Here is a 56,457-nt window from a genome sequence, read left to right as displayed (position 1 = left end):
GCTCACCGCGAAGGTCAGCGAAACGGTGCAGCGGGTGCACTTCGACAGCGGCGACGATGTCGACGCCGGCATGGTGCTGGTCACGCTGACCGGCAGCCAGCAGCAGGCGGCGCTCGAAGCGGCCGAGGCCGCGGCGATCGAGGCCGAGCAGCAGTACCGGCGCGGCGCGGGGCTGGTGGATCAGCAATTGATCGCACGCGCCTCGCTCGACACCCTGCGCGCGACCCGCGACGCCGCGCGTGCGAACGTGGCCGAGATGCGCGCCAACGTCGGCGACCGCACCATCCGCGCACCGTTCGCCGGTGTGCTGGGCATCCGTCAGGTCAGCCCGGGCGCCCTGGTCACCCCAGGCACCCCGATCGCGACGCTCGACGACATCTCGACCGTCTATGTCGATTTCCCCGTGCCCGAGACCCGGCTGGCGGCCATCGCGCCTGGCCAGCGCGTGTTCGGGCGCAGCGCGGCGTACCCGGCCGACGAGTTCGAGGGCGTGGTGCAGACGATCGATGCCCGCGTCGATGCCAACACCCGTGCGGTGACCGTGCGCGGCGCGTTCGGCAATCCCGACCGCCGGCTGCGCCCGGGCATGCTGATCCAGGTCCGCCTGCAGCAGCGTACCCGCCAGGCGCTGATGGTGCCCGAGATCGCGGTGATCCAGGTCGGCCGCGACACCTTCGTGTACCGCGTGCGCGAGGACGAGACGGTCGAGCAGGCGCCGGTCGAGATCGGCGTGCGCCAGGACGGCCTGGCCGAACTGGTTGAAGGCCTGACGCCGGGCGAGCGCATCGTGCTCGACGGCACCGGCAAGCTGCGGCCGGGCATGAAGATCGTCGAAGGCACTGTGCAGGAGGCCAAGGCGCAACCGGCCGAGGATGCCGACACGCCCAAGGACGACGTGCGATGAAACTGTCGGACGTCTCGATCCGGCGGCCCGTGTTCGCCGCGGTGATCAGCCTGCTCCTGGTGGCGCTGGGGATCATGGCGTTCACCCGGCTGACGCTGCGCGAGCTGCCGAACATCGATCCGCCGATCGTCTCGGTGGACGTCAGCTATCCTGGTGCCTCGGCGGCCGTGGTCGAGACCCGCATCACGCAGATCCTCGAAGACGCGTTGTCGGGCATCGAAGGCATCCGCACGATCGAGTCGCGCAGCCGCAACGGCCGCTCCGACGTCACCATCGAGTTCAACCTGACCCGCGACATCGAGGCCGCCGCCAACGACGTCCGCGACGCGATCAGCCGGGTCACCGACCGCATCCCGATCGAGGCCGACCCGCCGCAGATCTCCAAGGTCGAGGCCGACGCCGACGCGATCGTGTGGCTGAACTTGCGTTCGAGCACGATGAATACGCTCGAGCTGACCGACTACACCGACCGCTACATCCTCGACCGGCTGTCTTCGCTCGACGGCGTGGCGCGCGTGCAACTCAGCGGCGGCCATCGCTACGCGATGAGAATCTGGCTCGACCGCGACGAGATGGCCGCGCGCAACATCACCGCGGCCGACATCGAGAATGCGCTGCGCACCGAGAACGTCGAGCTGCCGGCCGGCCGGATCGAATCGCAGACGCGCGACTTCACGCTGCGCGTGGAACGCGGCTTCCGCGAACCTTCGCAGTTCGCGCAGATCCCCGTGCGCCGGGGCAGCGACGGTTACGTCGTACGCCTGGGCGATGTTGCGCAGATCGAGCTGGGCTCGGCCGAGCGGCGCTCCTACATGCGCAGCAACTCGGTCCCCAACGTGGGGCTGGGCATCGTGCGCACCTCGACCGCCAACGCGCTCGATGTCGCGCATGCCGCGCGCGCCGAGGCCGAGCGCATCCAGCAGACGCTGCCCGAGGGCACCGAGATCTTCGTCGCCTCCGACAACACCGTGTTCATCGATGCGGCGATCACCCGGGTCTACTGGACGCTGGGCGAGGCGATGGCGCTGGTGTTCCTGGTGATCTGGCTGTTCCTGGGCAGCCTGCGCGCGGCGCTGATCCCGGCGCTGACCGTGCCGGTATGCCTGATCGCCGCGTTCATCGCGCTCTACGTGTTCGGGTTCTCGATCAACCTTCTTACGCTGCTGGCGCTGGTGCTGTGCATCGGCTTGGTTGTGGACGATGCGATCATCGTGCTGGAGAACGTGCAGCGCCGCGCCGATCTCGGCGAGCCACCGCTGGTGGCCGCACGCCGCGGTACCGCGCAGGTCGCCTTCGCGGTGATCTCCACGACCGCGGTACTGGTCGCGGTGTTCCTGCCGGTCGGCTTCATGGAGGGCAACTCGGGGCGGCTGTTCCGCGAACTGTCGGTCGCGCTGGCCGGCGCGGTCGCGCTGTCGGCGTTCATCGCGCTGACGCTGACACCGATGATGTGCTCCAAGCTGGTGCGGCCGCATACCAAGCAGCGCGGCTTCAATGCATGGATGAACCGGCAACTGGCGCGCCTGGGCAGCGGCTACGGCCGGCGAGTCGATTCACTGGTCGCGTTGCCGGCCGGTCGCCTGCTGTTGCTGCTGGCCGCGGCGATCGCAGTGTGCGTGGCGGCCGCGGTGCTGCTGTTCGCACGCGTGCCCAGCGAACTGTCGCCGGCCGAGGATCGCGGGCGGTTCTTCGTCGGCGTCGACGGCCCAGAAGGCGCGGGCTTCGACTACACCGTCGGCCAGATGCAGCACGTCGAGGCGATCTTCGCGCCGCTGGTCGGCGACGACCAGCCGATCGCGCGCGCCAACTCGCGCGTGCCACGCGGTTGGGGTGGCAGCGAAGACATGCACACCGGCCAGGTGATCGTGTTCCTGCAGGACTGGAAGCACCGCAAGCAGAGCACCGTCGAGGTGGTCGAGACGCTGCGCGCCGAGTTCGCCAAGCTGCCCGGTGTGCAGGTGCGCGCCAACGTGCCGGGCGGTCTGGTCGGCAGCCGCGGCCAGCGCTACCAGTTGGTGCTCGGCGGACCGGACTACGCCGAGATCGCGCAATGGCGCGACCGCATGCTCGCGCGCATGCGCGCGAACCCCGGCATCCAGGATCCGGACTCCGACTACAAGGAAACGCGGCCGCAGATGCGCGTGGACATCGATCGCCAGCGCGCGGCCGACCTGGGCGTGTCGGTGCAGGAGATCGGACGCACGCTCGAGACGATGATGGGCTCGCGCCAGGTCACCACCTTCGTCGACAACGGCGAGGAGTACGACGTGCTGCTGCAGGCCGGTCGCGAGCGGCGCATGAACCCCGCCGACCTCGCCGACACCTATGTGCGTGGGCGCGACGACGCGCTGGTGCCGCTGGCCAACCTGGTCACGCTCAGCGAGATCGCCGAGCCCGGCAGCTTCAACCGCTTCAATCGGCTGCGCGCGATCACCATCAGCGCCGGGCTCGCGCCGGGCTACTCGATGGGCGAAGCGCTCGAATGGACCCGCCAGGTCGCCGCCGAGGAACTGCCCGACTACGCGCAGATCGATTGGAAGGGCGAGAGCCGCGAGTTCCAGGAAGCCGGCGGCGCGGTGCTGCTGACCTTCGCGATGGCGCTGATGATCGTCTACCTGGTGCTGGCCGCGCAGTTCGAGAGCTTCATCCATCCGCTGGTGATCATGCTGACCGTGCCGCTGGCGGTGCTGGGCGCGTTGCTGGGTCTGTGGGCGACGGGCGGTACGCTCAACCTGTTTAGCCAGATCGGCATCGTCATGCTGATCGGCCTGGCGGCCAAGAACGGCATCTTGATCGTCGAGTTCGCCAACCAGTTGCGCGACGAGGGCCGGAACGTCCGCGAGGCGATCGCCGAGGCCTCGGCGGTGCGCCTGCGTCCGATCCTGATGACCTCGACGGCGACCATTGTCGGTGCGATCCCGCTGGTCGTGGCCGGCGGCCCCGGTTCGGCGAGCCGGGCGACGATCGGCATCGTGATCATCTTCGGTGTCGCGTTCTCGACCCTGCTGTCGCTGTTCGTGGTCCCGGCCTTCTACGCCCTGCTCGCGCCATTCACGCGCTCGCCTGAAGCCCTGGCCCAGGAACTCGAGCGCCTGGAAGCCGAAACCCCCGCCGTCGGCGGTCGCGCCTGATCCGCGGCCGGTAAGCAGAAAGTTCTTTCCCCAAATGCGGGGGTGGGGCGCTCACTTCGGAGGGGCAGCGGCCTGCCAGCCGGAAGCCGCTCTCCCCTCGGTCAAGGCATCCTGCCTTGACTCGGGCGCGCGCCCGCTCCTCTTCGCGGCTCGGTCCGGCCCGGCGTAGCACGCCGGGCGTTCGCCCGCTCGCGCGGCATGCCGCGCAAACAGAGCGGGCTCACCCATGGCGCGCTTGACGCGGCCACCGACTGTCAGTCCGCCGCTATAGCCGTTTGAACCCCGACTTCGGGTGGACACAGACTCGCCCGCCGAAATAAGTCGCGCGCTGTGGGCCTCAGTGCGTTGTGCTGGTCGGGGAATGCGATAGCGGGCCATGGATGGTCCGCAGCGGCGAGTCAGAAATGGTGAGTGTGGGCTGCTTGCGCGGCATGCCGCGCAGGCCGTAAGAACGTTGTGCAATTCCGCGCGCGGTGCTGCACTCTGACCTCTGGTTCTCAGGTGGAGCATGGGGATGCGTTGGGATGGCGTGCGGATCGAGGGGGGCGGCTTCGTGCTGCGGCGCTGGCGTGACGGCGATCTCGAGGCGTTGCTGCGGCATGCCGACGATCCGCTGGTCGTGCGCGGGCTCAGCGATCGCTTTCCCAACCCCTACACGCGTGCCGATGGCGAGGCGTTCCTGGCCGGCAAGGTGGTCGATCTGTCCGGGCCGGTGCTGGCGATCGAGATCGACGGCGAGGCCTGCGGCAGCATCGATGCCCGGCAGGGGACAGGCGAGCGTGCGCATTCGGCAGAGCTCGGCTACTGGCTGGCGCGCGTGTACTGGAACCGCGGGATCATGCGCCGGGTGGTCGCGGCCTATGTGCCCTGGGTGATGGACGCACTCGGGCTGACGCGCCTGCAGGCCAACGTGCTTGATCTCAACCCGGCCTCGGCGCGGGTGCTCGTCTGCAGCGGTTTCGTGGAGGAGGGCCGGCTGCGTGGCGCGATACGCAAGGCCGATGGCGTGCACGATCTTCGCCTGTTCGGACTGCTGCGCGACGAGCCGCCCGAGTCGGGCTGACTCCTGGCGCCGGAAGGTGCAATGGCCGCCGCTGCGACAGTGCGTCGCATTCGGGCCCCTGATCGTGGAAAATCGATCCTTCGTGTGTCGTCCGCGTCATCCGCCCCCGTCCAGCCCGGAGCCAGATCGATGGATCAGTTGCTTACCGCCCTCAATGGTCTGATCTGGAGCAAGGCGCTGATCGCGCTGTGCCTGGGCGCCGGCCTGTGGTTCACGCTTCGCACCCGCTTCATGCAGGTGCGCGGCTTTGTCGAGATGACCCGGCTCACGTTCACCGGCCAGAAGTCCGATGCCGGTGTGTCCTCGTTCCAGGCGCTGGCGATGTCGATGGCCGGGCGCATCGGGATCGGCAATATCGCCGGCGTCGCCACCGCGATCGCGTTCGGTGGTCCGGGCGCGGTGTTCTGGATGTGGGTGATGGGCTTCCTCGGCGCCTCGACGTCGTACGTCGAGTGCACCCTGGCGCAGATCTACAAGGAGAAGGACGCCGAAGGTCGCTATCGCGGCGGTCCTGCGTACTACATCGAGAAGGCGATGGGCCTGAAGTGGTATGCGCTGGCGTTCGCATTCGCGACCCTGTTGGCGGCAGGCCTGCTGATGCCGGGCGTGCAGGCCAATGCGATCGCCGACAGCATCGCCAATGTCTGCGCCGGCAGCACGGTGTGCGGCGACCTGTCCGGTCAGTGGATGGGCATGGAAGCACGCACCGCGCTCAAGGCGGGCATCGGCATCGTCGTGGCGTTGATGCTGGCGGTGATCATCTTCGGCGGCGTCAAGCGCATCGCCGCGTTCGCCGAGCTGGTGGTCCCGTTCATGGCGATCGCCTACATCCTCACCGCGGTCACGGTGATGGTCATCAACTACGACTTCGTGCCGACGATGTTCCGCATCATCTTCGAGAGTGCGTTCGGCGTGCACGCCGGCTTCGGTGCCATGCTCGGGTTGGCCGTGGAGTGGGGCGTCAAGCGCGGCATCTACGCCAATGAGGCCGGTCAGGGCACCGGGCCGCATGCCGCCGCGGCGGCCGAGGTCTCGCATCCGGCCAAGCAGGGCTATGTGCAGGCCTGGGCGATCTACTTCGACACGATGCTGGTCTGCACCTCGACCGCGTTCCTGATTCTGGCGACCGGCATGTACAACGTCGTCGGCCCCGAGGGCGCGATGCTGCACGAAGCGCTGCCGGGTGTGGAGGCAGGGTCGGGCTTCGCGCAGGCGGGCATCGAGTCGATCCTGCCCGGCTGGGGCGCGATCTTTGTCGCGGTGGCGCTGTTCTTCTTCGCGTTCACCACGATCATGGCCTATTACTACATGGCCGAGACCAATCTGACCTACCTCAACAATCACGTCGCGCGTCCGGGCCGAACGCTGCTGCTGCGTCTGGCGATCCTGGGCATGGTGATCTTCGGTGCGGTCCGCAGCGCCGAGATGGCCTGGATGCTCGGCGACATCGGGGTGGGCCTGATGGCCTGGCTCAATATCGTCGCGATCCTGATCCTGCAGAAGCCGGCATTGCAGGCGCTGCGCGACTACGAGCAGCAGAAGAAGCAGGGGCTTGATCCCGTGTTCGATCCCGACAAGCTTGGGATCCGCAATGCCGATTTCTGGCGCAAGGTGCCCTGACATGACGAAGTCCCCGTGGTCCGGCAGCGGCCGCGACACGCCCCGCACGCCGGCGTCCACGCCGGGTCGTGACAGCCCATGGGGCACGCGCGCGCGCACGACGCCGCCGGCTGCAGCATCGTCACGGCCGACTCCTGCCGCGGCGTCTGCGGACGAATCAGGTGAGGACCGTCGCGAACTGCGCCTGTATGGGCGCAATGCGATCGAGGCGGTGTTCGCGCGGCGACCCGAGGCGATCCGCAAGCTGTATCTGCTCGAGGCGCGCATCCCGCAGCTGCAGCCGATGCTCAAGTGGTGCGCGGCCCACCGCGTGGGCTACCGCGTCGTCGGCGAGGACGACCTGCGCAAGCTCGCCGCGAGCACGCATCACGAGGGCATCGTCGCCGAGGTGTTGCGCGAAGCGCCGCTGTCGCTGGGCGACTGGCTGCAGGCCCTGCCCGAAGGGCCGGCCTGCGCACTGTGGCTCGACGGGGTCGGCAACCCGCACAACCTTGGCGCGATCCTCCGCTCGGCCGCGCACTTCGGCGTCGGTGCCGTGTTGCTGCCCCGGGAGGCATCGCTCGCGCTGTCGGGCGCGGCCGCGCGTGTTGCCGAAGGCGGCGCGGAGGCCGTGCGCTTCGTCCGCCTGGGCCGAGACGAGAACGCGCTGGCGCAATTGCGCAGCGCGGGCTTCGAGCTGGCCGCCACGGTCGTGCGCGGCGGCGAGGATCTGTTCGAGGCCGCGCTGCCGCCGCGGCTGATCTACGTGCTCGGCGCCGAGGGCGAGGGCATGGATGCCGCACTCGCCGAGGCCTGTGATATCAAGCTGGGTATCCCCGGCAGCGGCGCGGTCGAGAGCCTCAATGTCGCCTCGGCCACCGCCGTGCTGCTGGCGCAGTGGCGGCAGCAGCATCGGGCATGACGGTCTGGCGGGATCACGCTGCATGGCGTGACGCTGCCGCGGCGGCGCGGGCCGCCGATACCATCCTGTCGCTCGACGGTCGACCTCTTGCGGGTATCTGCGGCCTCTGCAGTGCATCCGCAGGATTCAACGCTGCGCTCGATCACGCGGATGCGCGCGAAGGTCTCGCGTGCTTGGCATGCGGCTGCAATGCGCGCCAACGTGCCGTAGGCAGCGTGCTGAAACAGCGGATGCGCGGACGTGTGCGACCGCGCATCCGCCTGACCGAGCAGGCGAGTCGCCTTTACCTGGCACTTCGCAGGTTGTTCCCGCGCACAAGTGGATCCGAGTTCGTCGTCAGTGCCACCAAGCGTTTGCGACTGTCGTTCTGGCTGCTGCGCAAGGGCATGCCGGAACTTGTACGGCACGAAGATGTCACCGCGCTCGGTTTCAAGGACGGCACGTTGGACGCGGTGGTCAGCCTCGATGTGCTCGAACACGTGCCCAACGCGTCACTCGCGTTGGCCGAACTGGCGCGGGTGATTGCGCCGGGGGGTGTTTTCGTGGGCACGGTGCCGTTTTACGAGGATGCGCCCGAAAGTTGCCGGATCGCGGAGCTGTCTTCCGATGGGCAGGTCATGTTTTCGGGTAAACCTGAGTACCACGGTGATCCACTCGGTGGCGGCGTGCCCTGCTTCCATCATTTCGGTTGGAGTCTGTTGCGCGATCTGCGTGATGCCGGTTTCCGAGACGCTGCGGCGCATCGTGTCCAAGATGCCGACGGCGGTCTGCCGCACGGCATCTGGGTGATCGTCGCCGAACGCTGAAGCTGTGTTTCAGTGCGCCCACGCGGCGTCCGCTTTGGGCGCGCTGCCGAAGCTTTCGTCGGACTCCGCGGCCAGCCATGCGAACACTGCATAGGCCGCGGTGTTCTGCGCGACCGCATCGGGGTCGACCTTGTCGAAGGTGTCGTTGGCGTTGTGGTGCAGGTCGAAGTAGTCGGTGCCGTCCTGGCCCAGCCAGCCCCAGGCGCCGCCCTTGGCCGCCAGCGGCGAGATGTCGGGGCCCGGGCTGCCCTTGTCCTGCAGATAGTCGATGCCAAGCGGACGCAGTACCTCGGCGATCGCGTCGCTGGTCGCGCGTTGTCCCGCCGGGGCGCTGGTGTTGAAGCCGTAGATGCGACCGGCGCCGAAGTCGCTCTCCGCACCGATCACGTGCCGGGCGATCACATCGGCGCCGCCGTGCGCGTCGGCATAGGCGCGCGCGCCGAGCAGGCCCTGTTCCTCGTTCGCGAACGCAACCACGCGCACGCTGCGCCGCGGACGCTGCGGCTGCTGCGCGATCAGGTGCCCGGCGGCCATCGTGATGCCCACGCCCGAGGCGTCGTCGACCGCGCCGGTGCCCAAGTCCCAGGAATCGAGATGGCCGGCGATCAGCACGATCTCGTCCGGGCGCTCGCGGCCGGTGAGTTCGGCGATGACGTTCTGCGAGGTGTAGGTACCGTTCCAGCCGCAGTCGAGCGCGAGGGCGACTTCGACCGGCCCCAGCCGCAGCAGGCGGGTCAGTTGGTCGGCATCGGGCAGCGACAATGCGGCTGCCGGGATCGGCGTGACGTCGGCATCGAAGCGGGTGATGCCGGTATTGGCGACACGGTGCGGGCTGGTGCCGATCGAGCGCATCAGGTAGGCGGCCGCGCCCTTGCGCGCGGCAATCGACGGTCCGCGGCTGCGGATTGCACCGGCGGCACCGTAGCCGCTGCCGTCGCGCGAGCGTGCCATCGGGATGTCGACAAACACGATGCGTCCGCGCAGCGTCGCCGGGTCGGCGGCCTCGAGTGCGGCGAGGCTGTCGAAGCGCACGATCTGCGCCGACACCTCGCCGCCCGGACTGCCGCCCAGTGCGGTGAGCACCAGCGGCTGGGCGTGGGCACCGACGACCGCCGCGCGCTCGCTGCGCCGCTCCCACTTCGGGAAGGTGACTGGTTCGGTCCATACCCGGTCGTAGCCGAGCTCGGCGAAACGCGCCTTGGCCCATTCGACCGCACGCGCATCGGCCTCGCTGCCCGGCAGGCGCGGGCCGATCTGCGTGGTCAGCGATTCGATCAGCCGGTAGGCGGTGCCGTCCTGCAATGCGCGCTCGCGCAGTTGCGCTGCGGCGTCCAGCGACGCCTGCGCGACCGCGGCCTCGCGTGCGTGGCTGGTGGCGGGCACCAGCAAGGCGCCGGACAACAGGGCGAAGGCGAGGACATTCAGAAGCGGGGCAGGACGCATGCGCGGTCTCCGGCTGGAATAGGAACGGGCCGTGCGCATTGTCGCGCGCGGCCCGTTCTGAGGCGATGTGCCGAAGGTCCGGCGTGGGATGCAGGTCAGGTGACCGGAGCGTCGGGCTTGCGAAGCGAATCGCGGATCTCGCGCAGCAGCTTCACTTCTTCGCTCGGCTCGGCCGGCTTCTGCTCGACCGGCGCTTCGGCCTGCTTGCGCTTGAGACGGTTGATGAAGCGCACCGCGATGAAGATCGCGAACGCGACGATGACGAACTGCACGATGGTGTTGACGACGTTGCCGATGCCCAGCACCAGCGCTGGAATCTCCTCGCCGGCTGCGTCCACCTGGGCTGCACGCAGTGTGATGGCCCATCGGGAGAAATCGATGCCACCGGTCAGCAGGCCGATGAACGGCATGATGAGGTTCTCGACGAGTGCGGTGACGATCTTGCCGAACGCCGCGCCGATGACCACGCCGACCGCGAGATCGATGACGTTGCCGCGGACGGCGAATTCCCTGAATTCGGCGAGTATGCCCATGATGTCTCCTGCGCTTTAAGTGGAATGCGCGCAGGACTATAGCGGCGGCGCAGTGACCTTGCAGTGGAGCTCGAGCACATCGTCGAGCCGGGCGACGCAGACATCGCCCGGATGCAGGGCGGCGACGCCGGCCGGCGTGCCCATGAACACCACGTCGCCAGCGCGCAGCGCGAACAGCTTGGACAATTCGTGCAGGATCTCGGGCACATCCCAGATCAGCTGCGCGAGCGTCGACGATTGCCGCAGCACACCGTTGACCTCCAGCGACAACGTCCGCGGTGCCAGCGCGCCGATGACAGCCGCGGGCACCAGTTCGCCGACCGGCGCCGAGGCGTCGAAGCCCTTGGCCACGTCCCAGGGCAGGCCCTTGGCCTTGGCGGCGGCCTGCAGGTCGCGACGGGTGAGGTCCAGGCCGACGGCGTAGCCGTAGACGAGCTCGGCAGCGCGGTCGACCGGCAGGTCGCCGGGCGGCGCGTCGCGGCCGATCGCCACGACCAGTTCGACCTCGTGATGCAGTTCGCGCGTGGCACTCGGGTAGGGCACTTCGCCGGAGGTCACCACCGCATCGGCGGGCTTGGCGAAGAACACCGGCGTACCGCGCTCGGCCTTCGAGGCGGGCGCCTGGGCGCCCATCTCGCGGGCGTGGTCGGCGAAATTGCGGCCGACGCAGTACACGCGCCGGATCGGAAACTGGCCGCCACCGCGCACAGGCAGGCGGGTCGGCGCCGCAGCGGGCACCACGTCGTACGACGGATCGGTCATCGGCTCAGATCGGGATGCGGGCGCTGCAGCGCTCAGCGCAGCAGCGGCTGGTCGCGATTGCGCACGACGCGGTACTCGGCCTCGACGATGCGGTCGTCCCGGGCCGGCGACGCGTCGCCACGCACCAGCAAGCGGCGCGCAAGCCCGAACAGCAGCATCGCCGCGCCGACGAACAGGCCGGCCACCAGCAACACCGCGAGCAGGGCGACGCCGACCAGGCCCAGCAACACCCGCAACACCGGGTGCCGCGGCTTGCGCGGCGCGAACACCGCGCGGACACCGGAGGCATCGAAACGGGCGTGAAGATCGCGGAAGAAGGCGTTGGACATGGCGGCTGCAATGCTCGTGACACAATGGCCGGGTGGGCCGAGGGGTCCAGTATCGGTCGGTCGTCGCCCGGAGTTGTAATGCCTTCGTTAAATTCATGTGACGGTGCCCGTCTGCTCGCACTCGATGCCATCGCCGATGGCGGCTTCGCCGAGGCGGAAGGCGTCGTCGATGGCGAAGCCGAGTCGCTGGTGCTGCACCGTGACGGCGGCGAGGTCCGCGCCTGGCTCAATATCTGTCCGCACGCCGGCCGTCGGCTCGACTGGGCGCCCGGTCAGTTCCTGGCCTCCAAGGACGGGCATCTGGTCTGCGCCGCGCACGGCGCGAGTTTCCGCACCGACGACGGCGTCTGCGTCGCCGGGCCGTGCAAGGGTGAGGCATTGCGCGCCGTGTCCGTGCAGGTGCGCGAGGGGCAGGTGGTGCTGGGCTGAGCGCCGCGGGCTGGACGGCAGTACGCGCCGGCAGCCGGGCGTCGCCGGTCGAGCCCTCAGTCGAACAGCAGGTTGACCATCAGCACCACGATCGCGGTGTACATCAGCGAGATCGGCAGCCCGATCCGCCACAGCTGCTTGGCCGTATAACCGGCCGGGCCGATGATCATCGACATCACCGGATTGGACTGGGTGACGAAGTTGTTGGACGCCGACAGCGCGACGATCAGCGCGAATGCGGTCGGGTTGCCGCCGGCGGCCAGGGCCAGATTGATCGCCAGCGGGACCACGACGATCGTCGCGCCGACGTGGCTGATGACCAGCGAGAACGCGGTGGTCAGCAGCGCGACCGCGATCTCCAGCAGCCAGACCGGCAGCCCGGTCGGCAGCCGTTCGATGCTGTGGCCGGCGACCCAGGCCGCTGCGCCGCTCGAATCCATCGCCCAGCCCAGCGGAATCAGACAGGCCATCAGGAACACGGTCTTCCAGTTGATCGCGCTGTAGGCCTCGTCCATCTTCAGCACGCCGAACACCAGCATGCCCGCCACGCCGGTCATCAGCGCCACCGAGGTGGGGATGCGGGAGGACAGGGCGATCAGCATCGTCACCGCAAAGATCGCCATCGCGATCTTGAACTTGTGCGGCCGCTGCTCGCCCTTGGGATAGTCGGTCACGATCAGGAAATCGAGCGACTTGGCGGTACGCGCCAGGTCCTGCCAGATGCTGTGCAGCACCAGCATGTCGCCGGCGCGCAGGGTCATCTTGCGCACGTTCTCGCGCAGCACGGTCTTGTCGCGATTGATCGCCAGCAAGCGGACGCCGTACTTCTTGCCCAGGCTCAGCTCGGCGGCCGACTTGCCGATGAATTTCGAGGTCGGCGGAATCACCGCCTCGGCGATGCCGGCACGACTGGGATTGAACAGGTCGCCGAAGTGCCGCAGCCGCGAACTCATGCGCAGGAACTGGTTCTGCGCGAAGTCGGCCACCTGCTGCCGTGGGCCCATCGCACCGAGCACGCTGCCCACCCAGATGCGCGAATCGGCCGGCGGGGCCAGGCGCGACTCGTTCTCGGACTTGAGCGCCAGCAGCAGCGGCGCGTGGTGGATCGCCTCGGCCTCGGCGAACGTCATGCCCACCAGCGGGCTTTCGGCGGTGACCACCAGTTCGAAGACGTCGCCTTCGATGCCGTAGGCGCTGGCGAAGTAGCTCTGGGTGCGCGCCGGGGTCACCGGGCCGTCGCCGCCGTCGCTCAGTTCGCCCAGTTGCCGGTTGCCGAAGAAGTGGAAGTAGGCGAGCCCGGCGATCAGCAGCGCCAGGCCGATCGGCAGCGGCGCGAACATGTTCAGCGATTCCAGCGTCGCCGCGCCGGAGGGCATGTTGGCGTTGGCCGCGGTCAATAGATCGTTGAGCAGGATCAGCGGCGAGTTGCCGACCATCGTCAGCGCGCCGCCCATGACGATGGCCACGCAGACCGGCAGCAGAATCTGCGCCAGGCGCAGCCCCGAGCGCGACGCCAGTCGCGCGGCGACCGGCATGTACAGCGCCATCACCGACGGGTTCTGCATGACCGAGGAATTGAGGCCGGCGGTGGCCGCGGTCAGCAGCAACAGGCGGTTCTCCATGCCCTTGGCGCGTCGCAGCAGCCAGCCCGCGAGGCGGTTGAGCGCGCCGGTGCGGTCCAGGCCCATGCCCAGGATCATCGTCGCGATGACGCTGATCACCGCGTTGGAGGAAAAGCCGTTGAAGACATCCTCGGGCGCCACCAGGCCGGTCAGGCCCAGCATCACCAGCACCACCAGCGCCACCAGGTCCGCGCGCACGCGCTGGAACAGGAACAGCACCATCGTCAGCCCCACCAGGGCCAGGACGATCTTCATATCGGTGGTGAGTGCCAGGCCGGTGTCCATCAGGGCGATGACGCTTTCCGACGCGACGGGGACCGGCGCAAGCCAGTGTGCTTCCGCGCCGGAGAGGCGCCCTGCTGGTCCCGATCACGCATCACGGATCATGGGTCCCGGTCGTAGAGCAGATCCCAGACCCCGTGGCCCAGTTTCAGGCCGCGGCTCTCGAAATGCGTCTGCGGGCGCCACGGCGGTCGCGGCACATGGCCGCGTGGGCCGACGCGGTTGCGCAGGCCGGGCGTGGCGTCGAGCACGTCCCACATCTGCTCGGCGTAGTCCTGCCAGTCGGTCGCCAGATGCAGGCGCCCGCCCAGCCGCAGCTTGGTCACCAGCAGCGCGGCGAACGCGGGCTGTACCAGGCGGCGTTTGTTGTGGCGCTTCTTGTGCCAGGGATCGGGGAAGTAGATCCGGATCTCGTCGAGCGCGCCGTCGGCGATCTCGTTGCGCAGCACCTCGACCGCATCGTGGTGGTACACGCGGACGTGATCGCTGCCGTCCTCGGCCAGGCCATTGAGCACGCGGCCCACGCCCGGCGCATGCACTTCGATGCCGATATGGTCGCGGGCCAGGTCCATGCGCGCCGAATGGCGCAGCGCCTCGCCGTTACCGAAGCCGATCTCCAGGATCCGCAAGGCCTGCCGCCCGAACACGGCGTCGAGGTCGCGCGGCGTGCCGGTGTAGTCCAGGCCGAAGCGCGGCCAGGCATCGTCGAATGCGCGCTGCTGCGCCGGCGTGAACCGGCCCTGGCGCAACACGAAGCTGCGCACTTCGCGCCGGCCCTCGGTCACCGTGAACGGCTTGGGCGGCGCCTTGGCGCCTTCGCTGGAGAACGGGTCGGTCATCGCGCGGGCGTCAGCCGACCAGGCCGTCGACCGGCGAGGATGCGCTGGCGAAGCGCTTGCGCGGGATGCGCCCGGCCAGGAAGGCCTCGCGGCCGGCCTCGACCGCCTTGCGCATCGCCGAGGCCATCAGCACCGGGTCGCGGGCGCCGGCGATCGCGGTGTTCATCAGCACGCCGTCGCAGCCCAGTTCCATCGCGATCGCGGCATCGGAGGCGGTGCCGACGCCGGCGTCGACGATGATCGGCACCTTCGCGTTCTCGACGATCTCCAGCAGGTTGTAGCGGTTCTGAATCCCCAGACCCGAGCCGATCGGCGCAGCCAGCGGCATCACCGCCACGCAGCCGATCTCTTCCAGGCGCTTGGCCAGGATCGGATCGTCGGAGGTGTAGACCATGACCTCGAAGCCGTCGGCGACCAGTTGCTCGGCGGCCTTGAGCGTCTGCACCACGTCGGGGAACAGCGTGCGCTGGTCGCCCAGCACCTCCAGCTTGGTCAGGTTGTGGCCGTCGAGCAGTTCGCGGGCCAGCCGGCAGGTGCGCACGGCTTCTTCGGCGGTGTAGCAGCCGGCCGTATTGGGCAGGATCGTGTAGCGGTCGGGCGGCAGCACGTCGAGCAGGTTGGGCTCGCCAGGGGTTTGGCCAATATTGGTGCGACGGATCGCGACGGTGACGATCTGCGCGCCAGCGGCTTCGGTGGCCGCACGGGTCTGGTCGAGATCCTCGAACTTGCCGGTGCCGGTCAGCAGGCGGGAGCGGTAGGTCTTGCCGGCGATGACGAGGCCGGCGTCGCGCGAGGGGGAAGGAATGCTCATCCCGGGATTATCGCCCAAGCGGCGCGGGTGTGCCGGACGCGTCAGCGACGCGTTCGCGAGCGGTTCTTGGAAGGGCGGTCCGCGAATGCGTCCGAGCCGGAGGGCTCGGACAAGTGCTCATGGTGCTGGTGACAGCCCCGCTGCCATCCATGGCGTGGCGGTACAGGTGTCGGGCTGTCCTGCCCGCACGTCCCTGTGCGGGCGTTCGCCCCGCATCCGATGCCGGATGGCATCGGATCAGCGCCCGGACGCGCGGTGGGGTGTGGTGGCCGCCCCTGGCGGGGCGGTGCTGGCTCCGGGTTGCCCTGCCCGCACATCCGTGTGCGGGCGTTCGCGAATGCGTCCGAGCCGGAAGGCTCGGACAAGCGCTCATGGTGCTGGTGACAGCCCCGCTGCCATCCATGGCGTGGCGGTACAGGTGTCGGGATGTCCTGCCCGCACGTCCCTGTGCGGGCGTTCGCCCCCGCATCCGATGCCGGATGGCATCGGATCAGCGCGGGGGCTCACCCCCCTCCCAGTGCGTGGACAATTTCGACGTGGTCGTCGTCGGCCAGGACGTGGGTGGCGTGGCGACCGCGCGGGACGATCTCGCCGTTGACCTCCACCGCCACGCGGCGCCCGCCCAGTCCCTGGGCCTGCAGCAGGGCGGCGATCGTGCTGCCCGGATCGATATCGGCGTCTTCGCCGTTGAGTCGGATGTTCATGCCGCGATTGTCCCTGTTCGCGGGGCAGGGCGCACGCCGGGCCGGGCGGCGGGCATGACGCAGTGCGGCGTGCCGTGCCCGGCGCGCGGCGGGATCATCGCGGCAATGCGGTCCCGTACGGGGCCCGGTCGCCAACCGGCAGATAATCGCCGCCCTTTTCAGGAGAGCCCCCCATGTCGTCATCCAGGCCGATCCGTGCCGCCCTTGCCGTCGCGCTTGCCGCAGCGGCCGTTCCGACGCTCGCCGCCGACACGTTTTCCCGCACCGTGTTCTTCGGCGACAGCCTGACCGATTCCGGCTACTTCCGGCCGGTGCTGGTGCGCAATGTTGGGCCAGAGACCGCGATCCTCGGCCGGTTCACGACCAACCCTGGGCTGACCTGGGCCGAGCACGTGGCCGATCGCTACGGCACCGATGCCAGTGCCAACGGCAACGGCCAGACCGGTGACAACTACGCGGTCGGCGGCGCCCGCGTCGCGATCGATACCGGCGGCGCCCTCGGCGCGACGCCTTCGCTCGCCACCCAGGTGCGCACCTATCTGGCAGCCAACGGTGGCCGCGCCGACGCCGATGCGCTGTATTCGGTCTGGGGCGGCGCCAACGACCTGTTCGCGGTGGCGACCAATCCGGGCCAGGCGCAGCAGATCATCGGCGCGGCGGTGACCGCGCAGGTCGGCCTGGTCGGCGCGCTGCAGGACGCAGGCGCGCGTTACGTGCTGGTGCCGTCGATCCCGGACGTCGGCCTGACCCCGCAGTTCCGTGCCGGCGGTGCCGCGGCGATGGCGCAGGGCACCGCGCTGTCGACGGCCTACAACGATGCGCTGTACGGCGGTCTCGCCTCGCAGGGCCTGCGGGTGATTCCGGTCGACACCTTCCACTTCCTGCAGGAAGTGACCGCCGATCCTTCGCGTTACGGCTTCACCAATGTCACCTCGGTCGCCTGTGCGACCCAGCCGGCGCCTGCCGGTGCGTCGTCGTTGTTCTGCAACCCAGGCTCGCTGGTCGCGCCCGACGCGGCCAATACCTATCTGTTCGCCGACGGTGTGCACCCGGCCAGCCGTGCGCAGGCGATGATTGCGGACCTGGCTGTGTCGATGATCGATGGTCCGCAGCAGATCGCCGTGCTGCCGCAGTCGGCGTCGATGACCGGCCGCGCGCGCGCCGATCGCGTCGCCAACCGGATGAGCCTGGCCGCCGCGCCGGTCGAGGGGCGGCGCTGGTGGGCCGACGTGCGCGCCGACATGCAGCGTTACGATCACGGCGATGCCTACGACGGCGTCGGCCCGGCGCTGACCGCCGGCCTGGACTGGACGTCGGGCGCCACGACCTTCGGCGGCTTCGTCGGCTACGGCCGGCAGGGCAACGACTGGGGCCTGCGCCGCGGCAGTTGGGACCAGAGCGAAGCGACCATCGGCGGCTTCGCGCACTGGCGCAGTGCGGCCGGTGGCTGGGTGAACCTGCAATTGAGCTACAGCTGGCTGGATTTCGACACCGACCGCGCCGTGCAGATCGGGCCGGCGACGCGCGTGCACAGCGGCCAGGCCGATGGCAGCAACACGACCGCCGCGCTGTATGCCGGCTGGACCTTCGGCAACGGCCCGCTGGAGCATGGTCCGGTGCTGTCGGTGGTGGGGCAGCGCATCGAGGTCGACGGCTTCGCCGAGAGCGATCCGACGATGTCGACCTCGCTGGCCTATCCCTCGCAGGACATCGACTCGCTGATCGGCAGCGCCGGTTGGCAGTTCGCCTATGCCGGCGATGGCGGCGTGCGGCCGTATGCGCGACTGACGGTCGATCGCGAGTTCGAGGACGCACCGACCCAGGCCTGGGCCCGCGCGCAGTCGCTGCCTTCGACGCTGGACTATGCGGTGCCGGCCCGCGGCTACGACCGCAGCTACGGCACCGCGACACTCGGCACCCAGGCGCGTCTGTTCGGCCTGGATGCCAATGTCGGCGCCACCCTGACGGTCGGCCAGAAGGCCGGCAGCCACACCACGGTGTTCGCGACCCTGGGCGCTGGCTTCTGACCGTCGCGCGGCCGGCGCGACGCCGCCCGCGCGGCGGCGTTGCCAAGCCGCGCCGCGGCGGCATAGACTGAGGCCCTGCGCGGGTGTAGTTCAATGGTAGAACTGCAGCTTCCCAAGCTGCTAGCGTGGGTTCGATTCCCATCACCCGCTCCATTCAAACAATCCAGGGACTTCCAAGGAAAGCCATGGAGCGTTGTAAGTCACTGATCTGGTTTGAGGTTTTCCCCTCTTACCAGGCCGCTGACATCCAGCGAAAACCACCGACAGCCACCCCCAAGTGGTCCTAAAAGTGGTCACAAATCAATGCGGAGCGCCCTGTGCCGCATTGTTGCTGGAGGAGCCGGCCCCCGGGAATGACGATGCATCCAACTCGCTTCATGAGGAGTTGGACTCATGCTTACAGACGTCATGGTGCGGCAGGCCAAGGTCACCGGCACCCCGTACGCCATCGCGGACTACGATGGTCTCTATCTGCACATTTCAGCGATCGGGACCAGGGCCTGGTACTTCCGCTACACCTGGCTCGACCAACGTGCCCGGCTGTCGCTGGGCAGCTACCCCGAGCTCTCGCTGCGCGAGGCGCGCGAACTGCGCGACCAGGCGCGCTCGCTCATCGCCAAAGGCATCAACCCCCGGCTCGATCGCAAGCAAAAGCGCCAGGCGACCAAGCTCGCCGGCCAGAACACCTTCATGGCCGTCTACGAGAAGTGGATGGAGCACCGGCAGCTCACCCTGGAGGAAGGCCGCCAGAGCTCGCTCTCCCAGATCCGGCGTGTCTTCAAGAAGGATGTCTTCCCGCATCTGAAGCGCCTGACCATTTACGAGATCACCCGTCCGATCCTATTGGAGATCATCGGCCGCATCGAAAAGCGGGAGTCTCTGTCGGTGGCCGAGAAGGTGCGTGCCTGGTTCAAGCAGTTGTTCGACTATGCCATGGTGGTCATCCCTTCCATGGAGACAAATCCTGCCAACGACCTGCATGTCGTGGCCGTGCCGCTGCCCCCGGTCGAGCACAACCCGTTCCTTCGGATGCAGGAACTGCCCGAGTTCCTGCAGACGATGCGCAAGTATCCCGGTATGCTGAAGACGCAACTGGCCATCCGCCTGCTGCTGCTCACTGGGGTGCGCACGCTGTCCTCTGGGATGGTGCGGATGGTGCCGTCGTGGAACACGAACGTGATGCTGCGCACCTGGCCGCGCACGCACGAGAGCGTCCAGTCGCCCGCGGCGGTGCCGCTGAAGACGGCGCCGGCCACGTCGGGGATGTCGATGCCGTTGGCGGTCAGGTTGTCGGGGCCGACCAGGACCTTGAACGGATACGGATCGTTCACCGTGCCGTCGATCGGCACCCGGCCAATCAACGCGGTCATCGCGACCGAGCCCATCAACGTGGAGTTCGTCGGCACCGTGTAGACCGCCTTGGCGGACGTCACGCCCGCTGCACGGGCACCCGCATCGGTCACGGTCTCGACGGTGTTTTCCAGCGTGCGCTGGGCGGGGCCGAAGCTGGTCGGGAAGCTCGGGCCGGTGTTGCTGCGTCCCTCGGGCTGGCGCGCATCGTCGGGCTCGACCCAGCGCGTTCCGGCTTCGCTGCCGAAGCCCTCACCATCGCCGTCGCGCAGGCCCAGGCCGACCGGCAGTTCGCCATGGCCGCCGCGGTTGCCGATGCTCTCCAGCCGCCGCTGCAGGTCCTCCAGCAGGCCCTCGGTCTGTTGCCGCTCGCCGGCCAGGCGCTCCTGGTCGCGCTGCAGGTTGGCGCGCTCGGTTTCCAGCGCGGAACTGATGCGCTGGTCGATCGCACCCTCGCGCTGCCGCAGGCGCTCGTTCTCGGCGCGCTGACTCTGGTTCTCCGACATCGCCGTCTGCAACTCGGTACGCAGTTGCTTGACCTGGGCGACGAGCGTGGCGACGGTGTCGCGCGGCGTGTCCCCCTCGATGCCGAGCGCCTTCATCTCCTCCGGGCTGAGCTGGCCGCCGGCATCGACTGCGGCGGGCGTCTCGCCACCGCCGCCCGAGAACAGCCGCACGCCGGCGAACACCAGCAACAGCAGCACGGGGATCATCAGCCACTTGAGCAAGCCGTTACTGCGCATCGTCATCCCCTTCAGAATCGCCTTGCGGGCGCGCGGCGGCCGGCAGATGAACCGTGGGATCGATGCGCGGGATGGACGGCAACAACGACGTTGCCAGGCCCCGGCCGCGGGTCACGAGGTAGACCACGGTGGTGTCTTCCGGCGTGCCACGCGGCCCCAGGCTGGCGTGCTGGAAGGTGGCGGTCAGGAAGTCGCCCTGCAGCGCGCGCGGATCGAGCTGCACCCAGCCGGCACCGGTATTGGTCAGCCGCACGGCGGTCACCCACTGATCTTCGAGCCGCCACGCGGCCAGCGCCGAGGCACCGACCGGCTCGGTCGGCAACAGCGTGCGCAGATCGAGGTCGCGGCGCAGGTTGACGCGCATGACGCCGACCACCGGCTCGATCGTGCGCAGCGGCGCGTAGAGCTGCTGCGCGGCGTGGCGGGTGAGCACCACCGGCACCGGCGTCTCCCGGCGCGGGGCCGGCGTGGCACGCGACGGTGCGCCTGTCACGGCTGCATCAGCTGGAGCGCCATACCGCGTCGCGGCGGCGCTACCCTCGACGATGCGGACCGGCTCCAGGGCCGGCTCGCCGTCATTGGCCGGATGCGCAGCGATGTCGAGCAGGATCAGCGCGCCGCTGTCCGCATCCTGCAGCTGCAGGCGGGTCGGTTCGATCGGCTCGCTCGCACGCAGGTACACGGCACCGCCGGCGCTCTGCACGCGCAGCCGGTCGCCGACGCTCGCCGGTACGCCGACGCGCACGTTGCGATCCACGAACACGATGCGCTCTTGCCCGACGGTAAGCGGGACGGCCAGCGGCAGCCGCTCCCAGCGCAGGATCTCGACCGCGCTCGCGGCGGGGACGACCAGTGCGAACAGCAACGGGCCGAGCCAGACAGTCGCTCGAATCATGGGGTGTCTCCTTGCGTGCCGAGGCCGCCGCGGGCGGGTGGCTCGGGGTTCGGTGCGGCGATGCGCTGCGGCGCGCCCTCGTAACAGTTGATCGCCAGGCCGAAGGGATTGCGGGCCGGATCGACGTCGGCGCGCACGACTTTCAGCGGGTAGCGCACCAGCGCGCGCTTGACTTGCTCCGACCCGTGGTACTCATCGGCGCTGATGTCGAGAGTCACGATCCAGTCGCGGTCGGACACCGTGCGGACGCGCGCGGTGGGGTTGTCGCCGTAGCCGCGCCCGGGGATCTCGTAGATACCGCGCACGCGCTGGCGCAGTTCGCCGGTGCTGCGCCGGTAGTCGTAGTCGGCCTTGAGGAAGGTCTGGCACGACGGCGTCAGGTGCGGCGAGAGCACGTGCAGGTTGCGCGCATAGTCGTCCTCGCCGTTGGTCGGCCAGCGATGCAGCTGCTGCCAAACGTAGAAGGTGAACGCGTAGACGCTCTCGGGCGGGACCTCCCACCACTTGCGCGTGCTGCCGGAGCGCAGGTCGGGCGGCACGTGGATCGTCAGGTCGCGCGGCGCGCTCCACCAGCCGCCGCCCATGACCAGCGCGATCAGCAGCAGCGCGCTGGCGCCGATGCGCAGTGTCTTGATGTGGGCCTGGAGCTGGACGATCTCGTTCTTGAAACGGCTCATCGCGCCAGCCTCCGCACGCTCCACAGGCCCGAGCGACGGACCAGTGCATGCCCGCCGACCCAGCCGGCGAGCAGCGGATGCCTGGAGGCGATGCGCCACTGCAGCTGCCGGTACAGCCAGGTGTCGGGTCGACCGCGTTTCTGGCGGCGCAGGAAGCCGCCGCCGGCGAACACACCGGCGGCGATGCCCAGCACGATGCAGGTCGGGGCGATCGCGATGGTCGAGAACATCCAGGACAGCGGTGCGCCGATCAGCAAGCCGGCCGCGCCCGACAGACCGCAGCAGACCCACAGCTCATCGGCCGTCAAGCCGCGCACCACCACGGGATGGCGGTTCAGGCGGTGTGGCAGGAAGGACACGGTGCCGTCGGCGCGGACATGCTGGTGCTCGGACATGGCCGCTGCCTCAGAGGATGCCGGTCGCTTCGGTGAGCAGCCAGATGCCAATCACGAGCAGTACGGCACCGATCGCGACGGTAAGGCCGAACTGTCCCCAGGTCTTCTTGCCGGTATGGATCTCGGCGTACGTGCCGTAGGCGTGGTAGCACACGCCGATGAACATGCTTGCGACCACCAGCAGCGCGACCAGCAGCACGATGTCGTAGCCGTAGTTGCGGATGGTCTGCATGATGCCGCTGCCCGCGCCGCGCGACGGGTCTTCCAGGGTGGGCAGGCCCTGGGCGAACGAGACCGCCGGCAGCGCTGCGGCCCCCAGGGTGGCGGCCGCGAGCGCCGAACGCTGCAGCAGGTGCGTGGGAGAGAAACGGGACTTCATGGCGAGGACCTCCGGTTACGAGAGCAGGAAAAAAGTCAGGACCAGGTAGATCGCGAGGAACCTCACGACCACGCCGAGGAACTGACGCTGGTTGATTCGGTTTTCCGCCCAGCCGACGTAGGCGGTGCGTATGGCCCAGGCGCCCCACAGCAGCAGCACCGCGAAGACGAAGCCGACCAGCACGGTCGCCATGACGCCGGGCGCGACGCCGCCGTTGGCCTGGAACGCGGACACCTGGGCGGCGTTCATGGACGCGGCTCCAGATCGGTGTCGGGCTTCGATTCGCTGCTGTACTGGCCGCCGAGCGCATCGGGGTCGCGCGGCTGTGCCCGCGACGGCGTCAGGTGGTCCTCGATGCCGGCGCGAACGCGCGCCAGATCGGCCAGAAGACGCGGGTAATCGAAGTAGTAGCGGCCACCGGGCAGCGACGGCACATTCGCCGCGCTCTGCGCGACGAAGCGCTCCAGCGCATCGACCTGGCGCAGCGCGGCGGCCAGCTCCTGGCGCTGGGCCGGACTTTCGTCGGCCATCGCGGGTGTCGCCAGCACGGCGACAAGGAGAGCGATCGCGAGCCCGCCCCAGGCGGTGCGCGATCGAGATGGGAGCAGCATCGCGCCATTCCTTCCGTCAGATCAGCAATGCGGTGATCGTGGTGGCGGGGCGCTTTCTTGGCTGCAAACAATAGGAACCGCGAGGCGACCGGATTGATGCCTGACCTGTGCCCGTGCCGGCCTGATTGCACGCGCCCGTGTGGACTTGCGGGATGGCGCGCATCGTGGGACTGAGCGCCGAGCCGCGAGGCCGGGCTATCCTTTGGATATGTCAGGTCTCGGCCATCTGCGGCTTCTGCACTACCGGCTAGAGGGCCGGCGTGCGGTGGCGTGCGGCGTTGAGGAGTGGGTGGGGTGGTTCGAGATCGCTGATCGCCGCGTGGCGGAGACCTGGATCGACGACGTCCGCGTCTCGACCGTATTCCTCGGCCTGGACCACAACGCCTTTCCAGGCCGCGATCCTGCGCTGTTCGAGACGATGGTCTTCGTCGAAGGTGAACCGACCAGCGTTCGCCGCTACTTCATCTGGGAAGAGGCAGAAGAGGGCCACACGGTGACGGTGGCGGAGATCGACCGGGAGATGCAGGAAGCCCAGACCGGGGCAGAGGTGGCACTGGGCGCGTTGATGAAGCGGTGGGCGGCGGTCTAGGGCGACCGCCCGGCGTCCTTACAGCATGTCCCACGGCATCGGCCGGCACGCCCCCGGCTGCAGTCCCATGTCGATCAGGCGCTGTTCCTTCTCGGGCCACTCTTCCGCGTTGCGGCAGGCGACCGTCCACCGCGCTGCGGCGATGCCAGGCTGTTGAAGGAGCGTCCGAAAATAGGTCGCGTCGACCGGAGACAGGGAGTGGCCCAGCACAATCACGTGCTCGATGGTATCGAGCGCCTCGAAGAATGGCCTGTGCCGGGCGATCAGTTCCTCGGAACGCTTGAAGGTGTCCGAGAAGTAGTCGTCGATGGTGTCGTTGGCCTCCACTAGGCGGGTATCGACCTCCTCGATGTCCGCGCGCTCGTTCAACGAGCGGCGGGACTGGGGATTCCAGGCATGGCCCAGCACCAACTCTTCGTCTGCTTCATCGGCGCGGCCGTGGATGTGCAGGACCTGCGCCGGATCGATGCCATAGAGCCTGCTCAGCGTGCTCGTGTAGTTGAAACTGAGGAACAGCGCCCGGGGGGCCAGCCCGGCCAGCCGCCGCGGAGCGGTCTCCGGTGTGGGGATGGGTAGCGCTCTGATCCATTCGGCGAAGCGCGTCCGCAGTCCGGTGGATAGTCGCTCGACGACGTTGCCGACCTCGTACTGGAAGTCGTGGTGCCCCGAATCGCTCCAATCCTCGGCCCCGTAGGACCCCATGAAGTGCCCCAGGTTGTCGACCAGCATGTCGGCATCCAGCTCGGCCAGGGCCAGCTCCAAGTCGCACCAGTCCTCACCGGCCGGCAAGTAGTCCTCGACGTCCCGGTGGATCTCACGGTCGGCGCCCAGGACGTACTGCTTGAAGGCCCCGAGGCCGGAGGGAATGTCGTGCCAGAGGTCGAACCCGTTTCCGATGATGTAGAGCGTGATGGGACGCATGGCGTGCTCCGCTGGGTGTTCTGGTTGCCCGGGAATTCGGGTAGTTGAAAGTTATATGGGATATGATACTATTAGATAGTCTAAATAACCCATTGAGGACCCAGCCATGAGCGTCGTAACAGACCACCCCGGCGTGTCGACCTTGGTGGGCACGCCCAAGGAAATCCAGGCCCGGCTCGGCCGATCCCAGGCCGACCGGGTGCTGGTGGTGGCGTTCGACCACATCAAGCCCAATGTCTTCGCGGCGCTGGCGGAAAACTTCACCAATGTCGCGTCGTCCATGTTCGAGGTGCTACTCGAACGCCAGGACCGCGAATCGCTCGAACGGTTGGCCGAGGTGCTGGTGCCGCGCAGTCCGCCGTCGCCCAGGCTGCTGAAGGAAGCGAGCATGCTGGTGCAGGCACGCAAGGCGGTGCTGGAGAGCGGCGATTGGCTGACGGCCGCGCAGATCGCGCAGCTGGCGGGATTGAGCACACGCAATCCGAGCGCACAGCCCAACAAGTGGAAGAAGCAGGGCCAGATCTTCGCCATTAGCCATGGCGGCATCGACTACTTTCCGGGCTACGGCCTGGATGCCGATGCGGGCTTTCGTCCGCTGAAGTCGCTGGCCAAGGTCATTGAGGCCTTCACCGGCCACAAGGACGGCTGGGGCATGGCCTATTGGTTCCGCTCCGAGAACAGCTTTCTCGGTGGCAAGCGCCCGCAGGATCTGCTGGCCTCGGCGCCGCAGCGTGTCATCGCGGCCGCCGAGGACGAGATCCAGGAAGTCGCCCATGCCTAAGCGTCGTCCGCAGCCCGCCGCGGATGACGAGCCGGCCAGCGCGCCGTCCTCGGTTACGCCTGAGCCGGCGGGCGACCTGCACGCCTCTTTCACGGAACTGGCCGAGGGGACGGTGCTCCATCGTGTGCACCAAAGCCAGTACCAGGCGGACCAGTTCAACCCGGGCGTGCGCGGCAACGCCCGCTTCAGTCCGATCCAGGACGACCAGGGACAGGCGATCTCGACGCTGTATGCGGGCACCACGCTGCCGTGTGCGCTGATGGAGACCGTCTTCCACGACGTCCCGCATACCGCTGGTTTCAAGAGCTTTGACAAGGCCAAGCTCGCTGGGCAGGTCCATTCCACTGTCCGGGTCGAAGCGGACCTGCAGCTCGTCGACCTGTCCAGCGTCGCGCTGCGTAAGCTCGGGGTGACGCGCAAGCAACTCATCGACACGGAGAAGGACCAGTACCCCGCGACCCGTGAATGGGCCATGGCGTTCCACCGCCAGTGCCCTCAGGCGCAGGGACTGTCCTGGGTGTCGCGGCAGGACGACTCGGCGCGCGCGGTGGTGCTCTTCGGGGACCGCATCGCTGCGGGCGCGCTCCAGGCTGGAGGTGAATCGCAGAGCTTGACCGAAGACCCCGGCACCTACGACGCCGTGCTCGATCTTGCGGACCGGATCGGGGTCTCCGTCGTTCCGGGGAAGAGTTGAATGGAATGCTTCCGGATCGACGAGAGCGGCTACACCGGCTTCGACCTGCTCAATCCCGAGCAGCGGTTCCAGGGCGCGACGGCCATCGCCATCGATGACGACGAGGCCAGGCGCCTGATCCGCGAGCACTTTCCGAAGCTACAGGCGGACGAGCTCAAGTACCGGGCCCTGGCGCGACGGCCGGCCAACCGCCCCCGCCTGATGGCGCTGCAACGCGACTTGCTGAGCCAACACAAGTGCGTGACCTATGTCTGTGACAAGCGTTACCTGTTGCTGCTGATGTTCCTGGACTACGCCGTCGAGCCGTTCTACTACGAGCGCGAGATGGACTTCTACGAGGACGGGCAGAACTACTCGCTGGCATCCCTGCTGTACACGGTGGGGCCGGTGCTGCTCGGGCCAGGCGCTCTCGACCGCCTGCTGGCGAGTTTCCAGCGCGCGGTGAAGGAAAAGAGCCCGGCGGCGCTCGCCGACCTGGTCCAGGCTGCGCGCGCCTCGCGCTGGCAGGAATTGCCGGAAGCGCTGGGCCCCTTGGCGCAGTTCGCCGCTCCCGAGTGCCTGCGGGCGATCGCCACGCCCGGTGTCAGCACGGATGCTGCCCTGGTGGTGCTGCAGTCCCTGGTCAGCCGGATGGAGGCGATGGCCGGCGGTCCGTATCGGGTCGAGCACGACCGGTCGAAGAACCTGCTGACCTATCACGACTTGCTGCAGCGCTACATCCGCCACGAGGACGTGGTCACGTTCCGCCAATCGGAGATCGCCAGCATAACCTTCCCGCTCAAGCTCCAGTCGGTAACGCAGGTCGACTCCCGGAACAGTCCCGCGGTGCAGCTGGCGGACGTGATGATCGGCGCGGCCATCGAAGCGGCGAACACGCTCACGGGACAACGCACCGGGGCGCTGGACGCCCGGGAGGTCATGGCGTTGTATGCCGATCACCAACTGATCCACATGCTGCCCTCGATCGATTTCGACGAGCAAAAGCGCTTCCGCCAAGGGACGCAGGCGGCCCAGGTCATCGACTATTTCGCGGAGAACTTCCACAAGCCATAACCGTGGAGGGAAGCACGACCCACCCGCCGCCCGAGCGCGGGTGGCCGATCAATACCGCCAAGGACGCCACCCAGAGCGTCTTTCTGTGTAGAGGGGGCTGCATGGCAAGCATTCTTTCGGAGTACCACCGCTTCCTGGCGCACTTGGCGCAGCGGCAGGTGAACGACGATGTGCGGCGGCTTGCGCACTTGGTGCTCGATCACCTGTCGCCACTGGCCGAGGTCGGTGCTGCGCGCCGCGGGCGATCGACGCGCCTGGCGCCGCTGGCCATCGCGCATCTGGCGGAAATGCCTGTCGCCTACGACGCGGACGCCCGCGGGCCCGAGACCGGACCAGCGCTCGGCAGGCTGCACCAGCTCGAAGTCGGGCCGTTCCGGGGATTCATGCGCCAGGAGACGTTCGACCTCAGCCATGACATCACCCTGGTCTACGGTGCCAACGGCACCGGCAAGAGCAGCTTCTGCGAGGCCTTGGAAGTGGCGATGCTCGGTTCGATCAGCGAAGCGCAGGCCAAGCGGGTGGACCAGCGAATCTATTGCAACAACGCTCGCCTGCGCCGCCACGTCGCGCCGGTCCTGTCGTCCAGGGCGGCGGGCGAAGCGCAAGCCGTCCAGCCTGACGAAGCCGAGTACCGCTTCTGCTTCATCGAGAAGAACCGCCTCGACGACTTCGCCCGTATCGCCGCGCGGACCCCGGGCGATCAGCGCCAGCTCATCGCCACCCTGTTCGGGGTGGACCAGTTCAGCGAGTTCGTGCGCGGCTTCAACCCCTCGCTCGACCAGGACCTGATGCTTGCCGGCGTGCAGGCGGCGCAACTGGCACAGCGTCGCCTGCAACTGGCGAACTCCGAGCAGACGATCGCCGCCTACCCGCAGAAGATCGCAGCGGTCGAGGGCCTGGAACAAGCCTTGGCACAGCGCGTGTCGCCTGGCGCGACCTACCAAGCCTGTGCCGACTGGCTGCTCGGTACACCGCAGCAACAGGGGCGGCTGCCGTACGTCCAGGCACAACTGGACGCCACCCCGCCTGCCATTCATGAGGTGACCCAGCCCCGTCTGCAGGCGTTGCTGGCAGAGGCCTACCGCGTCCAGGGACTATGGCAGGCGTCTTCCGCACAACTCGCGGCCCGCGCCGGCGAGGTGTCGTACGCGAAGCTCTACGAGGCCGTGCTCGCCCTGGCCGACGGGGCGACTGCGTGTCCCGCATGTGGAACCGGACTGGCCGCGGTGGCGGAGGATCCGTTCGCTAGGGCGCGAACGGGCCTGGAGCAGCTCGCGCAGCTGGCCGCCCTGCAGCAACAAGAGGCCGGGCTTCGGACGCAGCTGAGCGAGGCGGTCCGAGCGCTGTGGGACGAGATGCGCCGCGTGGTGGCTGCTGCTGCAGTCGCCTGTCCTGCCGAATCGCAGGCTGCGGGCCTGCCGCTGCTGCCTCCAACGTCGGCGGGCAACTGGCTCGGCGCCTGGGTGGAAGGGGAACAGCGCGCCTGGCAAGCCCTGCTGCGAATCGCCGCGATCATCGAAGGCTTCGACGCGCAGGCGCGTGACGTGCATGCCCAGCGTGGCGCGCTCGCCCAGGAGCGGGACCGCCTGCAGCAGCACCAGTTGGAGATCGAACGGCTGCGCACCATGCGGGCGACGGCCGATCAGGATCTTGCAGCTGCCCGCCAGACCGTCGCCCAGTTCGACGAGGCCAACCGCGAACTGATCGACGCTGTCGCGGCGGAAGTGCCAATGGTGGCGCACCACCAGCGGGTCAAGACTGCATACGATGACTTTTTGCCCGAGATCCAGTCCTACCTGGCCGCGCTGCCGGGCGTGCTGCTCCAAGGGCTGGGAGAGCAGGCACGCCAGCTCTACAACGCATTCAACCGGGCGGATCCGCCCGGCGATTTGCTGCACGCGCTGTGGTTGCCCGTGGCCGAGAACGGCAAGATCGAGGTGGAGTTCGCCGATGAGCCTGGCGTCCGATACGACGCGCTGATCGTCTTCAGCGAGGGGCATATCAAGTGCCTCGGCCTGGCGATCCTGCTCGCCAAGAACATCGCGCAGGACTGCCCGGTGGTCATCTTCGACGACGTCGTCAACGCGATCGACGATGACCACCGCGACGGCATCTGGCGCACCTTCTTCGAGGATGGCCTGCTCGACGGCAAGCAGGTGATCCTCACCTCGCACGCCGAGGAATTCCTGCATCGCATCCAGCAGGAGCTGGGTGCGCGGCGCGCCCGCGCCATCAAGCGCTACAAGTTCCTCCCGCACCAAGGCGAGCACGAACTACGCGTCGACAGCGATCCGCCGACGAAGAACTACGTTGTACTCGCGCAGCAGGCCTTGGCAGCCGACGAGAAGCGCGAGGCGCTGCGGCAGGCCCGGCCGGCGCTGGAGAGTCTGACCGACAGGCTCTGGACATGGCTGGGGCGACGTGCCGATGGGCGGATCGAGCTCAAGCTCGCGGGGCCGCGGTCGCCTTGGGAACTCAACAACAAATGCAGCAAGCTGCGTTCGGCCATAGATCGGATCGCGGCGCAGCATGCCGGCGCGCCGCAGGTCGTCGCAGCCCTGACCGGACTGCTCGGCATCGGCGCTGGAAGTATCGAATGGGGCTACCTCAACAGCGGCGTGCACGACTCCCAGCGCGACTATGAGTTCGATCGCGCCACGGTGAATACCATTGTTGAAGCTGTTAGCGCCCTGGATGCGTCGTTGCCGGTACTGCTTAATCGCTGAACCTCGCCCAAGGTTTTTTCCAATCACCGAAAAGCACGTGCTGCAGGAGAAACAAGATTTGAAGTACGACCATCAGAAAATGCTCCAGGTGATTCGAGTCTTCTTCCCTGAGCAGCGCAAGTGGGTCGCCAGGATCCTGATTGTTTCGGCGATCCCGATGCTCACCGGTCCGATCTGGGAGCCGTACTTGAATGCAGTACTGCGGCGGTACGGTGACTTGGTCGTGCCGAATCCCAACGCGGTCGCGGGCTGGATCCTCCTGGCCTGCGGCCTCACCGTAATTGTCGCCAACGAAGTGCTCGACCGGTGGCCGAGAAAAGTTGAGATATCCATCGAAGACAAGGCGGATCGCAAAACGCTGGTGACGCTGTTCTCAGAACTGCATCTTCCGACAATCGACAGTTTTATCCACTATGGCAAGCTCTCGATTACCTATGTTCCGGTGCTGCACCATTTCGCGGGATTGGAGGGGGTGATCCATGCTTCGAACTTCCATCTTCACGACCGGGCGCTGAAGATGGAATTGGACAGGTTCCACGCTGCGCTGGCAAAGGCCCTGTCCTTCGGCGAGTATTTCGTCGAGATGCCGAACATGGAACTCCAGAAGTTCGACAGCCGCCGCGATGTACACGCTGACCCTCGCGCACGCGAGGCGCACGACACCTTCCTTCAGTCCGTGTACGACACCGAAGTCAGCCTGCGCGCTTTGTGTTCTATGGTGCGCTCCAAGTACCCCGAGTTCGACTTCGACGCGACAAATCGTCGAGCCATCGAGGACTACCGCAGCTACCACACCAAGCCATCGCCCGAGTTGTCCGATAGCGAGTTCGCAGTGCTGAGCGAGATCGTGCAACTTGAGGAGATGCAGCAGGCCCCCACGTTGCAGAACTTGGCGAGCGCGCTGGGGATGCCGAAGGTTGACGTTCAGGTTGCCTTGGACAAGTTGCAGGAAGTCGGGCACGTGAAGCATCTTTATCCCGGCGCACTGCATCAGAAATACACGATATTGCCGTCTGGGCGCGCGCTGTTCGTACGACTCAGGGACGCACTCCGCCAAGCAGATCCTTCACCGAATTGATGGCGCCGTTAAAGGTACTTCTTGAAGCTGCCCGCAGTGAGATTCGTCGCTAGGCTGAGTAGTGCCGCGCTCGGCAGCAGAATCCACAGCGGATGCAGCGACACCGGCAGCGCGAGATAGATCACCCAGGGCAGCACGACCAGCGGCAGAAGACTGGCCTTGGCCCGATGGTAGATGAAGCCGGATTCTCGGCCAGCGCCGAAACGGCGGATATCTCGCCGTACCAGGCCATCGACCAGGCCGACGAAGGCGGCCAGGCCGAACAGCGGCAACGTCAGCACCAGCACCAGCAGGCGCACCAGGAAGGTCAGCGTGGTGAAGGCGGCGGCGACCAAATAGCTTTCCGCCCACACGTAGACCTGGCTGATGAAGTAGCGGAAATCGCGCGTGCCGCTGCGGCTCGGCGCCCGTGCAAGTTCGGCGGTGCTGTCCATCTTGGCGAGCAGCCCGGTCTTGACGAAGATCCATTCGTAGCCGACCTGAACCAGTTGGTGCGCCGTGCGGCCCGGTTCCTGCACGATCGCGCTGCGCGTGAAATGGCCGGACAGGTGGCCCACTTCGGCCTGCAACATGGCCTGGGAATGACGCCAGCCCTGGTCCTTCCAGAACAGGTGCATGCCGACGCACTCGACCACGATCGAGATGAGCAGCGAGGCGACCAGCACGCCGAACACCCGGAACGGCAGCGTGATCAGACCGACGATGAGGCCTTGCCGACGGTTCTGCTGCTGCCTCGCGGTGGAGGCGGTATCGCTCACGGCCGCACCTCGCCGTCGGCGGCCTGTTCGCCGGCCAGGTCGTCGAGCAGGTCGTCCGGCAAGGCCTTCTCCTGCAGGCCGGGCGCGCCCAGGTTCTCCCACCACTGGCCGCTCTCGGTGTAGCTCTGGCGCATATAGCCGGCCAGTTGCTGCAGGTCCTCGGGCATGGCCTCGTCCGGGTCGGGTGCCGGCAGCGGCATGCGGACCTTCCACAGCTGACCACCCTGCAGCAGGGCGAAGCACTGCCCCTTCGGCAGGCCGACGACGTGCGAGGGCTCGATCATCGGCACGCTCGACATGCTGATGCGGTCCTGCGTGTTGGAGGTGAAATCGGTGGTGCCGCGCACGTCCGAGCTGTCGGTGGCGCCGCTGACGATGGTGGTCGAATACACCTCGACCTTAGGCAGTTGCCGAGTCAGCAGCTCGGCGGTGGCGGTTTCGCGCACCCTCATCATGAAGAGGTTGTTGAAGTTGCCGATCACCTGGCCTGCTTTGGCCCGATTGCCGATGCGCGCCTCGATGTCCGACAAGGTCTGGGTGTAGGCCGTCACCTGGACGCCGGCACCGCCCCCCTTGTTGATCATCGGGATGAATTCATCCCCCATGAGCTCGTTGAATTCGTCCGCGTGCACGTTGATCGGCACCTTGGCGCCCGTGCGCGCGTCCGGCAGGCCGTCGTCGATGCCGAACTTGTAGATGTGCCCGGCCACCGAGACCAGGTCGCTGAACATGCTGTTGCCCACCGCAGCAGCGACCTCGGCATCGGACAGCGCATCGAGCCCCACATAGACCACCGCGCGCTTGCGGATGATCTGCATCCAATCGAAGATCGGGCGGGGGTCGTTGAGGTCAGTGTAGTTCGGCGCGAGCAGCTGCGAGATCTTGCCGCTGGTCAGCTTCTCCAGCAACGGCAGAAGACTCGCGACGATCTTGTCGAAGTAGGTCTTGTCGTAGCGCACCGCGCTACGCAACCCATCGAGCACCGGGTCGTAGTTGCGTACCTGGGACAGGTACTGTTCGAGCGCGATCACACGCTTCTCGCGGCCGATCATGTTGCGCGGGATGTTCTTGTCGTTCAGGCGCGCCTCAAGCTGGACGATCACTTCCCACGCCTTCGGCTCGGTCTTCGCGAAATAGTGCTGGGCGTACTCGATGAACAGCGCATCGATGTTGATGACGTGCCGTTGGATCAGCAGGTAGTCCGGCCGCTGCCCCAGTTCGATCAGGGCCCTTGCGATGATGTTGACGAAGCGCCATGCGAACTCGCGGAAGGCCGCGCTGTTGCCCTCGCCGGACAACTGCCCGGCGATGCGCGTGGCGACCTCCGAGATCCGTCCGAACCGCCCCACGGCGTTGTAGCGGGCGCTGATCTCCGGCCAGCCCAGGTGGAAGATGTAGAACTCGCCCTCGCGGCCCGCGCGCTTGGCCTCCACGTACATGCGCTTGAGCAGATCCGCATCGCCTTTGGGGTCGAACACGGTGACCACCTCGTGCTCGCCCTGCGCATTGCGGCGCCGAATGTCCTGCGTGATGAACAGCTCCGCCAGCCTGGTCTTGCCGACGCGAGTGGTGCCCAGCACCAGCGAGTGGCCGACCCGTTCGCCCAGCGGCAGCGAAACGTCGACTTCCTCCGGCTCGATGCCGTGCAGGCGCGGCAGGCCGCCCACCGGCGGCAAGGGGCGCACCGGGTTGAACGCCACGTCCCAGCGGGTCAGGTCAGCGATGCGCGAAAGCGGGAAAGGGGCGAACTCCAGGCGCTCTTCCAGCCTGCGCGCGAACTGGTAGGCCAGCGTCGGCTCGACGTAGCGGCGGAACTCCGGCCGGTACGTCTGCATCAGGCGATGGGTGTGCTTCTGTTCCCAGAGAAAGCCGCGGCCGATGAACAGCCGCTGCTGGCTGACCGGCACCTCGCGGCTGGTCATCACGTAGCGCGGCAGGCGACGGATGTTGCGGCGGTAGCGCAGGATGATGCGCGCTTCGCGCAGGCGGATCGTGCCGAAGGCCGAGAAGGCCGCGGCGCCGCCGATGCCGATCACCGGGCTCAGCGCGAGCGACCAGGGTGCCACCAAGCACAGTGTCGCGGCGCCGGCGCATACCGCAACGGTGTATAGCTCCACCGGCGGGCGCAACAGGACTTCGACCGGCTGGCTGCTCGCCATGGGGTCATTGCTCGATGCCGGTGCTGGTGATCAGCACGGGGTAATGGCGCACGCCCAGCCGCTCGGCCAGATCGTCCGCCGCCACCGGTGACAACGGCACACCTGGCAGCAGCGCACGCAGGCGGGCCAGACCGTCCGCCGTCTTGACGTTGACCACCAGGCCGGCCGCGCCACGCTCGCGCAACAAGGTCGCCTGGCGACGCAGCCAGGCGTGCGACACGTCGTCGTCGCCGACCAGGAAGAACGGCCGCAGGCCAGGCGCCTCGATGACGCGGCGCGCCACCGTACCGGGCGTCAGGCTGGGGCTGCGTCGGGCAGCATGCTCGCTTGGCCAGCGGGGGATGCCGGCGCCTGCGGCACGGCGATGGCCGGCTGCGCCACTCCCTGGCGGCGCGGCTGCAGGTCGAGCGCCTCGTAGTACGGCAGCGCGGAAGCGCCGCCGCGGTCGTCGACCACGATCAGCGGTTCGGACGCCTGCAGGTGCAGCGTCCAGGCGGTCAACAGGCAGGCCAGGCCGCGGGCGGCCCATGCGGTCGAGGTCATCGTGAGGTCTCCTTGCGGATGGCGGCCGCGGCGTGCGGGGTGCCCAGCACGCGGTCGAGGTGTTTCGACACGCTGCGCCGGTAGCGCGCGGCGGGCGCGCCGCCGGCCGGCCGGTGGTAACGGCCGATGGCGACGATCCAGTCCTCGTCCGGGGTGTGCTGCTCGCGCAGGATCTGGGCGGCGATGTCGAGGTTGCGGTACGGGTCCAGCAGGTCGCATGGGCGGCTGTAGCGCTGGCGGTGATAGCCGAGGTTGACCTGGCCGAGGCCGGCGTCGATGCGCGTGGCCGGCAGCTCGCGCAGCGCACGGTGCAGGCCCGTGCAGGCTTCGGCGCGAGTGGCATAACGGCGGGATTCGCCGGCGACGTTGAGCGACCACGGCCAGGGCACGATGCGGCCTTCGCGGCGCACGCCGCTTTCCTGAAGGGCGACGGCGTACAGCACGCTCGACGGCACGCCGGCGCGCTGCGCCGCCAGCTGGTATGCCGGCGGGGGGAGTTCCTGCGCACCGGCAACGCCCGTTGCCAGGCTGGCGGCCAGCAGACTCGCCGCCAGCGGCCGGGCGAGGCTCATGGCAACCGCTGCCATCGGCCTTCGACCTGGCGGACGGTGGCGGGCAGCTCGCCGGGCAGTCCCAGCGACAGCCAGCGGCCGCCATCGTGGTTCAGGGTGATCTGGCGGTTGCGCACCTTGTCCGGGTCGATGCGGACGCGGCGCGCCCACTCCCGGATCCGCGCGTCGTCGGCCCGGCTACCCACCACATAGACGTCGAACGGCGAGCCGGCCGCCTGCAGGCGCTGCACGGCCTGGTCGCAAGGCGTGCAGCCATCGCGCACGAACACGGCCGTGCGTCCACTGCCGCCGACCGCCGTGCGTGCGATGCCCGGCGATGCCGCGTCGGGCAGATTGACGCGCTGTGCGCCGGGATGCAGCCGCTGCCATGCTTCGTCGTAGGCGCGCTGATAGGCCAGCAGCTTCTCCACGCGGCGCGCTTCGGCCTGGACCTGCAGTTCTGCATAGCGGCGCCGTTCCTCGTCGGAGCGCGCCTCCATGCCCAGCGCCGTGAGTGGATCGAGGTTCGGGGTGTAGATGCCCAGCGGCCCTTCCATCAGCTCGCGGTAGCGCGTCCATTCCTCGCCACGCAGCCCCCAGTCGCCCGCCAGGCGTTCGTCCTGGCTGCGCTCGACCTGGCTCTGCACGGTCCGCGACTGGGCAGCGGGAGCCGGCTGGGCCCAGGCCGGAACCTGGAGGGCGACCATCAGGGCTGCGGCAAGGAACGACGGTCGTTGCATGGCACCGGCCTCCGTTAGGGAATCGCCAGCCGGCGGGTTTGTTCGCCGAGGCGGAACACGGCGGTCTTGCCGTCGATGGCGTCGAGCCGCCACTGGCCGACGGTCTCGCCGGGGAGTACGACCTGGATCTGTGTGGGCGACCAGCCAGCGCCGGTCGGCGCGACCGACAGACTGCGCTGGCCCGCGCGCAGCTCGACGCCGAGCACCTGGAACGGGATCGGGTCTTCCTTCGCAACGGCTGCTGCCGGGCGCGCCGCGCGGGGCTGCACCGGTGCGGTGGGCCGCACGGCCGCTTGCCGTGCCTTGAGCTGATCCAGCTCAGTACGCACTGCCGCCAGTGCGTCGATGGTGGCCAGCCCGGACAGCGTCTTCTCGATCTGCGCGAGACGTGCGTCGAGGCTCTGGCGCGTTCCCTGCAGTGCCGCCACCGTGGCCGGCTCCGGCCGGGTCTGCAAGGCCTGGACGACGTCGGCCAGCTCGGCCACGCGCGCGTCGAGCTGCTGCACCTGGGCCTGCGTGGTATCGAGCTGCTGCCGCCCGGCGAGGTCGCCTGTCACGCGGAAGCCGATGACGATGGCCACGCTCAGGCCGATCAGCCATGCCCACAGCAACAACTGCAGCACGAGGGTCGCGGTGGATCGCGAGGCATGCGGGGCGCCGTTCATGGCTGCTCTCCTTCGACGATTGGGAAGGTCTCTGCGGCGCCGGGCGCTGGCGCGTCGGTGGCAGGTACGACGGGCGAGCCGACCGGGCCGACGAAGCAGACCTGCCGGGCACGGTCATCGGCCTGGAGATCCCAGGCCGGGCCGGCCAGTGTCAGCAGCGCGTCGCGCAACGTCAGCGGCCCCAGGCGCAGGTGCGCGGCCGGCAGCGGGAGGGAATACAGCTCGATGACGGCGTGCGCCGTCTCGCAGAGCTGGTAGCCACTGCGCTTGAGGACGTGGCGTAGGCCATCGCCGACTGTCGCGCGTGCGTCCTCGGGCAAGACCACGTCGACGACCTGCAGCAGCAGGTCGCGCTGCGCGGCGGTGGGCGCGAGCTCGACCAGGGTGTAGCGGCCATAGCGAACGACTGGCACGAGCTCCGGCTCGGCCGGAGCGGGGATGTAAACCGCCTCTTCGATGGGCGGTGGCGCAACCGGTGCTGCGGTCGTCGCGCAGCCGGTGGTCAAGGCGGTGGCCGCCAGCAGGCTGGCACCGGCCAGACGCCGGATCGGGCAATTGGCTTGCATGGCTCGGCTCTCTGGTGCAATAAGCCGATACCTTCGTTGGAGACGCCTGCTGGATCAGCAAACAATGCGAACCGTGCGCGGACCGGTTTGTTCAATGGCTGAATGGGGCGACTTCTAGGCGACTGCTACTATCAAAGGCCACACGGAAGAGGGATTTGAAATGCGGATTTCACGCGTCAGGCTGGTCAATTTCGCCAATTTCTCTGACGTGGATGTCGAGACCGGCGACAGCATCGTCATCGTGGGCGAGAACAAGGTCGGCAAGAGCAACTTCATTCGTGCCCTGCAGCTGATCCTCGACCCGGGATTGTCCGAGCGTGACCGGCAGCTGGGGCTTGAGCACTTCTGGGATGGCCTCGGCGCAGACAAGCTCGGCGAGACCATCGAGGTGTCGGTCGACCTGACAGACTTCACGGACGACCCGCGGCTGATGGCCCACCTCAACGACTGCGTCATCGATCCTGGGCCGCCCATGGTGGCGCGCCTGACCTATCGCTTTCAGCCCAAGGCCGGACTGACCGGGGCACCCGAATCGCTCAGGGACTATGAGTACGTGATCTTCGGCGGCAACGACCCCGAGATGCGTATCGGCGGCTCGCTCCGCCGCATGCTGCCGTTGGACGTCCAGGTTGCCCTGCGGGATGCCGAGAAGGATCTCGCGAGCTGGCGACACTCGCCGCTGCGGCCGCTCATCGAAGACCTGGCGGCATCGCTCGACGAAGATGCCCGCGAGGAGATCCAGCAGCAGGTCGACGCAGCGCAGCAGGAACTTGCCAGCCATGATGAGGTGATCGAGGCGGCAGAGCGGATCAGCGAGAGGCTGGTTGCCCTCGCGGGGGAGCAGCACGCTGTTCCACTGGACCTGGGCCTGGCACCGGCCCGGGTCGATGCCCTCTTGCGCAGCCTGCGGCTGCTGATCGACAACGGGGCGCGCGGCATCGGTGACGCGAGTCTCGGGACGGCAAACCTGATCTTTCTGGCGCTCAAGAGTCTTGAACTAGACCGGCTGGTGTCGGATGGCGAGCGCGACCACACCTTCTTCGTGGTGGAAGAGCCGGAGGCGCATCTGCATCCTCATGTGCAGCGGCTGGTATACCGCTACTTCCTGGGCACCGGTGCACAGGGCGACGAGGATGTGCCACCGCTAACGACGATCCTGACCACGCACTCGCCGCACATCGCCAGTGTTGCGCCGATACGGTCGATCGTCCTGCTGCGTCACGATGCGTCAGAGGGCAAGACCGTGGCGGTCTCTACGGCGAACGCTCCCTTCACTGAGCGCGACGAGGAAGACCTGCAGCGCTATATCGATGTCACGCGCGGCGAGATCTTCTTCTCACGGGGCGTCATTCTGGTCGAGGGTGATGCGGAGCGCTTCCTCATCCCTGCATTCGCGGAAGCGCTGGGCATCCCGCTCGACATGCTGGGAATCACGGTGTGCTCGGTGGGTGGCACCAACTTCACGCCTTACGTGAAGCTGCTGGGGCCTCATGGCCTGGACATCCCGCACGTGATCTTGACCGACCGAGATCCGGTCGACGGAAAGCCGCCGCGCGTGCGCCGTCGACTCGCCAACGTCCTCGACGTGGTCGAGCCCGACGACGACCACAGCGGATGGGATGTGGACGATGTTCTGGAGCGTGCCGGAGAACTCGGATACTTCGTCAATGAGAACACGCTGGAGCCTGAACTGTTCTACGGAGGTCTGGCCGAGGCGATGCAGCGAGTGATCAGACGGGAACTGCCTTTGAATCAGGCGAGCCGGGACGCATTGCAGGCTTGGGTGGACGATACCGACGACCTTGATGAAGAAGCGCTGCTGAACCTGATCGAGCGCATCGGTAAAGGGCGGTTCGCGCAGGCACTCGCGACCTTCGCCTCAGAGGACACCTGCCCGGACTACATCCGCGCTGCGCTTGAGCACATCCGTGATGCCGTCGTCTAGCGTCAGCTCGGCCTACCTGGCGCAGGCCGCAGACCTGGCTGGTAATCCCGGCCAGTTGGCCGCATACGAATCGCAGGGGCACTGCGTGGTGCTCGCCGGGCCTGGCAGCGGCAAGACGAAGACCTTGGTGCTGAAACTCGCACGCATCCTGGCCGAGGACGTGCGTGCGCCCCGTGGAGCGGCATGCATCACCTACAGCCAGGAATGCGCCCGCGAACTGACCCGCCGCCTCGAAGGCCTGGGGCTGCGAGAGGCTCCGAACTTGTTCATCGGCACGGTGCATGGCTTCTGCCTGCGGCATCTGTTGATGCCCTACGGGCGCCTGGCTGGACTCCCGATACCGTTTCCACTGGCGGTCGCGACGCAGCGCGTGAGCGACCGCCTGCTGCGGCAGTCGGGGGACGCACTCTTCGGTCCGAATCATCCCTACAAGGTCATCGATCTCGGTCGGCATCGGCGCTCGGTCCTCGACCGCAGCAGTGTTGTCTGGCGTAGCGAGGAGGAGCTCGCCGCCTGGGCGATCGCCTACGAAGCGGCGTTGCGCACCGAGGGACTGATCGACTACGACGACATGGTCGTCTTCGGCCAGCGGCTGATCGCCGAGCACGACTGGGTCTTGCCGCTGGTGCAGGCGAAGTTTCCAGTGCTCGCGGTCGATGAGTACCAGGATCTGGGCGTCGCGCTGCATCGGATCGTCAAGCGTCTGGCGTTCGACGGCGGCGTCCGCCTGTTTGCAGTCGGAGATGCGGATCAGTCGATCTATGGGTTCACCGGAGCCGACGGCGGCTTGCTCACGGAGTTGGCTGCGCGGGGCGACATCGAACGGGTCCAGCTCCAGCTGAACTACCGATCTGGCGCCAGAATCGTCGGCGCGTCGGAGTTGGCGCTGGGAGAGACCCGCGGTTACCGGGCGAACGACCCGGGACGCCAGGCATCCATCGCCTTCGTGATGCGTCCTGGCGGCTTGGCGGACCAGGCAGCGCATGCCATTGCCCAGATCATTCCGGCGGCGCTGGCCGCCAAGCCCGGTCGGACGCTCGGCGACATCGCCATTCTCTACACGGACTACCGCGCCGGGGATGTCGTCGCCGAGGCGGCGACGGCTGGTGGACTCGACTACATCCGGGTCGACACCGCGGCTCCGTATCGCAAGGTGGGTTTGACGAGTTGGGTCGAGGACTGCGCGGCCTGGTGCGCCGGCGGCTGGCGCACCGGCCGGCCCCAACTGCGGGGTTTGATTGACCGCTATCTTGCCTTCCGCCGCGCGCATCTGGACGAGGGCGAGGCCAGACGTGAGGGCCAGGCCCTGACCGCGCTGTTGTGGTCGCTGCGCCAGGATGCTCAACCCGCGCGTGAGTTCGTTGCGGCGCTTCGGACCGGCATCCTCGATGGACTGCTGGTCGCGGAGCCCGCGCTCGCGGACCAGAAGGAGCAGTTGGACCGCATGACGGCGGCACTCGCCGCTGGTGGCGCACTGGCTTCGCTGGATATCGTGAGCCTGGGGGGGCGAGACGGGTCGCCGGCACATCTGAATCTGCTGACCCTGCACTCGGCCAAGGGCTGTGAGTACGACGTGGTCATCATGGTCGGCCTCGATCTTGGAAACCTGCCATGGAACAGGGCGACTGCCGAAAAGCTGCGTGAGAGCCGGCGCCTCTTCTACGTGGGCCTGACGCGCGCACGCCATGAGGTCCACATGCTTTACTCGGGCTTCGTCGACACCCCCTATGGCGTCAAGCGGAATGGGCGTTCACCGTTTCTCGATGAGTTGGAGGAACGAATGCGTCTTGCAGGCCTGTAGCGGCTGCCGAGGCGGACCAAGCTTCAAGTCCGGCTGGTGAGCGGCATTCAAAGCAAAAAAAAGGCCGGCATCCCGATCGGGATGCCGGCCTTGTCGCAGGACTTACGCTGCAACGAGTTGCCGGGCCAGCGCCACTTCGACGGAATCACCGTCTTGGTTGAGCACGTCGAGCCCGGACTCGGGCACGTCGCCCGAGGTCGATTGCGAGACCAGGATCTTCTTGGCCATCAGGGCAAGGCACGTCATCTGCGACGTGGCCGCGTAGCCCAAGTAGATCACCTTGACGGCCAGGGTCTGGCCGATACGCCAGGAGCGTCGCGCCGCCTGTTGGAGCGTGTAGATGTTCCACCCCGACTGCATGAAGACAATCGTGGGGAACTCCAGCAGATCCAGGCCGGTTTTCACCAGTTCGGGATTGGTGATCAGCACATCGATCCCGCGGTCGAGCTGTTCGGCGATCCAGTCCTCGCGCCGTGAGGCATCCACGCTTGCGCGCAGTACCGCGACCCGAAAACCTTCCTGCTCCAACAGCATCTTCAACCGGCTGGTGGTGTCCCGCGTGCCGGTGTAGACCGAATAGACCAGGGTCTTGCGACCCGCGGCCTTTTCCTCGCGGCAGATGTCGATCAGCTCACGCTCTTTCGGCATGATCTCCAGCTCGTTGAACTGAGCCGGTGTGAAGCCGAGCACCTGCCGCGTACGCGGATGGCGCACGGTCTCGGCGCGGAAGCAGCAGTCGGACCAGGCCAACAGCACGTTGAGCACGACGCCCAGCAAGGTGGTGTCCCGCTTGCGCAGGGCCTCCTTGAGCTCCGCGGTCAGGCGTGTGGCCAGCTCGCGGTAGGCCTGGGCCTGGCCCGCGTCCATGGCGACCTCCCTGAACTCCTCGTCGTACGGCGGCAGGACGCCGCCGATGTCCCAAAGCTTGAGGAAGATGGTGTACGGCAACACGCACCGCAGCACGCCCTTCGGCCCGAAGCCCGGCGCCTTGACGGTTCTGACCGTGACCTTCGAGCCTTTGGCGGTCTTGTGGGCCGGCCCGTCGCTCTCGGAGTAGATGTCGCGCAGGACACCGTGGTCCCTCATGAACGCCATCGCAGCGGCGTTCATGCTGCCGCTGGCGCTCGGACGGTAGCCGTCCTCGATCATCCGACCAGGCAGGGCCCGGAACAGAAGGTGGAACAAGTCGTCCGCGTAGCCGCCCATCAAGGTGCCGGTCAGCAGCAAGGCCTTGCGGACCTTGGATGCGATGACGCCCATGGCCTGGCCCTGCGCCGACCCGCCCGTCTTGTACTCGTGTGCCTCATCGGCAATGAGCAAGTCGAACGTGCTCTGCGGCAGATACCGCTTCACATACTCCGAGGGCTGGTAGCCGCCTTCGCCGAGACCAAACTCCATCGAGGACATCGCGCGTTCCATGCGCTGTGCCTGGCGATCTGAGAACACCAGCTCGCCGTTGGCATCCATCAGGTTGATGAACTCATGGAAGTTGTCGCCGAGCATCGAGGCCAGGAAGGAATCGCCGAAGGTCTTCATCAGCTTGGCCGCGGTGGCTTCGCCGATCGTCGGGATCCGCTTCAAGGCCTTCAGCACGGCCGATGACTGGTCACTGCCGGACAAGGTGCGCGGCCGCATCAGCGTCCATAGGGCGGTGCTGCAGACGGCGCACTTGCGACGAGCGTCCTCGGCCTCCAGCTCCAGGGCGCTGACCGGCTCGCCGTCGAGGTTGTTGACGACCGTCCCGCAATGCGGGCAGGCCCCCACGACGCCGTGCCGGGTGCGCTTGCGCATGAAGGCAGGCTTCCAGTGGAAGCCCATCCTCATCCTGACGCGGCCGATGATGAAGAACTCCTGGCTGTCGCTCGGTACGTTCAACTGCTCGCGCAGCTTGATCAGTTTGAGCAGAGTGTCCGGGCCGTTGAGCACCCAGACCTTAGCGCCGGCGACGGTTTCGAGAATCTCCCGGCGCCACTTGTAGACCAGGTGCGGCGGGCTGAGGACGAGGGTGCGGCGATAGCCTTCGGCGTGGAGGACGGCCGCCAGCGCGATGCCGACGGTGGTCTTGCCCGTCCCCATCTCGCCGTTGACGAAGGCAGCGCGCTCGCCTTGGTTGACGAGCAGTTCCGGCGACTGGGTGCACGAGATAATCCAAGATAATTCGGCGAGTCAGTGGTCGAGGTAAGCAGCTTGGCTCGCTTTCAGCGCGGTGCTTCAAGGATTTGCCGGGCAGGGCGCCCTAGTACGGCATGTTTCATGAGTCCATCGGACGCTCTCCCTAGACATCGATGTTTGCGGTATTATCAGGCGCGCCTGTCGGGGGGATTGGAGCCGTGAATACTGTGGTCCAATTAAAAGGACTGAAGTGTGGGAGCGGGCTCCCGTTGACGGCGGCGCGTGAGCCTAGCTCGCGCCATCGGGATGCGCTCCGATTGCTCTTCATCTTGGTGGCAGGCGGCGAAGACGCGGACGAGCCTACTCAGGATGTCGCGAAAATCTTTCGCGCCGAGAAGCGTTTGATGGCGATGGACTTCCTCGTTAGGTACCCCGACTACCTAGGGGATGCGCTGCTCGATCTCTATGAAGATACCGGAGAGCACGAGTTGCTTGGGGCCGTTCAGAGCATCTTCCAGAACGATGAGCCCTCTGTCCGAATGGTGCGCATGGTTCGCTGGCGGCACGGCGCCTACCAGAATGCGGAGGACGCACTCGCCATGCTGAGCTATTACGGCCTTGCCAGGCCGATGCAGCTATCCGGTGACGATGGCAAGGTGCGCCGCTACGAGTACCTTGTCTCCCCGCGCGCGATCTCTTTCCTTGAAAAGTGCGTCGAGGATCACCCAGACCTAGCGTGGTATCGGGATCGATTGACGTTGGTCATGCGCGTTGCTGCCGGCAAGAGCGGCTCTGCGCTCAAGGAGTGGCAGTACGAGCATCCGGAGTACGGAAGCACGATCCAGGGCGACGTGATTCCCACGATCCAGAAGCACGTCGAACAGCGTCTTGCCAAGATCGTCGGAGCGACCGCTTGAACAAGGAAAGGATTGTTGAGCCGACCGAGTCCGGTTGGATTAGGACAATAGCCGAGGACAGCGGCAGCCCTGAGGCGGATGTTCGTGGCGTGCTGTTGAAGTATGGGATTCGCGCGCAGACCACACCGCCGCGTGCCCGGAGTCTCCGTTTCGAAAGCGTCAAATTGACGGGGGTTCGAGTCGAGTCCGAACGCGATGGACCGTTCGAGCTTTCGTGGACGGGCCTCGAGGCCGGCATTTGGGTGGTGATGTCAGAGCGCAATCTGCGAGGTAAATCCTCGATTCTGAATCTGCTGCAAGCTGCGATCCGTGGCGACTTCCCAGGTCAGATGAAGGGCGATGTGTGGAGGTGGCTGGAGACAATCGACATCAGCTATCGCATTGATGACGTCCTGTATCAGCTGGAGGTGCGCAAGTCGGCGATAAAGGAGAATGCGGCAGACGGCACGGCGGTGCTCAGGCGAAGCCACGACGGCTCGTGGATCACGTTGTACGAAGGAGATGCAGGCGACGGGCTGAAGTCGCAGACCGAGCACCTGATGATGGAAGAGCTGGGCTTCCCGGTCATCTATGCCCATAACAAGAACACAGGGGGCCATCCTCATGGGTGGCCGTCGATCGCCTCGACGCTGTTTCTGTCCAGTTCCATCGAGCCGAAGGCTCTTTTCGGCGATATCGCTGTCGATGGGCTTCCCCTCAGGCTGCTGCAACTGTTCGTCGGACTGCCATGGGTCTCCACGTACAGTGCTGCTTTGACCGCGCAGAAGCAGGTCGAACAGGCGTTGTCGGTTCGGCCCAAGCATCCCGGCCTCGGTGCGGTGCTGGCCGCCAAGATCTCCGACGTCGAGCGCAGGCTTTCCGAAGCCAAGGGGGCGGCAGGGAACGGTGGACGGGACGCAATCCGACAAGAACTGAAGCGGCTCGACGAGCAGACCCATGCCGTGAGGGCCGCTGCGCTAGCAGCTCAGATCGCTTTGGAGGCCGACGCGGCGACTGCGGCGAGCGTGCGGGCCAGTTATGACAACGCGCGGCGAAGGCTCAAGCAGCTTGAGGAAGAACGCTCTGCAGGGTACTCGTTTCGTCAGCTTAGCCCGACTTGCTGCCCATCCTGCGAGACTGCCTTCGATAAGACCGCGCCGGCAACTCCACAAACGGATGGAGGCACCTGCGCTTTGTGCAAGAGTGATCTGCCTGACCACGACGACGACTTGGACAGCGAGCGCATTCAGGACGCACAGACCCACGTGCAAGAGCTGTTGAAGTCTCTGGAGGAGGTCAAGACCAAGCTCAAGCTGACCGACGAAGCCGCCGTGGAGGCGACCGAGCGGCTCAATGCCGCCACTCGCAGGGCGCAGGCCCTTCAGAAGTCCCTGTCCGCATTGCCGGCCGATCCAGAGCTCGTCGTGGTGCGGCTGGAGGCCAAGCTCCAGCAGTTGCGCGAGGTGTCAGAATCGCTGACATCTCCGGGCGGAGACGACGCGCAGACGCAGGGCGAACTCAGTATCCTGCGTGCCGCGACAGATGCCAGCAAGACACTAATGAGCGGCATGCAAGCGGACGTTCTAGATGAAATCGCCGCGTCCGTGATGACCCTCGCCAAGAAGTTCGGCGTCTCCAATGTCACCAGCATGCAACTCGATGGGGGGGGTAGGCTGAAGATCCGTCAGGGCGGTGCTGACATTTATTTCTCTAGTTTGACGGTGGGCGAAAAACTGCGCATCAAGATCGCAAGTTCGCTGGCCGCGGTGCAGGTAGCCAAGCGCCGTGGACATGGCCGGCACCCGGGCCTTTTGATCATCGACTCTCCGGGCGCGGAAGAGGTTGTGAGCGCGGATCTCGAGCAGATGCTCGACAGCGTAGCGGCGGCGGCGAAAGAGATCGGAGGCATCCAGATCATCATTGGCACGATTGCGCGCAAGGCCGTGGAAGATGTCGTGCCCGACACGCATAGACTGCAGGTCCGGGGCGACGGTTACCTCTTCTGACCGGCGGCGACGATGGAAACTACTTATCGGTTGTTGGCCCAAGACGGCACGACCATCGCGGATCCGGGATCGGCCCACGAAGACACGCTGTTAGACGCGGTTGATCGGCTACATGCTGGGCTGGAACGCGTCGATGCATTCACCTGGCTGTCCGGCTGGGCCGCGGCTGACGCCGTCCAGCGGGCGATGCAGCGGTTACTGGCGCAGGAAGACGATGCAACGTCTATCGCGGAAATGGTCGATTGTCTCGACGAGCTGTCCGCGATACCGCAGGCGCTCCGACGACGAGCATGGGAAACCTTCCGCGGGCGTTTCGAGCCCCGATACGAACATGACTGGATGCGTGCGCAGGCGCTGCGCGGCGCTCTTGTCGTCGCACAGGACGATCCGGTACTGCTAAGGCGCCTACAAGCCTACCTTCTGGATGTGGCCACGGACGACAGCGGCGCGTATCTGCGGCATGTCGCAAAGGTCTCCGGCGCCATCTTGCGAAGGTATCCCGACGACGACTTTCGGGCGCTTCTCATGCGGCTCACGGGTACCGGTGCTGCCGCAGACGAAGCGGCATTCGCGCTCGGACTGGATCGGCTGCAGGAAGGGCTGAAGGCCAGGACGCACGCTGAACTAACCTCGGCGCTCACCGCTGCGCAGGACTGGTTTCGCCTTTCGGTGGCGAAGAGTGAAGAGCGTTCTGATGCTGCGCTTCACTCGATCTGCACGTCCGTCCTGATCAATGTTCAAGTCAGGGGCCTGCACGCCGAACTGATATTCGATTTAACGAAGCTCCGGCGGGCTGCCATTACGTACGCTGCATATGCGCAGCACCGCCACTCCGCGACATCGTGGCTGGGCGTCTCCTCACGGGAGCGATTCCATTGGCTGTCGATGGCGACCAGGCTCGCGGTGATCAGTCAGACGGTTGCGAAAGGCGTGTGGCTGCAAGCAGCCACGGTGATCGAGGAAGAACTGCTTGCCATTTTTTTCGCGGGCGAGAGGGTGTTCTCGCGGCCCGACGCACACGGAATGGAGTTGCTCGGACGGCAGGCGCTCATCCAGTCGCTGACTCGACGACGATATTGCCTGCAAGTCTTGGATCAGTGGCTCGTCGAGAATGCGGCGAGCGATCTCGCCGCAGGCGTTGTGCAGCTGCGCGCTTCCGTACAGCAATCGCTGGAAGAGGCCCTCCATCGAAGCCCTTTTGATGAATCGACCGGAGGCCGGCTGGTCGATTACCTCAAACAATCCGGCCTCGATGAAACGACGGCCGCCATGACGGCTGCGCAGATCGACGCGAGCGTCGACCGGAACCAGGCGGTGTCGCCACTCTGGTCCGCGCTTATGGAGCAACTGTCGGGCTGTTCCGACTACGAGCACGGCCAGCCCAGGGTGCTGCTTGAGAACATGTGCACGTTCCTCCTGCGGTTCCTGGAGTTCCGTGCCAACTCCGGAAGGAGCACTGATCCGTCGAGCGAGTATGTGTTCCGGCGCGGTGCCAACTTGCCGGTCGAACATGATCTGCAACTGGATTTTCTGAAGTTCCTCGCGATGGTCGACGCAACATCGTTCCGTGCCGAGGCCAGCGATATTGGCGGAGGGCGCGCCGATATCGCGATCGAATACCGTGGTGTGAGAACGATCGTAGAAGTGAAGAAGGATGACGACGTGCCTTGTAATGCGACCCTGGCAGCGCGATATGCCGGACAAGCCACAGGATATCTGACGACGGGCGTGCGCTTCGGGTTCCTGCTCGTGCTCGACCTGACGGACCGAAACGGCCATCAGCCCCACCTGTGCGAGCAGATCAGCGTGGAGCGCAAGGTGCCTGACGGCTCCCAAGTGGAGTATCACATCGTGGTCGCCAGGGTGCAGGCCAAACGCAAGACGCCGCATCAACTGCGATAGCTGCGTAATCGCGCTTCGCGGCGACCGAGATCCAGGAAGTCCGCGCGCTGCTAAGCTAAGCTTGCAGCCACCGCCCGCCGCAAACCGTTGCTAATCAGCGCAATCATCGCAATCGAGCCCATCAACGTTGCGCTGCCGGCCTTGAATCGCCGGAGGAGCTCAAGGGCGAGTCGGTGCAGCTGTCTTTGGAGGGAGGCACCTCGACCGCATGAGGCGACAACACTTGTATCAGCACTTCCGGTGTGAGGGGTGCGACTCCAGCGAGCCGAGAAATGCTGGCCTTGAGGTATGAAGGCCGGGTCGATTTGCGGACTGATCTTCTTGGCTGTTGATGGTGTTGATTGGATGGCTCTGGACGATGTGGCTTGTCAGACGCCGCACTCTGGTCCAAAATGTGGTCGCAACTCGCGAACCGAGTTCAAAGAACGCTTTTTAAATCAGCGGCTTGGACGCATCTTCTCGTTCCCATCACCCGCTCCAGTTCCAGCGGCGGCACCATCGACGATGGTGTCGCCGTTTTCGTTGCAGCTGTTCCCGTCGATCCTCGATGCGGCCCGTCGGCGCCGCGTGCTTGCCCGGTCCTGCGATGAAGCTCGCGATCCTGTCCCGCAACACCAAGCTTTACTCCACCCGCCGGCTGGTCGAGGCCGCACGGACGCGCGGTCACACCGTGCGCGTGCTCGACCCGCTGCGCTGCTACATGCGCATCAGCAGCGAGGGCTTCTCATTGCGCTACAAGGGGCGTCCGATCGAGGCCTTCGATGCGGTGATCCCGCGTTTCGGCACCTCGGTGGCGCGCTATGGCAACGCAGTGCTCCACCAGCTCGAGTTGATGGGCAGCTTCGCGCCCAATCCTTCGGCAGCATTCGCACGGGCGCGCGACAAGCTGCGCTGCCAGCAACTGCTGGCCGCCGAGGGCATCGGCCTGCCGGTCACGGTGTTCGGCGACAACCCCGACGACACCGACGACCTGCTGGCGATGCTTGGTCCGCCGCCGCATGTGATCAAGCTCAACGAGGGCATGCAGGGCGCTGGCGTGATGCTGACCGAGAAGCCATCGGCCTCGCGTGGCGCGGTCGAGGCCCTGCGCGGCCTGTATGCCAACTTCCTGGTGCAGGAGTTCATCGCCGAGGCCCAGGGCGCGGACCTGCGCTGCTTCGTGGTCGGCGACCAGGTCATCGGCGCCATGCAGCGCCAGGCGCCGGCGGGGGACTTTCGCTCCAATCTCCATCGCGGCGGCAGCGCGAGTGCGGCGGTCGCAACTGAGGAAGAGCAAGCGGTCGCGGTGCGCGCGGCCCAAGTGGTGGGCCTGGGGATCGCCGGGGTCGATCTGATCCGTTCGGACCGGGGACCACTGGTGCTCGAGGTCAACGCCTCGCCCGGTCTGGAGGGCATCGAGGCGGTGACGGGGCAGGATATCGCCGGGGGCATCGTCGAGCATCTGGCCGCGCGGGTCGGGGCTGGACGTCCGCGACGTGCGCGGCGTCATGGATCCAACGGAACCTGAACGTTTTTTTTCCGTATTTCGACGGATCTCACCCCTAATCTGAGCGTCCGGAATGCGCTTGCGCTCTCTCCCCCGGCTTCGGCCGGGGCGCAGCGGATAACGGCAATCGGGGCAACACTCCTTTGACCCGGGCGGCCAACGTCCGGGTCTTTTTGTGTGTCGCGCCTTGGCATGGGCGGTGGCCCGGTTCGATGGCATGATCCGCGGGCGGCCTGACGGGCGCCTTGCAATCGGATCACCAGGGAGTGGCGCGTATGAAGCGGTCGATCGGTATCGGTCTTGCAGTGTTGTGTGTCTTCTCGCAAGCGGTCTGGGCCGGTGATGGCGTGGTCGATATCGAAAGTGGTGCTTTCGAACGGCAGCGCGCCGCGGTGCTGGCAGACCTGTCCGGGGGCGAGGCGTACGCAGAGATTTCGCCCTCGGACAAGCAGACAGTGGTCTCGCTGCTGGACCGGATGCAGGGCGTGATCGAGAAGACATCGAGCGTGGATGCGTTGCATGAAACCGAACGCGTGCGGTTGTTCAACGACCAAGAGCAAGTGAACACGATCCTGACGCGTGCGAAAGCCGACAGCCGGCTGGTCTGCCGTCGCGAGACGCCGATCGGATCGCGGCTCCCGCAAACCAACTGCATGACGGTCGCCGAGCGCCGACGTGCGACCGAGACATCACAGGAACGACTGCGCTCCCGTGGTGTAATGAAACCGACCGACCCAAGGTAAGAAAAAGGCGCATCCATGCATATCCTTGTCATCGAAGACAACCAGGACATCGCCGCCAATCTCGGGGATTACCTCGAGGACCGCGGCCACACCGTCGACTTCGCCGCCGACGGCGTCACCGGCCTGCATCTGGCGGTGGTCCATGATTTCGATGCGATCGTGCTCGATCTCAATCTGCCGGGCATGGACGGCCTGGAGGTCTGCCGCAAGCTGCGCAACGACGCGCGCAAGCAGACGCCGGTGCTGATGCTCACCGCCCGCGACAGCCTCGACAACAAGCTCGCCGGCTTCGACTCGGGTGCCGACGACTATCTGGTCAAGCCGTTCGCGCTGCAGGAGGTTGAGGTCCGCCTCAATGCGCTGTCGCGCCGCGGCAAGGGCGCGCACACGCGCGTGCTGGAAGTCGGCGAGCTCGAGTACAACCTCGACACCCTCGAGGTGCGTCGCCAGGGCAAGCTGCTGCAACTCAACCCGACCGCACTCAAGATCCTGCAGTCGTTGATGGAGGCCTCGCCGGCCGTGGTCACGCGCCAGGAGCTCGAGACCCGCGTCTGGGGCGAGGAACTGCCGGACTCCGACTCGCTGCGCGTGCATATCCATGGCCTGCGCGCGGTCGTCGACAAGCCGTTCGATCCGCCCTACATCCAGACACGGCACGGGATCGGCTACCGGATCGCCGTGCCCGATGCCGCCAACTGAGGTCGCGACGGGCCGTCCGGCCCGGGTCCGCGAGCGCCGCTACCGGCGGCGCCTGCGCAGCCGCATCATTCTGTCGTTCGTGCTGCTCGGGCTCGGGCTCACGACGCTGTTCGCGTTCCTGACCCAGGAAGCCCGCGACCGCGTGGAGAACACGCTGGTCGAGGACCTGATGAATCGCAACATCGACGAGTATGCGCGGCGCTACTACGTCGACCCCTCGCGTAATCCCGCCGCCCCGGTCGAACAGATCCGCGCGCGCGTGGTCAAGCGCGACCGGTTCGAGGAGCTGCGCTATGAGCAGCCCGACTGGTATGAACTGGGCGACGGCATCCACAACCTCAGCGGCGTCGACGAGGACGGCACGCCGTTCATGTACAAGCTGGCGGTGCGCAAGACGCCGGAGGAATGGTTCTTCCTGGCCTACGACATGACCGAGACTGTGCGCGGCGCGACCCAGTTCCAGCGCGCCATCTTCGGTTCGGTGGTCATGGTGTCGTTGCTGTCGGGACTGATCGGTTGGTGGTCGGCCGCGCGGGTCATGAGCCCGGTCTCGGAGCTGGCCAAGCGGCTCAGCCGCTCGGGCGACAGTTCGCGGCCGCAGGCGCTGGCGCCGCATTTTCCCGACGACGAGGTGGGGCAGCTCGCCAGCGCGCTCGACGACTATGCCTTCCGGCTCACCGAAGTGGTGCAGCGCGACCGCGAGTTCAATGCCGACGTCAGCCACGAACTGCGCACGCCGCTGGCGGTCATCAAGGGCGCGGTGGAGTTGCTGCTGTCGCGGCCGGACCTGGACGAGAAGACTCGGACCCGGCTGCTGCGCATCCAGCGCGCCGAGCAACAGTGCACCGACCTGATCAGCGCGCTGCTGCTGCTCTCGCGCGAGGAGCGCGGACATGGCGCGACCGACATCGGCCGCGTCGTCGAGCAGTTGTTCGACGCGCACCGCCCGCAACTGGTCGGCAAGCCACTGGAACTGCGCCTGGAGGCCGAGCAGCCGCTCGTCGTCGACGCCCCCGAGGCTGCGGTCACCGTTGCGCTGGGCAACCTGGTCGGCAATGCGATCAAGTACACCCAGGAAGGCGAGGTGGTCGTGCGCGTGCGTGCGCACACCGTGGAGGTCGCTGACAGTGGCCCGGGTCTGAGCGCGGAGGATGCAGCCCGGCTGTTCGAACGCGGCTATCGCGGCACGCACGCCGAGCACTCGCAGGGCGGTGGCATCGGCCTGTCGATCGTACGTCGGCTGTGCGATCTGTATGGCTGGCAGGTGCGGGTGGTCCCCGGCGCGGTGCGCGGAGTCGTGGCGACCCTGTCGTTCCGCCCTGACTGAGCTGCGCGCGCCGCGCCGCGCGCAGGTTGCCTTCCTCGCGGTGCCCGGTCGCCGTCGACGCCCGCGCTGCGGCCTGCGGCGCTAGAGCCGGATCCACCAGCAGTCGAAATGGCGGTGGAGCGAGAACACCGTCTGCGAGGCGCCGGTCCCGCCGGGGCCGGTCTGGGTGACGCGCAGCGACGATGGCGGTTGCACACGCGCGGCGGCCGGCAGCTCGCGTGCGCTCGCCCACCCGGCGAACCCGCCAGGCGCGCTTGTCGCCGTGGCGGCCGGGCGCTGGGCGACGATATCCACCAGCGGCCGCTGCGCGATCGCGTCCAGGCGGTCGAGAATCCGGTCGCTGCCGGTGCTGTTCATCCCACGCCAGTGGTAAAGCGATGCGAGGCGGTTGGTGTCGCGGCTGTCGATCGCATGGCTCAACTCCTGGATCAGACCACGCAGATGGCGCTGGCATCCGCTGCGGTACGCGGTGACGGCAGCCGCGCCGGCACCGCGCTTGGGGCCGGTCGTTGCGCCGACCGCGCTGCAGGTCCGGTCGGTATAAACGGTGCCGCCGTCGGGCGCGACGCAGCGCCGGATCTGGGCATGCGCTGTCTTGTCCAGCGTCGCGGCGGCGACGGCGAGCAGCGGGAGCAGCAGCGTGACAGCGCGACGGGGCATCGGCGCAGCCTAGCGCCTGGCCGGTGACCGCGACAGTGGCCTCAGGCCAGGCGGGACAGGATGGTCTGGGTCGGCTTGGCGAGGTTGAGTGTGTAGAAATGCAGCGCCGGTGCGCCGCCGGCGATCAGCCGTTCGCACAGGCGGGTGACGATGTCGGCGCCGAGTGCGCGAATCGCCGCCACATCGTCGCCGTGGGCCGCCATGCTGCGTTGCATCCAGCGCGGGATCTCGGCGCCGCAGGCTTCCGAGAACCGACGCAACTGGCTGAAGTTGGAGATCGGCATGATGCCCGGCACGATCGGGACCTCGACACCGGCACGGCGCGCGCTGTCGACGAAGTGGAAGTAGGCGTCGGCGTTGTAGAAGTACTGGGTGATCGCGGCGTCGGCGCCGGCATCGATCTTGGCCTTGAAGTGCGCCAGATCGCGGCGTGCGTCCTCGGCCTGCGGATGCACTTCGGGGTAACAGCCGACCTCGATGCGGAAGCGGTCGCCGAACTCGCTGCGGATGAACGCGACCAGGTCCGAGGCATGGCGCAGATCGCCGGGCTGGCCCATGCCCGAGGGCAGATCGCCGCGCAGCGCGACGATGCGGGTGCAACCGATCGCGCGATAGAGCTTGAGCAGTTCGCGGATCTCCTCGCGGCTGCCGCCGACGCACGACAGATGCGGGGCCGCCTCCAGCCCGTGATCCTGCTTGAGCCGGCGCACGGTCTCTGGCGTGTGGCTCAGGGTCGAACCGCCGGCGCCGAAGGTGCAGGACACGTACTCGGGCGCATACGCGGCAAGCTTCCCGGCGGTCCGGTGCAACTGCTGGCGTTGCTCGTCGGTCTTGGGCGGGTAGAACTCGAAGCTGACCGGGATCATGCGCGACCTGGGACGGAGGTGAGGCAGAAGCATATCTCTTTATCGCGATGGATATAAGAGATTCCGGATTGGGCGCGTTCCCACTGGCTTGACGCGGAGCTCACTAGGCTCCAGCCACGACGTCGCATGCGCCGACCCGGGGCCGGGCGCATCGATGCCTGGTCGGTCGAGGAGTCGGAAATGAAAAAGTTCTTCAAGGTGGCCGTCGGCATAGTCGTCGTGCTCGCGATCGCTGTCGGTGTATTCCTGTACTGGCCGCTGTTCGAGCGCGCGCCGCCGGAACCGGAGAATGCCGAGCCGGTGGATGTGGTGCTGATCGGCGCCGGGATCATGAGCGTCACCCTGGCCACCTATCTGCAGGAACTCGAACCGGACTGGCGGATCGAAATCTACGAACGGTTGGACGGGGTGGCGTTGGAGAGTTCGGACGGTTGGAACAATGCCGGCACCGGCCATTCGGGCTTCGCCGAGCTCAACTACACGCCCGAGCGCGAAGACGGCTCGATCGAGACCGCGCGTGCGGTCGACATCGCCGAACAGTTCGAGATCTCGCGCCAGTTCTGGTCCCACCAGGTCGAGGCCGGACGGCTGGGGACGCCCACCGATTTCATCAATCCGACCCCGCACATGAGCTTCGTCTGGGGCGACGACAACATCGACTATCTGCGCCGCCGCCACGCGGCGCTGTCCAAGGAGCCGCTGTTCCACGGCATGGAGTTTTCGCAGAATCCGGCGCAGATCGCGCGTTGGGCGCCGCTGATGATGGAAGGCCGGGACCCCGCCCAGCGGATCGCCGCGACCTGGATGCCGCTGGGCACCGACGTCAACTTCGGGGTGATCACCCGGCAGCTGACGCAGGCGCTGGAGCGCAGTCCGCGGTTCGGGCTGCACCTTCGCCACGAGGTGCGCAAGCTGCAGCGCGGGGACGATGGCAACTGGACGGTCGCCGTGCACGACCTGGCAAACGATCAAACGCGGTCGATCCGTGCCCGGTTCGTGTTCGTCGGCGCCGGTGGCGCGGCGCTGACGCTGCTGCAGCACTCGGGCATCCCCGAAGCCGCCGACTATGGCGGCTTCCCGGTCGGTGGCCAGTTCCTGGCGACCGACAATCCGGCGGTCACCGGCCGCCACGAGGTGAAGGCCTACGGCAAGGCCGAAGCGGGCTCGCCGCCGATGTCGGTGCCGCATCTGGACGCACGCAAGCTCGACGGCAAGCCGGTGCTGTTGTTCGGCCCGTTCGCATTGCAGAGCACGCGGTTCCTCAAGCATGGCTCGTGGTTCGACCTCTTCTCGTCGGTCAACAACCACAATGTCACCGGCATGCTGCGCGTCGGCGCCGAGAACCGCGACCTGGTGGGCTATCTGATTCAACAGGCTCGGCTGTCGGATGCCGATCGGTTTGCCGAGTTGCAGAATTACTACCCTGACGCCAAGCAGGCCGATTGGCGTCTGGTCACCGCGGGGCAGCGCGTGCAGGTGATCAAGCGCGATCCGCAGAAGGGCGCGATCCTGCAGTTCGGGACCGAGATCGTCACCGATGCCGACGGCAGCATCGCGGCGTTGCTGGGGGCCTCGCCCGGCGCATCGACCTCGCCCAAGATCATGCTCGACGTGCTGCGGCGTGCGTATCCCGAGCGCATGGACGGGCCCTGGCGCGAACGCATCCAGACGATCGTGCCCTCCTATGGGCAGGCGCTGAACACGGACGTGGCGCTGACCAACCGCATCCGCGGCATGACCAGCCGCGTGTTGCGCCTGCCGTATCTCGAGGTGCCGCCGGCCGCGGTCGGCGACGGCCAGCCGCCGGCCGCGAACGACGAACTGCATGGTCCCGACGAAGGGCCGGACGAGGCTGCGCTCGACCGGCGCATGCAGGCCCTGTAGGCGCCATGGAGGCGGCGCTCTTGGGGGCCGCCTCGTGCTCCGTGCCCCGTGCGGTTACCCTGGCGCGCCATGCCGATCGCCCGCAGATGTCCATCGTTCTCACGCCCTTCGCCCGCCCTCGTCTGTTTCCCCGCGTCCCGCGCGGCAACACGATCCAGGACACGACGCCCGAGGCATTCGAGGCGCATCTCAACGCGCAAGCACCGGTCGCCGTGCTCGACGGCTATGCGCCGTTCTGCAAGCTGCATGTGCACCGCAATTGGACGTCGACACGCTGCCTGACCGCGCCGATCACCGAAGCGAACCGGCATCTGCTGCGCTCGGCCTACGAGGCACGCAGCTCCGCCGAGCTCCCGGTGCTGGTGCGCTGGTTCGAAGGCGTGACGCCGCCGCGTGCGGAGTATCTGGTCGTGATCCTCTACAGCGCCGAGCAACTGGCGAAGGAGCGTGCGCCGATCGATGCCGACTGGGGCGTGGTCGGCTGTCTGTATACGGCCGAGCCTGCGGAGATCCCGATGGCGCCGATCACGATGATGCGCAATGCGCTTGGGGTCGAAGAGGGCGGTTCGGGGGTACCGCTGGACCCGGAGGCCTATCGGCGCAGCGTCGCGTTCTGGGAACGCAACGCCAACTGGCGCCCTTGATCGCGCGACGCCGGTGGCGGCGTCGCGTTGCGGCATCGTGCCCGCGGGAGCGAGGATTTACGGCAGCGAATGCAGGCGCACGCCCTGCACGACCCGGTTCACCGTGCCCTGTGCATTCGGGCTGTCGGGCCGCACGCCCAGCGCCCGCGAGGCGTGGAAGGCGAACAGCTGTGCCACGGCGACGTAGGGCCACAGCAGGTCGAGATCGTGGGCGCGTTCGAGCCCGGCCACGCGCACCGCATCGCGCGCCGGGCCATGCGGCGCGGCGGCGGTGACCTCGATCACGCGCGCGGCCACGCCATCGCCGCGCAACTCGTCGAGCAGGTCGAGATCGTAGCGCCGGGTCAGCGGATCGTTGGACACGAAAACCACGACCAGCGTGCGTGCATTGACGAAGGTCTTGGGC

The 56,457-nt window shown here is 67.1% G+C and carries 48 protein-coding genes, 1 tRNA gene and 5 pseudogenes (1 of these 54 only partly in view); 27 read left to right on the top strand and 27 right to left on the bottom strand.

All coding sequences use genetic code 11. The annotated features are described in order from the left end of the window. The 6 genes from WAF18_RS15470 to WAF18_RS15445 form a co-directional block, all read left to right on the top strand. Positions 1-904, top strand: the 3' portion of a protein-coding gene (locus WAF18_RS15470; protein WP_337245891.1) for an efflux RND transporter periplasmic adaptor subunit. It extends 83 nt beyond the left edge of the window; 904 of the gene's 987 nt are visible here — the last part of the coding sequence; its start codon lies beyond the left edge, outside the window; its stop codon occupies positions 902-904. Next, positions 901-4,035: an efflux RND transporter permease subunit gene (locus WAF18_RS15465; protein ID WP_337245890.1), complete on the top strand. Its 3,135-nt coding sequence runs from the start codon at positions 901-903 to the stop codon at positions 4,033-4,035. Before WAF18_RS15470 ends, WAF18_RS15465 begins: the two co-directional genes overlap by 4 nt. A 514-nt stretch (positions 4,036-4,549) precedes the next feature. Then, positions 4,550-5,098 carry a GNAT family protein gene (locus tag WAF18_RS15460; RefSeq protein WP_337245889.1) on the top strand — a complete coding sequence of 183 codons (549 nt, stop codon included), beginning with the start codon at positions 4,550-4,552 and terminating at the stop codon, positions 5,096-5,098. Between the two features lie 129 nt (positions 5,099-5,227). Further along, positions 5,228-6,718: an alanine/glycine:cation symporter family protein gene (locus tag WAF18_RS15455; RefSeq protein WP_337245888.1), complete on the top strand. Its 1,491-nt coding sequence runs from the start codon at positions 5,228-5,230 to the stop codon at positions 6,716-6,718. A gap of 1 nt (position 6,719) precedes the next feature. Next, positions 6,720-7,619, top strand: coding sequence for a TrmH family RNA methyltransferase (locus tag WAF18_RS15450; protein WP_337245887.1), 900 nt, complete (start codon positions 6,720-6,722; stop codon positions 7,617-7,619). Next, positions 7,616-8,425, top strand: a complete 810-nt coding sequence (locus WAF18_RS15445) for a class I SAM-dependent methyltransferase (protein WP_337245886.1) — start codon at positions 7,616-7,618, stop codon at positions 8,423-8,425. The genes WAF18_RS15450 and WAF18_RS15445 overlap by 4 nt, the downstream gene beginning before the upstream one ends. 9 nt (positions 8,426-8,434) lie before the next feature. Here WAF18_RS15445 and WAF18_RS15440 read toward each other — a convergent pair whose 3' ends face one another. The 4 genes from WAF18_RS15440 to WAF18_RS15425 form a co-directional block, all read right to left on the bottom strand. Next, the gene (locus WAF18_RS15440) at positions 8,435-9,868 is read right to left on the bottom strand and encodes a M28 family peptidase (RefSeq protein ID WP_337245885.1); all 1,434 of its coding nucleotides are present in this window, start codon (positions 9,866-9,868) and stop codon (positions 8,435-8,437) included. A 95-nt stretch (positions 9,869-9,963) separates the two neighbouring features. Then, positions 9,964-10,401, bottom strand: coding sequence for a large-conductance mechanosensitive channel protein MscL (gene mscL / locus WAF18_RS15435; RefSeq protein WP_183426689.1), 438 nt, complete (start codon positions 10,399-10,401; stop codon positions 9,964-9,966). A 36-nt stretch (positions 10,402-10,437) separates the two neighbouring features. Continuing rightward, positions 10,438-11,163 carry a fumarylacetoacetate hydrolase family protein gene (locus WAF18_RS15430; protein WP_337245884.1) on the bottom strand — a complete coding sequence of 242 codons (726 nt, stop codon included), beginning with the start codon at positions 11,161-11,163 and terminating at the stop codon, positions 10,438-10,440. 32 nt (positions 11,164-11,195) lie between these two features. Beyond that, positions 11,196-11,492 (bottom strand): hypothetical protein, encoded by a 297-nt coding sequence (locus tag WAF18_RS15425; protein WP_337245883.1) that lies wholly within the window; start codon positions 11,490-11,492, stop codon positions 11,196-11,198. A gap of 78 nt (positions 11,493-11,570) precedes the next feature. On the opposite strand from WAF18_RS15425, the gene WAF18_RS15420 reads away from it, so the two are divergent. Continuing rightward, complete coding sequence (locus WAF18_RS15420) at positions 11,571-11,921, top strand: Rieske (2Fe-2S) protein (RefSeq protein ID WP_337245882.1); 351 nt, start codon at positions 11,571-11,573, stop codon at positions 11,919-11,921. 56 nt (positions 11,922-11,977) lie between these two features. On the opposite strand, the gene WAF18_RS15415 is transcribed toward WAF18_RS15420, so the two are convergent. The 4 genes from WAF18_RS15415 to thiS form a co-directional block, all read right to left on the bottom strand. Further along, a complete protein-coding gene (locus WAF18_RS15415) occupies positions 11,978-13,828 on the bottom strand; it encodes an SLC13 family permease (RefSeq protein ID WP_337245881.1) in 1,851 nt (616 codons plus the stop codon). A gap of 98 nt (positions 13,829-13,926) precedes the next feature. Then, positions 13,927-14,664: a tRNA (guanosine(46)-N7)-methyltransferase TrmB gene (gene trmB, locus WAF18_RS15410; RefSeq protein ID WP_337245880.1), complete on the bottom strand. Its 738-nt coding sequence runs from the start codon at positions 14,662-14,664 to the stop codon at positions 13,927-13,929. A 10-nt stretch (positions 14,665-14,674) separates the two neighbouring features. Beyond that, complete coding sequence (locus tag WAF18_RS15405; protein ID WP_183426695.1) at positions 14,675-15,475, bottom strand: thiazole synthase; 801 nt, start codon at positions 15,473-15,475, stop codon at positions 14,675-14,677. 503 nt (positions 15,476-15,978) lie between these two features. Continuing rightward, positions 15,979-16,179: a sulfur carrier protein ThiS gene (gene thiS, locus WAF18_RS15400; RefSeq protein WP_337245879.1), complete on the bottom strand. Its 201-nt coding sequence runs from the start codon at positions 16,177-16,179 to the stop codon at positions 15,979-15,981. Between the two features lie 173 nt (positions 16,180-16,352). Here thiS and WAF18_RS15395 point away from each other — a divergent pair, with 173 nt between their 5' ends. The 3 genes and pseudogenes from WAF18_RS15395 to WAF18_RS15385 all read left to right on the top strand — a co-directional run. Next, complete coding sequence (locus tag WAF18_RS15395; protein ID WP_337245878.1) at positions 16,353-18,206, top strand: autotransporter domain-containing protein; 1,854 nt, start codon at positions 16,353-16,355, stop codon at positions 18,204-18,206. Between the two features lie 79 nt (positions 18,207-18,285). Further along, positions 18,286-18,359, top strand: a tRNA-Gly gene (locus WAF18_RS15390). A 240-nt stretch (positions 18,360-18,599) separates the two neighbouring features. Then, positions 18,600-18,800: pseudogene (locus tag WAF18_RS15385) on the top strand (Arm DNA-binding domain-containing protein); the annotation flags it as partial. A 359-nt stretch (positions 18,801-19,159) separates the two neighbouring features. Here the strand turns inward: WAF18_RS15385 and WAF18_RS15380 are convergent. The 7 genes and pseudogenes from WAF18_RS15380 to WAF18_RS15350 form a co-directional block, all read right to left on the bottom strand. Further along, positions 19,160-20,299: pseudogene (locus WAF18_RS15380) on the bottom strand (TIGR03752 family integrating conjugative element protein); the annotation flags it as partial. After that, on the bottom strand, positions 20,289-21,194 hold the full coding sequence (locus WAF18_RS15375; RefSeq protein WP_337245877.1) for a TIGR03749 family integrating conjugative element protein: 906 nt from the start codon (positions 21,192-21,194) through the stop codon (positions 20,289-20,291). The pseudogene WAF18_RS15380 and the gene WAF18_RS15375, both read right to left, overlap by 11 nt. Next, entirely contained in the window at positions 21,191-21,871 is a 681-nt protein-coding gene (locus tag WAF18_RS15370) for a PFL_4703 family integrating conjugative element protein (RefSeq protein WP_337245876.1), read from the bottom strand. The genes WAF18_RS15375 and WAF18_RS15370 overlap by 4 nt, the downstream gene beginning before the upstream one ends. Beyond that, complete coding sequence (locus WAF18_RS15365; RefSeq protein ID WP_337245875.1) at positions 21,868-22,266, bottom strand: TIGR03750 family conjugal transfer protein; 399 nt, start codon at positions 22,264-22,266, stop codon at positions 21,868-21,870. The genes WAF18_RS15370 and WAF18_RS15365 overlap by 4 nt, the downstream gene beginning before the upstream one ends. Positions 22,267-22,276: 10 nt before the next feature. Further along, positions 22,277-22,645: a TIGR03745 family integrating conjugative element membrane protein gene (locus WAF18_RS15360; protein WP_337245874.1), complete on the bottom strand. Its 369-nt coding sequence runs from the start codon at positions 22,643-22,645 to the stop codon at positions 22,277-22,279. A gap of 15 nt (positions 22,646-22,660) precedes the next feature. Beyond that, positions 22,661-22,894, bottom strand: a complete 234-nt coding sequence (locus WAF18_RS15355; RefSeq protein ID WP_337245873.1) for a TIGR03758 family integrating conjugative element protein — start codon at positions 22,892-22,894, stop codon at positions 22,661-22,663. After that, complete coding sequence (locus WAF18_RS15350) at positions 22,891-23,256, bottom strand: RAQPRD family integrative conjugative element protein (RefSeq protein WP_337245872.1); 366 nt, start codon at positions 23,254-23,256, stop codon at positions 22,891-22,893. The genes WAF18_RS15355 and WAF18_RS15350 overlap by 4 nt, the downstream gene beginning before the upstream one ends. A gap of 208 nt (positions 23,257-23,464) precedes the next feature. Here WAF18_RS15350 and WAF18_RS15345 point away from each other — a divergent pair, with 208 nt between their 5' ends. Then, positions 23,465-23,845 (top strand): hypothetical protein, encoded by a 381-nt coding sequence (locus WAF18_RS15345; RefSeq protein ID WP_337245871.1) that lies wholly within the window; start codon positions 23,465-23,467, stop codon positions 23,843-23,845. Between the two features lie 18 nt (positions 23,846-23,863). Here WAF18_RS15345 and WAF18_RS15340 read toward each other — a convergent pair whose 3' ends face one another. After that, a complete protein-coding gene (locus tag WAF18_RS15340; protein WP_337245870.1) occupies positions 23,864-24,766 on the bottom strand; it encodes a bacteriophage abortive infection AbiH family protein in 903 nt (300 codons plus the stop codon). Between the two features lie 106 nt (positions 24,767-24,872). Here WAF18_RS15340 and WAF18_RS15335 point away from each other — a divergent pair, with 106 nt between their 5' ends. From WAF18_RS15335 to WAF18_RS15315, 5 genes are all read left to right on the top strand, one after another. After that, positions 24,873-25,547: a hypothetical protein gene (locus WAF18_RS15335; RefSeq protein ID WP_337245869.1), complete on the top strand. Its 675-nt coding sequence runs from the start codon at positions 24,873-24,875 to the stop codon at positions 25,545-25,547. After that, positions 25,540-26,241, top strand: a complete 702-nt coding sequence (locus tag WAF18_RS15330; protein ID WP_337245868.1) for an RES family NAD+ phosphorylase — start codon at positions 25,540-25,542, stop codon at positions 26,239-26,241. The genes WAF18_RS15335 and WAF18_RS15330 overlap by 8 nt, the downstream gene beginning before the upstream one ends. Continuing rightward, positions 26,242-27,294 (top strand): DUF3800 domain-containing protein, encoded by a 1,053-nt coding sequence (locus WAF18_RS15325; RefSeq protein ID WP_337245867.1) that lies wholly within the window; start codon positions 26,242-26,244, stop codon positions 27,292-27,294. 101 nt (positions 27,295-27,395) lie between these two features. Continuing rightward, entirely contained in the window at positions 27,396-30,020 is a 2,625-nt protein-coding gene (locus tag WAF18_RS15320) for an AAA family ATPase (RefSeq protein ID WP_337245866.1), read from the top strand. 37 nt (positions 30,021-30,057) lie between these two features. Further along, a complete protein-coding gene (locus WAF18_RS15315; RefSeq protein ID WP_337245865.1) occupies positions 30,058-31,098 on the top strand; it encodes a hypothetical protein in 1,041 nt (346 codons plus the stop codon). Between the two features lie 8 nt (positions 31,099-31,106). Here the strand turns inward: WAF18_RS15315 and WAF18_RS15310 are convergent, their stop codons facing one another. The 7 genes and pseudogenes from WAF18_RS15310 to WAF18_RS15280 form a co-directional block, all read right to left on the bottom strand. Then, complete coding sequence (locus WAF18_RS15310; protein WP_337245864.1) at positions 31,107-31,856, bottom strand: TIGR03747 family integrating conjugative element membrane protein; 750 nt, start codon at positions 31,854-31,856, stop codon at positions 31,107-31,109. Further along, positions 31,853-34,015 carry a type IV conjugative transfer system coupling protein TraD gene (traD, locus tag WAF18_RS15305; RefSeq protein ID WP_337245863.1) on the bottom strand — a complete coding sequence of 721 codons (2,163 nt, stop codon included), beginning with the start codon at positions 34,013-34,015 and terminating at the stop codon, positions 31,853-31,855. Before traD ends, WAF18_RS15310 begins: the two co-directional genes overlap by 4 nt. 4 nt (positions 34,016-34,019) lie before the next feature. Continuing rightward, positions 34,020-34,558: pseudogene (locus WAF18_RS15300) on the bottom strand (integrating conjugative element protein). Continuing rightward, positions 34,555-35,130, bottom strand: coding sequence for a lytic transglycosylase domain-containing protein (locus WAF18_RS15295; RefSeq protein WP_337245862.1), 576 nt, complete (start codon positions 35,128-35,130; stop codon positions 34,555-34,557). Before WAF18_RS15295 ends, WAF18_RS15300 begins: the two are co-directional and overlap by 4 nt. After that, positions 35,127-35,849, bottom strand: coding sequence for a TIGR03759 family integrating conjugative element protein (locus WAF18_RS15290; RefSeq protein WP_337245861.1), 723 nt, complete (start codon positions 35,847-35,849; stop codon positions 35,127-35,129). Before WAF18_RS15290 ends, WAF18_RS15295 begins: the two co-directional genes overlap by 4 nt. Positions 35,850-35,863: 14 nt before the next feature. Next, complete coding sequence (locus WAF18_RS15285) at positions 35,864-36,514, bottom strand: hypothetical protein (RefSeq protein ID WP_337245860.1); 651 nt, start codon at positions 36,512-36,514, stop codon at positions 35,864-35,866. Then, positions 36,511-37,080, bottom strand: a complete 570-nt coding sequence (locus tag WAF18_RS15280) for a PilL N-terminal domain-containing protein (protein WP_337245859.1) — start codon at positions 37,078-37,080, stop codon at positions 36,511-36,513. The genes WAF18_RS15285 and WAF18_RS15280 overlap by 4 nt, the downstream gene beginning before the upstream one ends. A 160-nt stretch (positions 37,081-37,240) precedes the next feature. Here WAF18_RS15280 and WAF18_RS15275 point away from each other — a divergent pair, with 160 nt between their 5' ends. Continuing rightward, on the top strand, positions 37,241-39,025 hold the full coding sequence (locus tag WAF18_RS15275) for an AAA family ATPase (protein WP_337245858.1): 1,785 nt from the start codon (positions 37,241-37,243) through the stop codon (positions 39,023-39,025). Then, positions 38,997-40,826 (top strand): ATP-dependent helicase, encoded by a 1,830-nt coding sequence (locus WAF18_RS15270; protein ID WP_337245857.1) that lies wholly within the window; start codon positions 38,997-38,999, stop codon positions 40,824-40,826. Before WAF18_RS15275 ends, WAF18_RS15270 begins: the two co-directional genes overlap by 29 nt. 102 nt (positions 40,827-40,928) lie before the next feature. On the opposite strand, the pseudogene WAF18_RS15265 reads toward WAF18_RS15270, so the two are convergent. Next, positions 40,929-42,950: pseudogene (locus tag WAF18_RS15265) on the bottom strand (DEAD/DEAH box helicase); the annotation flags it as partial. A 305-nt stretch (positions 42,951-43,255) separates the two neighbouring features. On the opposite strand from WAF18_RS15265, the gene WAF18_RS15260 reads away from it, so the two are divergent. From WAF18_RS15260 to WAF18_RS15230, 7 genes are all read left to right on the top strand, one after another. Continuing rightward, positions 43,256-43,855 carry a hypothetical protein gene (locus tag WAF18_RS15260; protein WP_337245856.1) on the top strand — a complete coding sequence of 200 codons (600 nt, stop codon included), beginning with the start codon at positions 43,256-43,258 and terminating at the stop codon, positions 43,853-43,855. Beyond that, complete coding sequence (locus WAF18_RS15255; protein WP_337245855.1) at positions 43,852-45,840, top strand: hypothetical protein; 1,989 nt, start codon at positions 43,852-43,854, stop codon at positions 45,838-45,840. Before WAF18_RS15260 ends, WAF18_RS15255 begins: the two co-directional genes overlap by 4 nt. Before the next feature lie 12 nt (positions 45,841-45,852). Next, positions 45,853-47,742 (top strand): hypothetical protein, encoded by a 1,890-nt coding sequence (locus tag WAF18_RS15250; protein ID WP_337245854.1) that lies wholly within the window; start codon positions 45,853-45,855, stop codon positions 47,740-47,742. Between the two features lie 586 nt (positions 47,743-48,328). Next, a complete protein-coding gene (gene rimK, locus WAF18_RS15245; RefSeq protein WP_337245853.1) occupies positions 48,329-49,249 on the top strand; it encodes a 30S ribosomal protein S6--L-glutamate ligase in 921 nt (306 codons plus the stop codon). Positions 49,250-49,503: 254 nt separating this feature from the next. Further along, on the top strand, positions 49,504-49,971 hold the full coding sequence (locus tag WAF18_RS15240) for a hypothetical protein (RefSeq protein WP_337245852.1): 468 nt from the start codon (positions 49,504-49,506) through the stop codon (positions 49,969-49,971). A 15-nt stretch (positions 49,972-49,986) separates the two neighbouring features. Continuing rightward, entirely contained in the window at positions 49,987-50,670 is a 684-nt protein-coding gene (locus WAF18_RS15235; protein ID WP_183426700.1) for a response regulator transcription factor, read from the top strand. After that, positions 50,657-51,997, top strand: a complete 1,341-nt coding sequence (locus tag WAF18_RS15230) for a HAMP domain-containing sensor histidine kinase (RefSeq protein ID WP_183426701.1) — start codon at positions 50,657-50,659, stop codon at positions 51,995-51,997. The genes WAF18_RS15235 and WAF18_RS15230 overlap by 14 nt, the downstream gene beginning before the upstream one ends. Before the next feature lie 81 nt (positions 51,998-52,078). On the opposite strand, the gene WAF18_RS15225 is transcribed toward WAF18_RS15230, so the two are convergent. Together WAF18_RS15225 and metF are read right to left on the bottom strand one after the other, a co-directional pair. Next, the gene (locus tag WAF18_RS15225; RefSeq protein ID WP_337245851.1) at positions 52,079-52,657 is read right to left on the bottom strand and encodes a hypothetical protein; all 579 of its coding nucleotides are present in this window, start codon (positions 52,655-52,657) and stop codon (positions 52,079-52,081) included. Between the two features lie 41 nt (positions 52,658-52,698). Beyond that, positions 52,699-53,523 (bottom strand): methylenetetrahydrofolate reductase [NAD(P)H], encoded by an 825-nt coding sequence (gene metF / locus WAF18_RS15220; protein ID WP_337245850.1) that lies wholly within the window; start codon positions 53,521-53,523, stop codon positions 52,699-52,701. A 180-nt stretch (positions 53,524-53,703) separates the two neighbouring features. On the opposite strand from metF, the gene mqo reads away from it, so the two are divergent. Both mqo and WAF18_RS15210 read left to right on the top strand, forming a co-directional pair. Further along, a complete protein-coding gene (gene mqo, locus WAF18_RS15215; protein WP_337245921.1) occupies positions 53,704-55,407 on the top strand; it encodes a malate dehydrogenase (quinone) in 1,704 nt (567 codons plus the stop codon). Positions 55,408-55,493: 86 nt separating this feature from the next. After that, positions 55,494-56,051, top strand: a complete 558-nt coding sequence (locus WAF18_RS15210) for a DUF3228 family protein (RefSeq protein ID WP_337245849.1) — start codon at positions 55,494-55,496, stop codon at positions 56,049-56,051. Between the two features lie 57 nt (positions 56,052-56,108). On the opposite strand, the pseudogene WAF18_RS15205 reads toward WAF18_RS15210, so the two are convergent. After that, a pseudogene (locus tag WAF18_RS15205) lies at positions 56,109-56,457 on the bottom strand (sugar isomerase); the annotation flags it as partial.

Source organism: Luteimonas sp. gir (genome assembly GCF_037198055.1).
In the GTDB taxonomy this organism is placed as follows: Bacteria; Pseudomonadota; Gammaproteobacteria; order Xanthomonadales; family Xanthomonadaceae; genus Luteimonas; species Luteimonas citri_A.
This window is presented reverse-complemented; position numbering and strand designations above follow the sequence as displayed.

Coding starts and splice junctions, on each gene's coding strand:
- WAF18_RS15295 (WP_337245862.1), bottom strand. CDS start 35,130: ATGAGCCTCGCCCGGCCGCTGGCGGCGAGTCTGCTGGCCGCCAGCCTG.
- WAF18_RS15405 (WP_183426695.1), bottom strand. CDS start 15,475: ATGAGCATTCCTTCCCCCTCGCGCGACGCCGGCCTCGTCATCGCCGGC.
- WAF18_RS15230 (WP_183426701.1), top strand. CDS start 50,657: ATGCCGCCAACTGAGGTCGCGACGGGCCGTCCGGCCCGGGTCCGCGAG.
- WAF18_RS15250 (WP_337245854.1), top strand. CDS start 45,853: ATGGAAACTACTTATCGGTTGTTGGCCCAAGACGGCACGACCATCGCG.
- WAF18_RS15450 (WP_337245887.1), top strand. CDS start 6,720: ATGACGAAGTCCCCGTGGTCCGGCAGCGGCCGCGACACGCCCCGCACG.
- WAF18_RS15210 (WP_337245849.1), top strand. CDS start 55,494: ATGTCCATCGTTCTCACGCCCTTCGCCCGCCCTCGTCTGTTTCCCCGC.
- WAF18_RS15280 (WP_337245859.1), bottom strand. CDS start 37,080: ATGCAAGCCAATTGCCCGATCCGGCGTCTGGCCGGTGCCAGCCTGCTG.
- WAF18_RS15350 (WP_337245872.1), bottom strand. CDS start 23,256: ATGCTGCTCCCATCTCGATCGCGCACCGCCTGGGGCGGGCTCGCGATC.
- WAF18_RS15415 (WP_337245881.1), bottom strand. CDS start 13,828: ATGGACACCGGCCTGGCACTCACCACCGATATGAAGATCGTCCTGGCC.
- WAF18_RS15365 (WP_337245875.1), bottom strand. CDS start 22,266: ATGTCCGAGCACCAGCATGTCCGCGCCGACGGCACCGTGTCCTTCCTG.
- WAF18_RS15340 (WP_337245870.1), bottom strand. CDS start 24,766: ATGCGTCCCATCACGCTCTACATCATCGGAAACGGGTTCGACCTCTGG.
- rimK (WP_337245853.1), top strand. CDS start 48,329: ATGAAGCTCGCGATCCTGTCCCGCAACACCAAGCTTTACTCCACCCGC.
- WAF18_RS15430 (WP_337245884.1), bottom strand. CDS start 11,163: ATGACCGATCCGTCGTACGACGTGGTGCCCGCTGCGGCGCCGACCCGC.
- thiS (WP_337245879.1), bottom strand. CDS start 16,179: ATGAACATCCGACTCAACGGCGAAGACGCCGATATCGATCCGGGCAGC.
- WAF18_RS15285 (WP_337245860.1), bottom strand. CDS start 36,514: ATGAACGGCGCCCCGCATGCCTCGCGATCCACCGCGACCCTCGTGCTG.
- WAF18_RS15330 (WP_337245868.1), top strand. CDS start 25,540: ATGCCTAAGCGTCGTCCGCAGCCCGCCGCGGATGACGAGCCGGCCAGC.
- WAF18_RS15360 (WP_337245874.1), bottom strand. CDS start 22,645: ATGAAGTCCCGTTTCTCTCCCACGCACCTGCTGCAGCGTTCGGCGCTC.
- mqo (WP_337245921.1), top strand. CDS start 53,704: ATGAAAAAGTTCTTCAAGGTGGCCGTCGGCATAGTCGTCGTGCTCGCG.
- traD (WP_337245863.1), bottom strand. CDS start 34,015: ATGGCGAGCAGCCAGCCGGTCGAAGTCCTGTTGCGCCCGCCGGTGGAG.
- WAF18_RS15370 (WP_337245876.1), bottom strand. CDS start 21,871: ATGAGCCGTTTCAAGAACGAGATCGTCCAGCTCCAGGCCCACATCAAG.
- WAF18_RS15355 (WP_337245873.1), bottom strand. CDS start 22,894: ATGAACGCCGCCCAGGTGTCCGCGTTCCAGGCCAACGGCGGCGTCGCG.
- WAF18_RS15445 (WP_337245886.1), top strand. CDS start 7,616: ATGACGGTCTGGCGGGATCACGCTGCATGGCGTGACGCTGCCGCGGCG.
- WAF18_RS15235 (WP_183426700.1), top strand. CDS start 49,987: ATGCATATCCTTGTCATCGAAGACAACCAGGACATCGCCGCCAATCTC.
- WAF18_RS15240 (WP_337245852.1), top strand. CDS start 49,504: ATGAAGCGGTCGATCGGTATCGGTCTTGCAGTGTTGTGTGTCTTCTCG.
- WAF18_RS15425 (WP_337245883.1), bottom strand. CDS start 11,492: ATGTCCAACGCCTTCTTCCGCGATCTTCACGCCCGTTTCGATGCCTCC.
- WAF18_RS15375 (WP_337245877.1), bottom strand. CDS start 21,194: ATGATTCGAGCGACTGTCTGGCTCGGCCCGTTGCTGTTCGCACTGGTC.
- WAF18_RS15325 (WP_337245867.1), top strand. CDS start 26,242: ATGGAATGCTTCCGGATCGACGAGAGCGGCTACACCGGCTTCGACCTG.
- WAF18_RS15460 (WP_337245889.1), top strand. CDS start 4,550: ATGCGTTGGGATGGCGTGCGGATCGAGGGGGGCGGCTTCGTGCTGCGG.
- WAF18_RS15275 (WP_337245858.1), top strand. CDS start 37,241: ATGCGGATTTCACGCGTCAGGCTGGTCAATTTCGCCAATTTCTCTGAC.
- WAF18_RS15320 (WP_337245866.1), top strand. CDS start 27,396: ATGGCAAGCATTCTTTCGGAGTACCACCGCTTCCTGGCGCACTTGGCG.
- WAF18_RS15335 (WP_337245869.1), top strand. CDS start 24,873: ATGAGCGTCGTAACAGACCACCCCGGCGTGTCGACCTTGGTGGGCACG.
- WAF18_RS15420 (WP_337245882.1), top strand. CDS start 11,571: ATGCCTTCGTTAAATTCATGTGACGGTGCCCGTCTGCTCGCACTCGAT.
- WAF18_RS15345 (WP_337245871.1), top strand. CDS start 23,465: ATGTCAGGTCTCGGCCATCTGCGGCTTCTGCACTACCGGCTAGAGGGC.
- WAF18_RS15455 (WP_337245888.1), top strand. CDS start 5,228: ATGGATCAGTTGCTTACCGCCCTCAATGGTCTGATCTGGAGCAAGGCG.
- WAF18_RS15440 (WP_337245885.1), bottom strand. CDS start 9,868: ATGCGTCCTGCCCCGCTTCTGAATGTCCTCGCCTTCGCCCTGTTGTCC.
- WAF18_RS15290 (WP_337245861.1), bottom strand. CDS start 35,849: ATGCAACGACCGTCGTTCCTTGCCGCAGCCCTGATGGTCGCCCTCCAG.
- metF (WP_337245850.1), bottom strand. CDS start 53,523: ATGATCCCGGTCAGCTTCGAGTTCTACCCGCCCAAGACCGACGAGCAA.
- mscL (WP_183426689.1), bottom strand. CDS start 10,401: ATGGGCATACTCGCCGAATTCAGGGAATTCGCCGTCCGCGGCAACGTC.
- WAF18_RS15465 (WP_337245890.1), top strand. CDS start 901: ATGAAACTGTCGGACGTCTCGATCCGGCGGCCCGTGTTCGCCGCGGTG.
- trmB (WP_337245880.1), bottom strand. CDS start 14,664: ATGACCGACCCGTTCTCCAGCGAAGGCGCCAAGGCGCCGCCCAAGCCG.
- WAF18_RS15225 (WP_337245851.1), bottom strand. CDS start 52,657: ATGCCCCGTCGCGCTGTCACGCTGCTGCTCCCGCTGCTCGCCGTCGCC.
- WAF18_RS15395 (WP_337245878.1), top strand. CDS start 16,353: ATGTCGTCATCCAGGCCGATCCGTGCCGCCCTTGCCGTCGCGCTTGCC.